A 57671-nucleotide genomic window follows, 5' to 3' on the forward strand; every position below is an offset into this window, starting at 1 on the left:
CTTACATGTTGCGGCGGTATTGCCCGCCGACTTCGTAGAGCGCTTGGGTGATCTGACCGAGCGAGCACGTTTTGACCGTTTCCATCAGCTCGGCGAAGATGTTGCCGCCGTTCATCGCCGTCTGTTTCAGCGAGCGGATCGCCGCTTTGGCCGCCTCTTGGTGCTCCGCTTGGAAAGCGCACAGGTTGTTGATCTGCAACTCTTTCTCCTCACGGGTCGCCCGGGCAAGCTCGATCTCAGGCGCTTCGTAGTCATCCGCCAGCGTCTTCGGATTGAGGAACGTGTTCACGCCGATGATCGGGAGCGAACCGTCATGCTTCTTGTGCTCGTAATACATCGATTCCTCTTGGATCTTGCCGCGTTGGTACTGCGTTTCCATCGCGCCGAGCACGCCGCCGCGATCGGAGATGCGCTGGAACTCCTGCAGAACCGCCTCTTCGACCAGATCGGTCAACTCCTCGACGATAAACGAACCCTGCACCGGGTTTTCGTTCTTCAACAGACCGTATTCTTTGGTCAGGATCATCTGGATCGCCATCGCGCGGCGCACCGATTCTTCTGTCGGCGTGGTGATCGCTTCATCGTAGGCGTTGGTGTGGAGCGAGTTGCAGTTGTCCTGCAAGGCGAGCAGCGCTTGCAAGGTGGTGCGGATGTCGTTAAAATCGATCTCTTGCGCATGCAGCGAGCGACCAGATGTCTGCACATGGTACTTGAGCTTTTGCGAGCGATCGTTGCCCTCGTACTTGTTCTTGATCGCCGTCGCCCAGATGCGGCGTGCGACGCGCCCGATCACCGTGTACTCCGGGTCCATGCCGTTGGAGAAGAAGAACGACAGGTTCGGTGCAAAATCATCGATGTGCATCCCGCGGCTCAAATAGTATTCCACGTAGGTGAACGCGTTCGCCAGCGTGAACGCCAATTGTGAGATCGGGTTGGCACCCGCTTCGGCGATATGATAGCCGGAGATGGAGACCGAGTAGTAGTTGCGAACTTTGTGATCGATAAAATATTGCTGGATGTCGCCCATCAAGCGCAAGGCGAACTCGGTCGAGAAGATGCAGGTGTTCTGACCTTGGTCCTCTTTCAAAATGTCTGCCTGCACCGTGCCGCGCACGGTGGCCAGCGTGTACGCTTTGATCTGCTCCGCCTCTTCTGCGGTGGGCTGGCGACCATTTTTCTCTGCAAACTTGGCCGTTTGCTGCTCGACAGCCGTGTTCATGTACATCGCCAAGATCATCGGCGCCGGGCCGTTGATCGTCATCGAGACCGAGGTGGAAGGCGCGCACAGGTCGAATCCGGCATACAGCTTCTTCATGTCTTCCAGCGTGCAGATCGAGACGCCAGATTCGCCGATCTTGCCGTAGATGTCCGGGCGATAGTCAGGATCTTCCCCGTAGAGAGTCACCGAGTCGAACGCGGTGGACAGACGCTTCGCATCATCGTTTTTGGACAGGAAGTGGAAGCGGCGGTTGGTGCGCTCCGGCGTCCCTTCACCAGCAAACTGTCGCTTCGGGTCCTCTCCCTCGCGCTTGAACGGGAACACGCCCGCTGTGTACGGGAACTCGCCAGGCACGTTTTCGCTCATCAGCCAGCGCAGCAGATCGCCCCAGTCTTCATATTTGGGCAAGGCGACTTTCGGGATCTTGGTGCCGGAAAGCGATTCGGTGTACAGCGTGGTACGAATCTCCTTGTCGCGGATCTTGGTGATAAACTCGTCCGCCGTGTACAGCTCTTTCAGCTGTGGCCAGTGCTGAATCAGCCGCTTCGCCTCCGGATGCAATTGACCATCGAAATGCTCGATCTGCGCATCGAGCGCCGCCAGCATCCCCGCATCGGCGGTGAACAGCTCCCGCACGCCCTTCAGCTGGAACAGCTTGCGCGCGATCATCGCCTGCGCGTCTGTAAACTTCTTGTAGTCGCGAACCGCGCCGACGATCTCCCCGAGGTACTGAATGCGCTCCGGCGGAATGATGTAGTTCTTCTTGGAGATGCCCTCTTTCACATCCAGGCTGGATACCCAGTTCTGACCGGCCTTCTCGTTGATCGCGCTGATCAGCGCACGGTAGAGCACGTTGGTGCCCGGATCGTTAAACTGGCTGGCGATCGTGCCGTAGACGGGCATCTCCTCCGCCGGCTTGTCAAACAGGTTGTGGTTGCGCTGGTATTGTTTTTTCACGTCGCGGAGCGCATCTTGCGATCCTTTGCGCTCAAATTTGTTGATCGCCACCAGATCGGCAAAATCGAGCATGTCGATCTTCTCCAGCTGCGACGGCGCGCCAAACTCGGAGGTCATCACGTACAGCGACAGGTCGGTGACCTTGGTGATCTCCGCATCCCCTTGGCCGATCCCTGACGTTTCCACGATGATCAGGTCATAGCCTGCCACCTTGACCACATCGATCGCTTCCTTGATCGCAGCAGACAGCTCGGAGCGAGATTCGCGGGTCGCCAGCGAGCGCATGTAGACGCGCGAATTGTTGATCGCGTTCATCCGAATGCGGTCGCCCAGGAGTGCGCCACCCGTCTTTTGCTTCGACGGATCGACCGACAGGATCGCGATCGTCTTGTCTTCAAAATCGTTGAGAAAACGACGAACCAGTTCGTCTGTCAGCGACGATTTCCCCGCGCCACCGGTGCCGGTGATCCCGACGACCGGCACGTGCTGCACCTGCTCGCGGATGGTGCTGAGCAGCTGTTCGTGCGTCGCGTCGCGGTTGTAGACCGCCTCTTCCGCCACCGTGATCAGCTTGGCGATCGACAGCGCATTTTTCTCCTTCAGCTTGGCAAGCTCCGCTTCCGCATCTTTTGCAGTCGGGAAGTCGGAGCTCTCAAGCATGTGGTTGATCATGCCTTGCAGGCCCATGCGCCGACCGTCCTCTGGCGAATAGATCTTGGCGATCCCATAGCTTTCGAGGTCGCGAATCTCCTCTGGGACGATAACGCCGCCGCCGCCGCCGAAGATCTTCACGTGCGAGGCACCGCGCTCTTTGAGCAGATCGTAGATGTATTTGAAAAACTCGACATGTCCGCCCTGATACGAGGAGATCGCAATCCCCTGCGCATCTTCCTGCACAGCCGCGTTGACGATCTCTTCTGCCGAGCGGTTGTGCCCGAGGTGAATCACTTCTGCGCCAGACGCTTGCAGGATGCGGCGCATGATGTTGATCGACGCGTCATGCCCGTCAAACAGAGCGGAGGAGGTGACAAAGCGAATCTTGTGCTTCGGGCGATAGATGGTCGTTTCCATATCTTAAAATTCCCCTTTCTCATGTCCCGTTCGCAAAGGCGAAGGGCAGATCTCTTGGAGCAACAAAGAGGTCTGTTTTTCCGTATATTGCTCAAGCGTATAATCGCGGCGCAGCGCCCAGCGGCGAAATGTCCACATCTGGCCGAGGATCACGATGTTGTGCGCGAACAGCTTCACGCTGTCAGCTGCCAGCGACAGCGAACCGTCCGCTCGTCCTCGCTCTAAGATGTTGACGAAGAGATGGGTGATCTCCTCCTCTTGGCGCAGCACCAACTTCAATTGATCGGGAGGCAACGATTTTGTTTCCTGATAGATCAGCAACACATAGTCCTGCAAATCGTCCACGCAGGCAAAAAAATGGCGAACGCTCGCGACGAGCAGCTCACGTCCCCGCTCTTTGCCGCCCATCACATCGTCGAGCCGCTGTTTCATCTCGCCGTGGATGTACGCGCAGACCAGGTAGAGAACGTCCTCTTTCGAATGCACATACTCATAGAGCGTTCCGATGCCCAGACCGCTCGCCTTGGCGATCTCGCGAGTTGTCGTCTTGTGGAACCCCTTTTCCACGAACAGATCGACGGCCGCCTTGACGATCTGCCTGCGCCGCTGCTCGACCAGTTGCGGGTCAGAAACGCGGGTAGGAATCGGTTTGGATTCGTCTGTCATCTCACACCTCACTTCAACTGACTGAGCGCTCGCTCGGTTTGGTTATAGATTCAGTTTATTCGTTTTTCAGCAGTCTCGTCAATGAGCGAATGAAAAAAAGAGCGGATCGAGATCCGCTCTTTTCACATATCTTATGATCTTATCGGTGACTACTTCGCCAGGGTGCCTTCTTTGCCTACAATCTTATAAGAGTTGCCTTCTTTTTTCAGCTTGTAGGTCAGGCCTTTAAAGGTCAGCGTGTAGGTATCGTCTTTCGACTCAACTTTCGCATCTTCGTACTTCGAAGCAGCGGTCAGAGCGTTCGCACGGATCTTCTCCGCTTGTGCGATCACAGTTTCCGGAGTGAATTTCTTTTTGCCTTGAGTAGCAAGAGCTTCGATCGCCTTGTTCGCCTTTTCGAGCGCCGCCTGGTCGCCGAGGAGTGCGGTGTATTCTTTTTCAATCACAGCAGCATCCCAATAGGTGCCCAAGAATTTCAAGGACTCCTCTTTAGACTTTGCAGGTTTCATGAAGGATACTTCTTTGCCGTCTACCAGACCTTTTACAGCCGCGAATTGGGATTCCAATTTTTCTTCTGCGATAACCGCAGCTGCGAATACAGCCTTGTTCACTTTTTCGGTATCTTCTTTTGGTTGCTCCGCTTTCGGAGTGTCAGTTGTTTTAGAATCGCCGCAACCTACACCAGCAACAACAGTCGTTGCGAAAACAGCAGCAAGAAGAAGTTTCGAGAACTTTTTCATACTAAATATTCCCCCTTTTCAGGCAAGAGTGTATCACAAAAATCTTACAATTGGGAATAGGGAGAGGAAATCTCGCAATATTCTGATTATACTTTATTATTCACATCTTTTGAATATATATGCGGTTTTTATTCATTTCCTTCGTGTACAGGAGGAAGTCTAGCACTGCAGTCGGCTAAACTCCCCCTTGAAGGACTTGCAAAACCTACTAATATTTAGAAATTCTAGCGGGATATATGCCTATTCAGCGCTGAATAAACTTTGTATCATTCTGCCCTGAAAATATTAGCGAAGTTTCTCTCCGCCCGCCTCCAGATACGCTCGGCGCAACGCCAACTTGTACTTTTGGAACTCGGCCGACTCAAGGTGCTTGCCCTCATAGAGATCATCGAGCTCCAGATCCATCATCACGATGTCATCGAGCGGGCTGCCCGTGTAGACGATGATCGCAAACCGCTTGAGATACTCGCGCACTTTCATCAGCTCTTGGTGCGTGTTCAAGTTCATCTTCGCCGCCTCCTCTCGCTCAGGGCTGGGGCACCGGAAATTGGAGCTTGCCAACCTCGCGGATCTTCATGATCTCTTCGACTTCTTTCTGATGGGACAGGATGATCGTGCGGAAGACGATCCCCGCTCGCCCGTTCGATTCGATGCCGTACAGGTCGAGCACGCTGCCGATCAGCACGGTCGACTCATCGCCGATATAGACAGACTGGATCAGGCTGAGCACCGCCTCGATCACCGCTTCTGCTCCTTGAGCGCGCAGATCTTGGCTCACCTCATCGAGATAGCAGAGCAGATCGACGATGCCGAAGCGCTCCCCCTCGTGCTCAAACTGATACTTCCCCTCGACCGGATGGGGAAGCAGTCTGCTCGGGCTCCACATCGCGCCCATCAACGCTTGATCAAACAGAACCTTGCCATCTTGAAACGTCACTTCCACATTGACTTGATCGCTCATTTTGTTCGCTCCGTTCCTGTGCTGAAGTCCTGGTTATTATACCACAAAAACCCGGATCTGCCGCCCGCTCTGCGGGCAGAATCGAGCGAAACCTAATATTGGAATTTTGGCAAATCCATAGTATAGTTAGATAGATAGGGAATAGGGGGACGAATTACGTCTGGATGGAGGTCGAACACGATGAGCGGGGGAAGGTTTGTCTATCAATTTGATCTTTTCGATCAAGGGCTGGTGCTGTTTTTGCTGTTGATTCCGGTCATGCTGTTTTTAGGATACCATCTGGCCAAGCTCGCTTACGGAGATCGCGTACAGGCAGATCCGACCGATGTGGTGGTCATGCCACCCGATCTGATCTGGATGAACTACACGCACGATCTCGATGTGATCGTCGAGATCACGCGCGCTGTCATCCAGGTTCGGCAAGAACCTCCGGTGACCTATCAACAGATCAAACCATATCTCGAATCGTACGATGCTCATAAAGTCGCCCAGTTGGTCGGCGTGTTTCATGTCTATCGCGAAGCGGAGATTCGCGAGTATCTCAACACCGTTCATCACAAGACGGCGCAAGCACAAGCTCAGCAGCAATAGCGCCGCAACGTGATCGGAGAGAAAGGAACGTACCTATGCCTGCGTCAGCCAAAATGACTCGCCCTTCTAAACTGCAAATCTGGCTCCGCGCAGTGCGTTCTCGCTCCTTGATCGGCACGATCATCCCCGTCTTGCTCGGCGGCGGGTTCGCCCTGATCGACCGCGGCTTTGAAGGCTGGACGTTCTTGGCGACGCTGATCGTCGTCATTCTGGTACAGGCGGGGAGCTACCTGTTCAACGACTATTTTGACCATCACAAGGGCGCCGATGACGAAACGTCGCTCACCCCGGCCAACCCGCTTCGATCCGGCTGGCTCACACCCGCCCAAGTCTATTTCGGAGGGTGGGTCTGCTTCGCGATCGCCGCCCTCGTCGGCGGATACATCGTCTCGGTCGGCGGCTGGACCATCCTGATCTTCGGCGCGATCGGGCTGTTGCTCGGCTATCTGTACACCGGCACCCGCTTCGCACTCGCCTATCACGGCCTCGGCGAGCTTGCCGTGTTTGTCGTCATGGGCCCGCTGATCGTGGTCGGCACCTATTACGCGATGGTCAAGATCCTCTACGGGCATGTGATCTTGAACGCCATCCCCTTTGGGCTGCTGGCGGCGGCCGCTCTGCACGCCAAAAATTTGCGCGACTTGCACCATGATCAGCAGATCGGCAAGCGGACGCTGGCCACGATCCTCGGGACCAGAAAAGCGAAGTGGGAGCACTACACGCTGCTTGCGCTCAGCTACCTGACGATGATCGCCATCTGGTTGCTCGGTTACACGCCAATCACTTCGCTGCTCACGTTGATCACGCTGCCGATCGCTTGGAAGACAGTGCAGATCATCGCCAAGACGAGCGACCCTGTGGAGCTCAACCTCGGGCTCGGGCTGTCCGCACTGTTGCAGTTGCTATTCGGCATCTTGAACGTATTTGGCATCTTTCTCTACTACTTCTTACAAATCTAATTCTTGCAAATCTAAAAGCCATCTCCTCGCTTCGAACGAGGGGATGGCTTTTTTAGTAGATTTGGACGAGCAGCCAGGCGACGCTTGCGCCCAGCAGCGCCCCGAAGAAAACGTCTGACGGATAGTGCAAGCCGACATAGACGCGCGAAAGAGCGAGCACGCCAGCGAAGAGCACCAGATAGGCTCCGATCAACGGCAGATGCAACCAGAGCGCGACGGCGAGAGCGAAGCCGCACGCAGAATGGTTGCTGGGAAACGATGCGCTCGCCCGATGTTGCAAGAGCGGCGTAAACCCTTCTGCCAGAAATGGTCGAGCCCGATAGAACTGCCGACCGATCAGCTCGGTCAATCCCCGGGTGACCGTCGCGGCGATGATCGCCAGCAACACCGCTCTTCGCTCGACGCTTCCTCCGAGCACCACCATCGCGCCCATGACCACGAAGAACCAGAGCGGTCCGTATCTTCCGACATGCACCATCAGCCGATCGAGCAGGCGGGAGCGCCCAACATAGCGACGAATTGTCAGCAGCATCAGTCTGTCCATGTTACCCCCTGCAGTGTAAAGACCCTGCTCAGGCATTGAGCAAGGTCTTTTTATGCGAACCATTATTGTCTTGCTTCAATATACCCGTAATTAGCAGCTGTGTCGATATGGAAATGGATGCTAGATGCGCCCGGATAGAGCCCGTTCCAGTAAACTTCTCGGCCGGAGCGGCTCGATGGGTTCGCTTGGGACATCCCGGCGACGATTCGCATGAACTCTTCATAATAGGTGGCGCTTTCCCCCTGTGGGGTGAAGCGCTCAAAGCGCATCGTGACAGCCGTTGCCGTGTCTCCGCTCATCGTCACCTCGACGACCGCGGCACCGCGCAGATAGAGCAGTTTATTACCCGTACCGCCCAGCGGCTGGTTGTATTGGAAAAACGATTGGACTTCTGCTCGCGACGCCCCGAGCACCGATTTTAACACACCGCCCTCAAGCAACGTCGGCTGAGTGACCGGCGTCTCCGGATCAGGGTCCGGCTTCGGATCGGGCTTGGGCTCCGGTTTCGGGTCCGGTTTCACTTCCGGCTTCGGATCAGGTTTGGGCTCCGGCTTTGGAGTCGGTTGATCCGGCTTGGTCACCGTGCCCGGCTTCGTCCCCGTGCCCGCTTGGTTCGAATCGCTCGGCTTCGGCTTGTACGAATCGAACGGATTGGCAGGCTTGACCGCCACAGTGCCGGATGGCACCTTTTGCGGCGTCGGTTGGAAGATCGGCTTCGGCGCATTCTTGTCTTTGGAGACCGCTTCTAAGCTCGCACCGCCGTCTGGCAGCAGCGAGAGATACTCTGGCGGGATCGGCTTGTTCTCCTTGATCAGATCGAGGACGATCACCAAAAAGGACAGGTCGTCCACCTCGCTGTCGCCTTTGCTATCAGCCTTGCCGGCGTTCGCGTCGACAACGTCCGTCTTCTCAGTGCTCGCCTCCGACTTTCCAGTCAGGTCCTTCGACTGGTGGGCCTTCTCGCCCGCGTCGCCTTCCATCGCTTCGACAGGTGGAATAATCAATTGGACAACCAGCATGATGCCGCAGAGCATCACCGACAAGCCAGCGAACGCGGCCCATGTTTTGCCGTATCGCCCCTTGCCCAGCACGTTCCCGACCATCATCGCAATCGAAAACACCGCGATGACGCCGAGCACGATCATCCCAAGTGTCAGCAGCATGCGTTCACCCCCTTCTTACCCTTGCACCTTCATTCTCCATATTTCGACATGCAGAATGAAAATCCTGTTAACTTTTGCAGAATCGTATAAAACGAGCTTACTACGCCCAAGCGTTTTCAAATATTTGTTCAGAAATATAGTTTCGCAACAAAAAAGAGGACTGCGCAGCGCGAGTCCTCTTTTGCTTGCTTCGCTCAGCCGAGCGGAACGACTTTTGAGCCGCCTTTGCCGACCAGACGATCCGGCGGGTAGATGCGGCGGACTTGCAGCACGACCAGCGTCGCGACCGCCGCTTTGCAAAGGTCGCCGATCAGGTAGGGATAGAAGCCCAGCGCCAGCGCATCGTTCCATGAGACGCCAGCGACCGCCTTCAGCCACGGCACACCGCCGACATAGGAGAGCAGCGAGCCGAACAGGATGAAGGTGATCAGCATCTTGGCGTGCGCAAAGATTCCGCTTCCCTTGATCCGCGAGGCGACCAGGCCGACGAAAAAGGCGCAGATCGGATACATCACGATAAATCCGCCGGTCGGGCCGGCCACATGACCGATCCCGCCATTGCCATGCCACATCGGCAAGCCGATCAGGGTCAAGAGGACGACGAGCGCCATCGAGCTAAACCCATAAAATGCTCCAAGCATCGCCCCAGCAAGCATGATCGTCATGTTGCTCAGCGTGATCGGGACGGGAGAAAAGCCGAGGTTGATGTTCACATAGCTAAGAACGACCAATAATGCCGCAAACAGGGCGCTAAACACCACACCGCGAACGGTAAACTGTACCCCCATTGATCTGCCTCCAATTCTTTGTTAACTTAGTAGTGTCAGATAGATGACAATTCGCATTCTAGCGCACAGTTCTCTAACAAGTCAATGCAAAATTTGGAGGGTATATGAACCGACAGTTGATCCTCTCCCGCGTAAGCGTCGCCTTTGCGGTGGGAGAAGATGTGCATAAAGTGGTAACGGACGTCAACCTGACGATTGAGCGCGGCGAGTGGCTGGTGCTGATCGGTCAAAACGGCAGCGGGAAGAGCACGCTGGCCAAAGTGCTCTGCGGCCTCTGCCCGATCTCCAGCGGCGAGGTCGAGCGCTTCGGAACGAAGGTGCAGATGGTCTTTCAAAATCCGGAGGCGCAGATCGTCGGGGAAACGGTCTATGAAGATGTTTGTTTCGGCATGGAGAATCGGGCGGTCGACCCGGAGAAGATGCCGGAGCGCGCGCGGATCGCCTTAGAAAAGGTCGGTATGAGCCACCTGCTGCACCAGCCGGTCACCACCCTCTCCGGCGGCCAGAAGCAGTTGCTCGGCATCGCCGGCTGTCTGGCGGTCGAGGCGGATGCGATCGTCTTTGATGAGTGCACGGCGATGCTCGATCCGGCATCTCGGCAATTGGTGCTCCACGTAGCGCAGGAGCTCAAGGAGCAGGGGAAGACGCTGATCTGGATCACCCAGTGGATGGAAGAGTTGGCCTACGGAGACCGGGTTGTCGCGCTTGGCCAAGGCGAGGTTGTGTTCTCTGGAGCTGCGCGCGCCTTTTTCTATGAAGGGGTCTGTGAGCAGCTCGGCTTCGTGCCGCCCTATGCGGTGCAAGTCGCCCACCGATTGCAGGAGAAAGGCATGCAGCTGGCCGGTCGCCCCCTGACGCCCGATGAGTTGAGCATCGCGGTAGGTGACCTATGGCAGTAAAGGTGGAGCATGTCTCATTCGGTCAAATTTTGCACGATCTCTCCTTTACGCTTGAGGATGGGTCGATCACGCTGCTCGTCGGTCAGACGGGGGCGGGAAAGTCGAGCTTGCTCGACCTGCTGACCGGCTTGACCCGCTTCGACGCAGGCTCAATCACCTACGATGAGGTGCCGCTGTGGAAGGGGAAGCGGGTCGATTCGGACGTGTTGCGCGACATCGGCGTCGTGTTTCAGTTCCCAGACCATCAGCTGTTCGCCCGCACGGTGCAGCACGAGTTTGACTATTCGCTAAAGCCGCTGCGCTTGACGAAAGCGGAGGCGGCGGCGCGCACCCGAGAGGCGCTTGCGCAGATCGGTCTGTCGGAAGAGCTGACCTCGCAATCCCCGCTCGCGCTCAGCGGCGGCCAAAAGCGTCGGGTCGCTCTTGCGACGACGTTTGCGACGGAGCCGAAGTGGCTGTTTCTCGACGAGCCGACCGCAGGCCTTGATCCGCAGGCGGTTCAGCGGTTGGTTGCGCTTTTGCAGAGCGCAAAGGGGCAACGTGCTGGCGGCATCGTGATCGCCACCCACGACCTCGACTCGTTCTTTCCGCTCGCCGATCGCGTGCTGTTGCTCGACCGGGGCCGTCTCGCCGCCTGTGCCAGCCCGAAAGAGCTCTGTGAACAGCCCGATCTGATGCAACAGGCGCGCGTCGGGCTGCCGGCCAGCACGATGCTGTCGCTCGCCTTTCAGGAGCGAGGGATCGACCTGCCCGCCCATCCGCTTCCGCCTGAGCAGATGGCGGAGATCATCTTGCAGCAGCGGGGCGGCGGTGATCGTGAGCAGCATCGCCTGATTGAGCGCTCAGCGCAACCGGAGCCCGCCCCTGCGAACGGCGGGCGAGCAGGCGTTGACGAGATCGCCGAGCAGGCTCTGGCTGCGAGCGCTCAGCTGACGACTGGCGCCACTGCGAGCGCGCAGCCGCCTGCGAGGCGAACCAAACAGCTTGGGCAGCTGATCCGCCAGCTCGACCCGCGCGCCAAATGGGCGTTTTATCTGCTCGTTTCGCTCGGCATTCTGGTGCAGTCCAACTGGTCGGGGCTGGCGCTGGCCACCTTGATCACGCTCGGTTGCATGGGCGCGGCCAACCTGTGGCAGCGCGAAGTGTGGCGGCTGGTCAAGCCGTTTCTGTTTTTCATCTTGATCTCGCTCGCGCTGTCCGGCCTGCGCTTTCAAGGCGGGATCAGCTTCGACGTGGCGGCTGCGCTGAACACGTTCGGTCAGCTGTATCGCTTTTTGCTGCTGATGGTGCTCGGCGTGTGGCTTTCGTCGACGACCGGGCAACTGAAGATGAAGCAGGGGTTGGAAACGTCGCTCGCACCGCTGAAAAAGCTCAAGCTCCCCGTGGAAGCGTTCGCCCTGGCCACCTCGCTGATGCTGCGCTTTGTGCCGGTCATCCTCCAAGAGATGCGCCGCTTCTCCCGCATTTCCAAAGCGCGGGGCAAATCGGTCAAGGGCGCCCTGCGCCTGCGCGACATCGGGGCGGTCGTCGTGCCGCTCCTGCTGTCTGTCCTTCGCCTTGGCGAAGAGCTTTCAGTGGCGATGGAAGCGCGCGGATATGCCAAGCTGGGCATTCGGCGCACTTCTGCCACTCGGCTCTGCATGGTGCAGAACGACTGGAAGATCATCCTGATCGGCGGGCTGCTGTTCGCGCTGCTGGTCAGCGCCCGCTATCTGTGAGCAGGAAAGAGCCGTCTCTCGAACGAGAGACGGCTCTTGTTGTTCCGCTTGCCCGCCTAGGAGATATAGCCCGCCTGCTCGATGACCCGGTCGGCCAGTTCGCGCTTGAGCTTGATCGTGTTCTGCGGGGTGTAGCGAGTCAGTTTTTTCAGGACGGACAGCTGGGTGCGGAGCAGATCGCCCGCTTCCATCGCTGCCAGCGTCTCGCGGGCGAGCAGTTCGATCTTGCCGAACGTGTCATTGACGAACACGCGAGTCATGTTGATCTTGTGCGCCGCCTTCGCTTCGCCCTCCTGTGCGATCTGCTTCTGCGCGCGGAGCATGCAGGATTCCATCGCGTAGATCTCGATCATCAGGTCGGCCAAGTTGTGCAGCACCTCTTGCTGCTGCTCCAAGCTGGTCTGATATTTTTGCACAGCCGATCCGCCGATCATCAGGAAGATCTTTTTCGCCTTTTCGATCAGGTCTGCTTCCACCGCCAGCGTCTCGCTCTCATCGATCATCGCCGGCATCATCGCCATCAGCTCCGCTTGCAGCGCTTGGGCTGCTTGGAGCAGCGGCAACTGCCCTTTGAGCGCCTTTTTGACCAGCGTGCCGGGGATCAGCAGGCGGTTGACCTCGTTCGTCCCCTCGAAGATGCGGTTGATTCGCGAGTCGCGGTACATCGTCTCGATCGGATACTCGTTGATAAACCCGTATCCGCCGTGGATCTGCACGCCTTCATCGACGACAAAATCGAACGCTTCGGAGGCGAACACTTTGGAGATCGAGCATTCGATCGCATATTCGGCGATCGCGTCTGCCACCGCTTTGCCAGACGATTCCCCGTCAGACAACGCCGTCTCGATCAGACCGCCGATCCGATAGATCATCGACTCGGTCGCATAGGTGCGGATGTTCATCTCGGCGAGCTTCTCCCTGATCAGCGGGAAGTTGGCGATCGGCTGACCGAACTGCTTGCGCTCCTTCGCGTAGTTGGCAGACAGCTCGATCGCATGTTTGGAGGAGCCGATGCAGCCTGCCGCCAGCTTGTAGCGGCCGATGTTCAGGATGTTGAAGGCGATCACGTGGCCACGGCCGATCTCCCCGAGCAAGTTTTCCACCGGCACCGGCACATCTTCGAGGATCAGCGGACGAGTCGAAGATGCTTTGATGCCCATCTTTTTCTCCTCCGGCCCGGTGGAGACGCCCGGATACTCTTTTTCCACCAGGAAGGCGGAGAATTTGTCCCCGTCCACTTTGGCATACACCACGAACAGGTCGGCAAACCCGGCGTTGGTGATAAACTGCTTCGTCCCGTTCAGGATGTAGTGGGTGCCTTCCTCGTTGAGCACGGCGGTCGCCTTCGCGCCGAGCGCATCGGAGCCTGAGCCCGGCTCGGTCAGGCAGTAGGCGGCGAACTGCTCACCGCTGGCGAGCGCTGGCAGGTAGCGCTTCTTTTGCTCCTCATTGCCGAAATAGACGATCGGCAGCGTGCCGATCCCCACATGAGCACCGTGCGACAGGGCGAATGACCCGCCGCGCGTGATGTGCTCGGTGATCAGCGTCGAGGAGATCTTGTCGAGCTCCATGCCTTCATACGCTTCTGGGATGTCTGCTGCCAGCAGGCCGAGCTCTCCCGCCTGCTTGAGCAGTTTGACGGTCAGCTCGATGTCGAGCTTTTCCAACTGCTCGCGATGAGGAACGATCTCCCCCTCGATAAAATCGGCTGTCATCTTGGCGATCATCTTTTGCTCGTCCGTAAAGTCTTCCGGCGTAAACACGTCTGCCGCTTCCGTCTGGGAGATGACAAAGGAACCGCCGCGCACTCTTTCTTTCGTATCGCTCATCGTAAACTTCCTCCTCGTCTGTAGGTTAGATCAGTTCGAAGACGCCTGCAGCGCCCATGCCGCCGCCGATGCACATCGAGACGACGCCGTAGCGTCCACCGCGCCGGCGCAGCTCGTGCAGGATCTGCACGGTCAGCTTGGTGCCGGTGCACCCGAGCGGATGGCCGAGCGCGATCGCTCCGCCGTTGACGTTCACCTTGTCCGGGTCGAGCTCCAGATGTTGAACCACATAGCTCGCTTGGGAAGCGAACGCCTCGTTGATCTCAAACAGATCGATATCGCTGAGGGACAGACCTGCCTGCTTCAGCGCTTTCGGGATCGCTACCACCGGGCCGACGCCCATGATGTCAGGGTCGACGCCGCCAACTGCGAACGAGCGGAACACCGCGAGCGGTTTCGCCCCGATCGCCGCCGCCTTCTCCGCCGACATCAGGACGGTCGCTGCCGCCCCGTCAGACGTTTGCGACGAGTTGCCAGCGGTGACCGACCCTTGCACATGAAAAGCGGGGCGCAATTTCGCCAGCACTTCTAAAGAAGTGTCTGGGCGCACGCCTTCATCCGTCGCGAAGACGAACTCTGTTGCTCGCTGCTTGCCGTCCGCATCTACCGTCACATTGCGCACGGTGACCGGCACGATCTCCTCATTAAATTTGCCGGCTGCGATCGCTGCTGCCGCCCGCTGATGCGACCGCACAGCAAATTGATCCTGCATCTCGCGGGTGATGCCAAATCGCTTGGCCACCTGTTCTGCCGTGTGACCCATGCTCATGTACACGTCCGGCTGATGGTCGACCAGCCACGGGTTGGGTGCCAGCTTGTTGCCGAGCATCGGCACCATCGACATGCTCTCCACGCCCCCTGCGACCATCACATCTGCCGAACCGCAGATGATCTTCTCCGCAGCGAGAGCGATCGATTGCAGGCCGGACGAACAGAAGCGGTTGATCGTCATGCCGGGCACCATGTTCGGAAGCCCGGCGCGCAAGGCGACGATCCGCCCTAAATTCATCCCCTGCTCCGCTTCTGGCATCGCACAACCGATGATCACATCTTCAATCTCCTCTGGGTCAAACTGGCCCGCGCGCCTGATCGCTTCTCCCACGACCAGACCGCCGAGGTCTTCTGGCCGCGCATGTTTGAGCGACCCTCTCTGCGAACGGCCCACCGCCGTCCGTACAGCCGATACGATCACTGCTTCACGCATTCTCTTTCCCTCCTCATCTCGATCGCTCTAGTTGCGAAGCGGTTTTCCTTTGGTCAGCATGTGCTGCATGCGCTGTTGCGTGAGCGGCTCGCCGCAGAGGGACAGAAACGCTTCCCTTTCCAGGTCGAGCAGGTACTGTTCGGTCACCTCTGTCCCTGCTGCGATGCGGCCGCCAGCCAGCACGTTCGCAATCTTCTCCGCGATCTTCACATCGTGAGCGGACGCATATCCGCTCAAGTGCAACTGCCGCGCTCCGAGCTTCATCACCGCAAACCCTGCCTCGCCGACCACCTTGATCTTCTTTGGCACCGGCGGGCGATAATCGTCAGCCATCGTAAGCACCGCCTGTTTCGCATCGTAGAGCAGGTAGTCGCCGTTCACCGTCATCCGATCTTCTCGGCGGAAGTAGCCGAGCTCCTGAGCCTCGACGAAGGAAGTCGAAACTTTCGCCATCGCGATCGTTTCAAACACCCGATTCACATACGGTTGCAGGTCTGCGCCCGCAGGCGCGTTTTCGATCGCCCGCAACAGAAGCTCCTTGTTGCCGCCTCCGCCTGGCAGCAGGCCGACGCCAACTTCCACCAGGCCAAAATAGGTCTCAGCCGCACCTTGAATCCGATCGGCTGGAAAACAGACTTCCGCACCTCCGCCGAGCGTCATCTGAAACGGCGCTGCCACCACCGGCTTGTCGAGGTACTTGATCGCCATCGTCGCCCGCTGGAACTGACGCACGACAAGGTCGATCTCCTCCCAGTTGTCGTCCTGTGCCTCCATCAAGATCATCATCAGGTTGGCGCCTACGCAGAAGTTTTTCGCCTGGTTGCCGATGACCAACCCTTTGTAATTTCTCGATACTTCTTCCGCCGCATAAAACATCATCTGGATGATGTCCGTTCCGATCGCTTGGTTGAGCGAATGAAATTCGAGCGCCGCCACCCCGTCGCCGAGGTCGATCAGCGACGCGCCCGAGTTTTGCTTGATCACCCGATTTTGCGCTTTGAGCGCGGCGAGATCGAGGATCTCCTTCTGCTCTTCCAGCCCGACATATTCGCCCCGCAGCGCGTAAAACGATCTTTGCCCCGACTCCTCTTGATAGAAGGACTTCTTGCCCGAGGCGAGCAGATCTTTCACCCATTGCGGCACACGGTCGCCCTCCGCCTCCATCCGCTCGACCGACTTGGCGACCCCGATCAGGTCCCAGGTCTCAAACGGGCCGGTCTCCCAATTGAAGCCCCACTTCAGAGCGCGATCGATGTTGACAATATCATCTGCGATCTCATCCGCCCGCTCTGCCGCATAGAGCAACGTGCGCTTCAAGACGCTCCAGAGAAACTCACTGGCCTGATCTTTGCCATAGGCGAGCGTGCGCACCTTCTCTTTTAAGCTCTTCTGCAGCTTCGCCGCTTCCAGCGAGCTCGACTTCAGCTTTCTGCGCGGGCGATATTCCATCGTCTCGCAGTCGAGGGCGAGGATCTCTTTTCCTTCTTTTTTAAAGAAGCCTCCCTTCGCCTTTTGACCGATCATCCCGCGCTTGACCATCTGCTCGATCAAGTCGGGGATGACGAACGCTTCCTTTTCCGCAAGGTCGGTCACCGCATGATGGCAGTTGGTCGCAACGTGCACGAACGTGTCGAGCCCGACGATGTCGAGGGTGCGGAACGTTGCCGACTTCGGCCGCCCGATCACCGGTCCGGTCAGCGCATCGACCTCATCGACACCCAAGCCCCGCTTCACCATCTCCTGCACCGTCACCATCAAGCCGTAGGTGCCGATCCGATTGGCGATAAAGTTGACCGTGTCTTTGCAATAGACCACACCCTTGCCGAGCCGCTTTTCTGCAAACGCCGCCATGAACTCCACCACATCTGGCGCCGTATCCGGCCCAGGGATGATCTCCAGCAGCTTCATATAGCGCGGCGGGTTGAAAAAATGCGTGCCGAGAAAGTGGGTGCGAAACGACTCGCTCCTGCCCGCGGCCATCGCGCCGATCGACAGGCCTGACGTATTGGAAGAGACGATCGTGCCGGGCCGAACGACCGTTTCCAGCTTTTCGAACAGGCTTTGCTTGACTGCCAGATTTTCCACGACCACCTCGATCACCCAATCCACTTCGGACAGGCGATGCAGGTCGTCCTCCAAGTTGCCCACTTCGATATACGCGAGGTTTTGCGGGCTATACAAGGCGGCCGGCTTCTGCTTGAGCAAGCTGTCTCGACCGCGAATCGCCAATGCGTTTCGATCTGTCGCCCCCTCTGGCACGATGTCGAGGAGCAGGCTTGGCACCCCTACGTTTGCCAGATGAGCGGCGATCCCCGCGCCCATGACGCCTGCGCCGATCACAGCCACCTTTCGAATTTTACGTTCCATCTCCCATGCCTCCTTCGTCTCATCTGTTCAACTACTAGCAATGTATGGACTTCAAGCTTCATTTATCTCCGTTCCTTTCCAACGATCCAACCAAACGGTCGGTCGAACGAAGACAAAAAATAAAATCGAAACAAAAGTTGACTACTCAGTACAAAACTCTCTTTGATCATATTCTATGCGATCAAACGAAATCCTTCTCCCCTCGCTCGCCTTTCTTCAACAAATTTCGCTTATTCAGAATTTTTTAGCATGAATAGGTTTACACTCTCGCAAATCTGGCAAATCTAGTGGCAAGAACTTGAAAATACAATTTTGAGCGGAGGTTTCCATCTGATGAACAAAGCGAGTCTTTCGATTTTCTTCAGTTTCTTGCTGTTGCTAACCCTGATGGTTCACCCAGTTCAGGCTGGCTACGAACCGTATCTGTTTACATCTAAAGAAGTGACCTTTCTGTACGGTCCCCCCGCGCCGAGCGAGCTCCAAACGCTCGTCTCCCGCGCCGGCAGCAGCTTGCAGAAAGAAGCGTTGACCCTCACCCCCAAAACGTTGGCCTATACGGTCAAGCGTGGAGATTCACTCTATGAGATCGCACAGGTCTTCGATACGACGACAGCTGAGCTGATCGAGCTGAACCAGATCGCCAACCCCAACCTGCTTGCTGTCGGTCAAGAGCTGCAAGTGCCCAACCAAGAAGAACAGCAGATCACGACCGACTATACGATCAAGCAGGTGATCAGTGCCGATCTGACCGCCTACACAGCCGGCCCCGAATCGACCGGCAAATCACCCGGTCATCCCGCCTATGGGATCACCGCCAGCGGCAACTATGTAAAAGATCATCACACGATCGCCACCGACCCTGCGGTGATCCCGCTCGGCACGAAAGTCTATATCGAAGGCATCGGCATCCGCACCGCCGAAGACACTGGTGGCGCGATCCTCGGCAACCGAATCGATGTGTATATGAACGATCTGTCTGCCGCCGTGAAGTTCGGCGTGAAGCGAGGAGTCAAAGTGTATATCTTAGAAGACACCGCCACATCCGCTTAACCGCACAAACAAAAAAGCCCTCTCCGCAGTTTCAGGAGCAGGGCTCTATGAATTGGATCTCGGCGATCAGGCGGTCCAAGTCGATTCGCCAGGCGCTCGGTCAAAATCGACAGTCTCCACGCGCACTGCGAACAGCTCATGCGTGAGCGCGCGGATGCGCTGATGTCGATGGAGGCCTGACAACAGCTTGCCAGGCACGTAGTAGCGCACCTTTTGGCCCGCAACATTTAGCGTGATCTGATGCAGCCTCCCGATCGCGGGCACATTGACCGCATGCACCTCTTCGATCGTGCCGGTGATCAGTTCCAGCTGATCAGACCCCTCGACCAGATGAGCACAAGCTGTGTAGTACATGGTGACCAGCGAGATGTTCGTGTAGGCAGAAAGCGTAAAGAGAAACGTGCCAAGCCCAAGGGCACCGACCAAAATCGTTGGCAGCCAGGCGATCTCGCTCTGGTGCAACAGATTCCACACGATGCTGGTCAGCACCGCCAGCACGACGGTGGCAGACCCGAGCACCACTCGTTTCATCCGGTCGCGCTTCGCTTGCCAGCTGGCAGCCCGTCGCTGTACATCCTGGATCATTTTCCTTCACCTCTCCTCTTCCATCCACATCTGCAGTTCGCAATCTGTCGGTCGATCGGTGCGATCTATCAGCCGCTCGCGCAACTTGACCGACCGGTCGTTCGAATATTAAGATAAACGACAGAGACGGAACCTGTTCCATCCGTCGTTGAAGGAGGTCCTCATTTTGGAGATTGATAACATGCAACAGTTTCGCTTTGTCTCACCCGCAACCGTGCGGTTCGCAGAGACGGATGCAAATCGGCACATGAGCCATGTATCGCCCATCCTCTATATGGAGCAAGCGCGTTGCGACTATCTGTTCGCGCTCGGCCTGTTCGATTCACAGCGGATCGGAAGCGTCGGCATGACGTTCGTGCTTGCTCGCCAAGCGATCGACTACAAAGCGCAGGCCTATTTTCAAGAGCGGATCGACACGTATGCCCGCGTCAGCCGCATCGGCAACTCTTCGCTCGACATCGACTATCTGCTGCGCAACCGCGACACCGGTGTGGTGATCGCAGTCGGGACGAGCACGCTGGTGTACTTTGATGCCCGCGCACAAAAAAGCGCTCCCCTGCCCGACGACTTCCGCGAGCGCGTTGAGCGATTGGAAGCGTCGTTTCCGCCGCTTTCGCTTTAAGCAAGCGATTCTGCAACGGGAGGTCATATTGCGCTTCTTGCGCAAAAGAAAAGCCCCTTTCGTCTGTCAGCGCGAAAGGGACCACCTCCCATTTTGGGATCTAAGCCCAAATAAAATTAAAATACTCTTTGCATTACTTAAGAACTTCGATCGGACCTTCCATCCCACGCTTGAGCATCTTGTCGAAAATGCGTTGCGGTTTGAAAACATCCAACAGGTAATCGATTGCAACTTGAGGGTCCACAGTTTCTCCACAGGTGTAACAATCCAACGCAGCAAAACCTTTTTCCGGATACGTATGAATCGACAGGTGAGATTCGGACAACAATACGAGCACAGTTGCACCTTGCGGGTCAAACTGCTGGTACTGTACAGACAGTACGGTAGCTCCGCACTTCTCAGCCGCTTCAATCATGCGATCCTTCAAGTATTCGCCATTGTTCAGGATGTTAAAATCTACACCCCATGTGTCAACTGCAACGTGTCTGCCGAAAGTAGAATATTCTTCCATCTACTTCGTCCCCCTTCCCTATCAAACAATAATTAGTCATTGTTCGCTAGGACCTGCGTCATTCACTACAGGGGGAAGGTTAGTCCAATGAGGTCCCAACCCTTTCAAGTGAATCCTGGTTCCTATTGTTACTTGACTCAACAGCAAAGAGAATATCATGTTTCGGAGTGAACTTCAATAGGATTCGCCAAAGTTTTTCATTGTGTCGAAATCTATTTTTTACTCGAACTGTATGTTTGTGGAGAATGCATCAAAAGCAATGAATATTTATTCAAAGTACCGAATAAATTAGCTATGCAATCCCCTCGCTATCATATGTGAAAAAGCCTTGGTTTGACTATCTTTTGGACATGCTCATGCAAATTTTTTTCGTTTCGGATATGCAAGCTGACATTCGGGAGATACTAGCTGAAGGAAAATGACTTTTTGATGAACGAGGAGGCGAAACGGATGGAGCATCTGACGCCGAACAGCGGGAATCTCGCGCAGTCTGTCGATGCGTTCTGCCAATACATCTGGGATCAGTACGAAGAGAACTCTTCCATTTTGCCCTGCGAGGTGACGCTGAACACGATCGGCACAGGCATCTTCGCCAAAGTGGATGAAGACGGGCTCTTTTTTGAAGCGAACGGTGAGGAGTTCGACCTGGAGGAGTTTTTTATGGAGAACAATTTGCAATCTGACACGCTGGGCATCGCCCCCCACTCGCAAGCGCAATCCTGATGGTGAATGAGAAAAGGTGGCAGACCTGATCGATCAGGTCTGCCACCTTTTCCTTTTCGCATCGCACTACGCAAAAAAGCACCCTGAACGAGCAGAGTGCTTCTTTTTCACAAAAGAGCAGGACTTACGCCATGCCAGCTTTCTTCGCCCACTCTTTGAGTTGATCTGCCATGGTGTTGAACGGCTCGGAGCTAGCGTCCGAATGAACGGTGGTGGTAGCTGCGCCGCCTTTGCGACCGCCGCCTTTGTTACCGCCTTTCGCGTTGTTGCGGCCACCGCCACGACGCGGACGGTCGGAACCTTCCGGCTTCGGTTGGGTTTCCTTGATCGAAAGGGAGATCTTGCCGCTCTCTTCCACGTTCAGTACCTTAACTGTAACAACATCGCCGACCTTCAGAACATCGTTGATATCATTGATAAAGGTATGAGAAACTTGGGAGATGTGAACAAGACCTGTCTTGCCCTCTTCCAGCTCTACAAACGCACCAAACGATTTGATACCAGTGACTTTGCCTTCAACGACGGAACCAATTTCAATTGACAAATTGCAACGCTCCTTTTATCAACACAAAAGATAGATACTATTATACCGTTTTTCCTGCAAAATCACCAGCACAAAAAAACATTGTCAAAAATCGGCTCGCGCATCCGACCTTCGTTCCGCTCAGCGCTGTCCTGCCCACCAAAGATAGGCGTCCGTAAGCGTCGGCGTCACTTGGCTCACCTCATCGCAGGGCACCTCATCTGCGATCTCGCGGAGATATACGCCGTCTTCCAGCATTTTCATCGCCGACAGAATGCGGCCTTCCTCGGGCTTTGGCATACTTGGTGCCACGTATTCCCAAACCTTCCCCTCGACCCAGGAATAGGCAGTATTCGCGCTCACGTGCACCGCCTCTTTCTCCGGGTGGAGCAGGCATACCGTGTCGAGCAGCCCTTCCAGCGAGTCGCTGAGGTTGCTCGCGAGCACGACCACGCGCTCTTTCGCCGCATCTCCCATCGCATGCCCGATCATCAACCGCTCCTGCTCGTTCAACTCGACCAACACCTCATCGAGCAATAGCACTTGCGAATCGCTGAGCAGCGCCTTCGCGACCAAAACCTTGCTCTGAAGCACCATCGAAAGTTCGCCGAGCATCCGATTCGCATGGCGGTGTAAGCTCATCATCTCTATGCTGTCATTCACTTTGCGAGTCACATTCGCTCTCGGGATCGCTTTCTGTCCGGCCATGTAGCAGAGGTATTCTTTCACTGTGAGTTGATGGAACACATCGAGCGGTCGCTGCACATAACAGGAGGTGTGGTCGTCTGTGCCCGCCTGTGCCAGCTTTTTCAACAGCCGTGTCTTCCCCACACCGCGCGGTCCCAGCACACCATTGTACCCAGCACCGAACTGCAATCCATCTACTTTGATCTTCATGGTCGATCCCTCCCGTATCACGATTCATAAAGTTAGTCGAAACAACATGTCATTTTGTTTCAAAATACGACAGCGAAATATATTTTTATTATTTGTAACAATTACGCAATGTAAACCTGCCAACTGCCAAATGATGTATCGAAGCGATTTGGCGCTCGACTGTCGGTTGGCCAACCTTTCTTTCGAATACTATAAAAAGGAGGTTGGTGCGATGATTTTGACGAGCGCATTTTTAAACAAACGTGACATCTCCCTGCTGCGACGGGAGGAACTTGAAGACCTCGATTTTCATCTGACGAACCGCGAGCAGAGCTTGCTGCAAAAGTTGGATCAAATTCGCAGAGATCTGACTGACATCGAGGCGGACCGCAAAAAGGTGAAAGCTGAACTGAGCAACCGCTAAACTATATGAGGGCGCGATCGCGATGATCGCGCCCTCTCTGCATTTTCCACTCGATTCTTCACTCGAATCCCCCGCTAGTTTTCCCTCTCGGCCTGCGTGCCGAGCGATCGTTCCACCCTGTTCTGTCAACCTGCACTTCACCTTTCGTTGCACATCACCGCTGTACAACCGCATGCTTTCGCCTGCAAATCGACCGAAACGACTGTCGAAATTTGACCAAATTTGCTATCTATTAACAGGATTCCCTCATTGAAACGCGAAGTAAATCTATTACAAAAAAGAAAACCGTTAAAGGAGGGAGTTGTTTTGCTACAGCACCGCCGGTCCTTGCGATGGAGGACCCCGATCGCGCTGCTCACCGTGCTTCTGCTGATCGCGACTCTGATCCCGATTCTGCCAGCACAGCGTGCAGAAGCAGATGCGGACATCACGTTGTCGAGCACCATCTTTCCTGCTGGCTACCCCGGCACAAGGATCACCCTGACCGGAGGTAACATGTTTCCGTTCCATCCCGGCGCGCAGATCTCGCTCTACAATGAGAGCGGACAAAAGGTCAACGCGATCGCCGATGTTCAATATCTTGATAGCAGGCATATGTCCTTCACCTTACAGCCCGGCCTGATTCAAGGTCGCTATCGCCTCCTCGTCATCTCCTATGAGACGGCGATCGCCGAGATTCAGGTGATGAGCAACTCCGATCCGGCAAACGTCCAGATCACGCCAGGTTCGGACCGTGACATCCGCATCGATTGGATCGACCCGAGCGCGGGCGATACGCAGGATATCGTCGTCCAATACGGCCCGATCAACCTGTCCTATTTCCCGCACACAGCCTACGTGCCGCGGGGTAAGCAGACGCTCACCCTCAAAGGGTTGGATCACAACACGAACTATCGAATCAAACTGCTCGCCCGCAAGTCGGACGGCACTTTGACGCACGGCACCGAGTTCACCAACGGTGGCGCCGGATATCGAGCGTCAGACACCACGCCGCCCGGCGACCTGACCAACCTGCTGGTCAGCTCGATCCCCAACGGGTTTGACCTGCGCTGGAAAGACCCGATCGACCCTGACCTGCACCTGATCACCGTCCAATATGCGGAGCACGGCACTTCCCGCTGGTCGGACGCCTTCGTCGTCACCAAAGGCATCGAACATCTCGCCTTGCGCGAGATGAACACGGCGAAGCGCTACGATTTCCGCTTTACGAAGACAGACACGCTCGGCAACTGGTCGCAGCAGCTTGAGACGAACAACGGGTACGGGTATACGTACGACACCACCCCGCCGTCAAACGTCTCCTCGCTCTCGGCGACGGTGCGCTCGAAATCGGAAGTCTACCTGACGTGGCAAGATCCGACCGATGCGAATTCGAGCGATTTTCATCATGTGAAGATCTATCTAAAATCTGCGCTCACCGACTGGATTTCGGTCGGGCGGGCAGAAAAAGGCGTCAAACAGTTCACCTTGACCGGGCTTGCCAGCAACATCGAGTATTCGTTCAGAGTGGTGTCGGTCGACAACTTCGGCAACGAGTCGAGCGGCGCGATCACCACGCGCACACTCGATACCTCTTCGCTTGCCGCCCTGCGCAATGTGGTCATCTCGCAGGACATCGACGGTGGCCTGAAGCTCCAGTGGAGCGAGAGCGGCCCTGTGGTCGATTTCTCGATCTTCAAAGTGTACTACGCCCAGCACGGCAGCACCGACTACCGAGAGGCGACGCTCAGCAGCAAGGGCACCCGCTCGGCCTATTTGCGAGATCTGCCGCGCGGCACCTATGATCTGCAGTTCCGCCTTTATGACCGATATGGCATCGAGAAAGATTTCCATGACGAAGACAACAACGGATATGGCTTCTATGTGGCCGGCAAGTCGGGCGGCAACTATCCGGAAGAGATTCGCGATGTGCGCATTCAGCCGCACAACTCCCAGAGCATGCAGATCTCGTGGAACCCGGCCTCCACAGACGGTACGCATGTGGAGCTGTACGTGGCGGAGCGCTCGACGACGCCGCAGTGGCGCTACCTCGACCGAGTCGACAAGCGCGACCTGCGCTATGAGGTGCGCAACCTGTCGGGCGAACGCGATTACTTTTTCAAGCTGGTCGTCGTCGACGCGGTGAAGAACACCAGCTCCTATGGGATCATCTATGACAACAGCGGCTACGGGTACAACCTGTTTGGCGGTGACCGCTACCCGCCGAAAGAGGTGACCAACGCCAGCGCAACTCTGTCTGGCAACGCTTTGCAGGTCACCTATTTTGAGCCGACCGACCCCGATTTTGAAAAGGCGATCATCTACGCGCAGAAGACGGGCAGCACAGATGGTGTGTTGCGGTTTGATGTGCCGCGCGGTCAATCGGGCACGACGATCCGCGATCTGACGCCTGGCGCCACCTATACGCTGCGCATCACGACGGTCGACACGTTCGGCAACGAGTCGAAAGGCGTCAGCTTGAACAACAACGGCCTCGGCTACCGCATCCCAGAGACGGGAGGCGTGGCGCGAAACGAAGTGCGCAACGCCTTGCTGATCCCGGAGACGAACAAGTTGACCGTCCGCTTCCAAGACCCGCTGTTCGCCGAATACAGCAACGCGTTGATCTCGATCAAAAAGGTCGGCAGCAACAGCTATCAATCGAGCAAGACGGTGTACAAAGGCGCCAATGAGGCGACGTTCGACGGTCTGGATGCCAACTCGTTCTATCAGGTTCGCATCGTGACGCTGAACAGCGCAGGTCAAGCGTCGAACGGCATCAACCTCGGCGGCACGACAGGAATTGGGCTGCAGCCCGTCTCCAAAGTGCAGAAAGCGAACGTGACAGAAGCGAAAGGCAGCTTGATCGTCACCTGGCAGGACCCGGCTGGCACGCTGCCGACCGGCGTTCAAGTGGAAGTGCAAGCGCGCGGCACCTCGACGTGGAGCGAGCCGCTGATCATCCAGCCAGGCACCGGAAAGGCGGTCATCCAAGGCCTTGGCGACACCCAGTCCTACAAGGTGCGAGTGACCACGCTGCTCAACCAGGTGGCGTCTGCCGATCTCGTGCTGGAGAACAGAGGAAACGGGTTCCGGCCGGATCGCGCGGAGGTGGTCGCTCAGCCTTCGCAGATCACGTTCGACGACAAGCTGACGCAGCGCATCTCGCTCGTCGGCACGAACACCCGCTTTCCCTACAGCAAAAATGAGATCGGTGCCAAGCTGTACACGGCAGACGGTCAAGACGTCTCCTCCTACCTGACCGATGGCAACACCTATTCGAGCACGCGCTACGACCTGACGATCAAGCGCTCGCTGCCAGCTGGGCTGTACAGAGTTGTGCTGTCCACCACCGCAGACGGGGAGTGGAGCACTTGGATCAAGATCGTGGCTGCAGCGCCTGTCGTTCAGGCGGTCGCGCTCGATCTCAACTCGGCAGTCTACGGCGCAACCCCCGCTGTGAAGGTGACGGGCGTCGGATTCAAAACGGGTGCCAAAGTGGTGATCGACGGGATGACCGAAGTGACGCCCTACTCGCTGAGCTCCGATCAGCTGACCTTCACCCTGCCGTCCGGCCTCTTGCCTGGCGTGCACAAGCTGGCGGTGAAGACGAGCGACGGCACAACCAGCCCGCTCGGGTTTACCATTCATCCGTTCAGCGGCACGGTGACCTACAACCCGCCCAGCTCTCGCACCGATCTGCATCAGGCGGAGCTGCGAATCAAAAACCATGACAGCAATTCGCGCAGCAGCAAAGTGCTGGTTCAGATTCGAAAAAACGGCCAACTGATCGAAACAAAAGAGTTGAAAGGCACGTTTAGCAGCTATGAGACGATCTCCTTCAAACTCGACTTCGGCGGGGTGAACTCGACGTATGCGGAAGGCCCGATGAGCTCGCTCTCCCTGAAGGTCTTCGTGGTCGATGCGTACACGAACAGCCCGCTCGCAGAGCCGATCACTTTCTACCGCACGCTCAATCTCTAAACAAGGAGGACTCGCGATGAATTGGAAACGGCTTGCCCTCACCAGCTGTGTGACAGCGGGGCTCCTGTTTGGCTCAGCCCCGCTGCTTCCGACTGCGCTTGCCGAAACGTCCCTCGCCGTCAAAACGATCGGTTCGGGCGTCACCGCCGAGGGGGTCTATACGAACAAAGGTGTGCCGCTTCGCGGCACGCCTGTCCTGCTCACCGTCGAAGATCTGAGCGGCCGGGTCGTTCACCTCGACCAATCGATCACAGATGAAAACGGCATCTATCGCTTCGACTGGACGATGCCGCAGGAACTGCCAAGCGCCCTGTACCGCACGACGATCAGCGTCGGTGGCGAACAGACGACTGCTGCGTTCAACTATGTCTCCGCCCGCGATCACGATGTGATTTCGCCGATCGAGCTCGGCCCCTACCGCTTCACCGGCGAGCTGAACGGAGGCAAGAAACAGGCGGTGCTCTACAGCGCAGACACCGGTCTGAAGATCGAGCGCCTCTCCGGACAATCGGTCGTCACGCTCGATGAGTGGAAAGCGCTCAGCGCCATCCGCAGCGCGGTGACCGGGACGACCTATCTGACCATCTCCGTGCCGACCAACGACAAGTTGGCGCAGGTCACCGTCCCGACATCGGTGATCAAAGAGCTGTCCGATCGCTTTGGCAACGACGCGCATCTGCTGATCGCAGCGGAGGCAGGCAGTTACGACCTGCCGCTCAACGCGATCAACCAAGTGCTGATCGACAAGGTGAAGAAGAGCGCAAGCGGCGGTCTGAAGTTTTCAATCGGCACCGCAAGCGCAGCAGACGCGCTGAAGATTCAACAGAAGATGAGAGATCAGGGGATGAACAGCCGCTTGGTGGCGCCCGTCCAGTTCCAAGTGCAGGCGCTGTTCGACGGTCAATCGGTTCCGATCCTCGATTATGGCAACCGCTTTGTGCAGTATTCGATCGACCTGACGGGCGCCTCGCTCACCGCTGGCCACAAATCGTCCGCCCTGTTCTACAACCCGCAGGATGCGCATGTGGTGCCCGCTCCCTCCAAGCTCTATCGCGATGCGGTCGGACATGGGAAGATGGTGATCAAGCGCTCCGGGAACGGCATCTACGTACCGATCCAAGATCAAAAGTCGTTCTCCGACATCACCTACGCGCCGCAGAAGGAGAAGATCCTGGAGCTGTCAGCCCGCCATATCGTCAATGGGCGCACCACCAGCTCCTTTGAGCCGAACGGCAACATCACCCGCGCTGAGTTTGCGACGCTGATGATGCTCTCGCTCGGGGTGACAGACAAACAGGGCACGCTGATGTTCCGCGATGTGCCGCAAAATACTTGGTTCACCAAACCGGTCGCGATCGGCTCCTCACTCGGGTTGATCAGCGGGCATGACCAATGGACGTTCGCACCGCACGACCCGATCACCCGCGAGCAGATCGCCTCGCTGATGGTCCGCTGCCTGTCCTTTGTCGAGCAGCGTCCCTATGTGGACACCACCCGCATCTTGGGACAAGTGCAAGATCGGAACAAACTGTCGTCGTGGGCGCGCGAAGATGTTGCGCTGGCGATCTCGATCGGCATCCTCGACAAAAACACCACCTATGTCGACCCGCTCCGCCCAGCCACTCGTGCGGAAAGCGTAGACATGCTGTACAACCTGCTACAACATCTGCAGATGTTGTAGCAGCGATCAAGAGCACACAAAAAGGTACCAACTCCTCGCGGACGTTGGTACCTTTTATAATTTGATCTCCATATGCTTTTGAACCAAAACTGAACGTTTATCCGATCAGAAGATTACTTCCTCTTCGCTGTCACGCTCCTTTACGGAAAGATCACCTGAGTTCCTATGGTTGTCATCTTCCACTATCGCGCTCCTTTCAAATCCTGATCTCGGTCGAGAACGCCATCTCGGAGAGTTTCGTTCGTTTCGGTAGAGCCTCCCTTCCTTCCTCAACCGCTTCGGTGAGGTTGTTGTGAGTTGATTATAACTTACTATTCTGATTATTTGAAATTGATAGACAAGTTGTTTTTGACCGTTATCCTCAATTGCTATAAAAATGCTCCATCTTCCTGCATTTTTCGCACTTTTTCTACAAGAAAAGACAGGAGCCGGCGCCGACTCCTGTCAGTTTGTGATCAGACTGTCTTATTTCTTGCCTTCGATGGTGACATGTTTGAAGTCGTAGTCCACACCGTACGGGAAGACGACCAAGTTTTTCACATACTCTTTCGTTGCGAAAGCTTTCCCGCGGAAGAAGATCGGGCCGATCGGCATGTCTTTCATCAGCACTTTTTCCGCTTCGACCATCTGTTCAGCGCGCTTCTTGACGTCAGCTTCAGCTTTTGCCATGTTGATCAGCTCATCATATTTCGGGTTGGCATAGCTTACTTTGTTGAACGAGCCGCCCGTCACGAACAGGTCGAGGAAGGTCATCGGGTCGTTGTAGTCAGCGCCCCACAGGGAGAGGCCGATCTGGTAGTCTTTGTTGCGCTCTTTTTCGAGGCGCAGCTTGAACGGAACGCCTTGAACATCGATGTTTACGCCAAGCTTCGAACGCCATTGCTCTTGGAGCAGCTCCGAAGATTTCTTCGCAACGTCAGAATCATCGACGAGCAGTTGCAGTTTCAGATCGGCCGCTTTCATGCCCAGCTCTTTCAAGCCTTCTTCGAGCATCGCCTTCGCTTCAGCATCGGTGTGCTTGGTCAGCGTGTCGCCAGCAGATTTGCGGAAATCGCCACCAGCAGAATCGGACGTACCGTTCGGCACGTAGCCGGTCGCGCCTACCGTACCGTTGTGGTAGACGATGTCAGCATACATGTCGCGGTCGATCGCCCAGGTGAGCGCCGTACGGATCTTCGCGTTGTCCAGCCCTTTTACTTTCGGGTTGAAGATCAGGTAGCCGTTGGTCAGCTCCGGTTTCAGCGAGTATTCTGCGCTGTCTTTGTAACGGTCTACATGGTCGCGAACCAGACCTACGCGATCAAGCTGACCCGCTTCGTACATGTTCACCGCTGCGGTGGTATCTTTCACCACTTGGAAGTTGACCTTCTGCAGCGTTACTTTGCTTGCATCCCAGTAGTCTGCGTTCTTTTCCAGCTCAACCGAAGTGTCATGCACCCAGTTGGTCATCTTGAACGGACCGTTGAAGAGCAGCGTGTCTACAGACGTGCCGTAGTCTTTGCCCTTCGATTCTACAAACTTTTGGTTTTGTGCGTAGAAGATCGGGAAGGACATCTGGTTCAGGAAGAACGGAGTCGGGTTGTTCAGCGTAACTTGCAGTGTTTTCTCATCCACCGCTTTTACAGCAACCTCAGCATCCGAACCTTTACCGGTGTTATATTCGGTTGCACCTTTTACCCAGTACAGCATGAAGGAGTACTGAGAAGCAGTATCAGGGTTCAGCGTGCGCTTCCAGGAGTAGACGAAGTCTTCCGCTTTTACAGCGTCGCCGTTGCTCCACTTTGCGTCGCGCAGTTTAAACGTGTATGTTTTGCTGTCCGGGGAGATCTCCCAAGACTCTGCGATGCCAGGCTGTGCATTGCCATCTTTGTCTAGGCGCACAAGGCCTTCCATCGAGTTTGCCATCATCAGGAAGGAGTACTGATCGGTCGCCTTGGAAATATCCATGTTCGGCAGATCATCACCCAGTGACATGTTCAGAACTTGTTCGCCGCTCACTTCACCAGGCTTGGAATCATTCCCACAGCCAACGAGCACAGTACCCATCATGGCAACAGCCATTGCAGTACCAAACCATTTTTTTTGCATATTGAGGTTCCCCCATTCTCTGTGGTTGCGAATACCTAGAATCTTCTCGAACTCATTTCGAGAGTTCATGATCATTATGATATCGGATTCACAACGAACAAGTCAATGTATTGACTAATTATCTCAACCTTATGAAGACTGTCGCAACTTCCGCAACTTTTACTACTCGCAACATTGCCAATTGGCTTGAGGTTAAGTTAATACTTCTTGCGACCTCATAATGGTCGAACTAATAAAAGAAGCTGAGGAGCATGGCTCCTCAGCTTCTATCCGATGATCAGGTTAGGCGCGTGCGCGCTTAAATTCCGGGTTGTGCTCAACGCGAACGTTGGTGTAGATACCACCGCGAACGTTAAACTCACCTTCGACTTGCATCCAGCGCGGTTCAAGCGCTTCGACGAGATCATTCAGGATGATGTTGGTGACATCCTCATGAAAATGACCTTCGTCTCTGAATGCCCACAGGTACAGCTTCAGCGACTTCAGCTCGATGATCTTCGGGCCTGGCACGTAGCGAACGGTGATCGTCGCAAAATCTGGCTGACCGGTCTTCGGGCACAGCGCAGTAAATTCTGGGCAGCGGATCTCAACTTCATATTCACGCTCAGGGTGCGGATTCGGTACCGGATCGAGCGTTTTCGTCGGTTTCGTAGACATATGTATACCCTCCAAAGGTTCGAAATCTAAAATTTACTATATCCCAGAGCGCTTCGTTTTTCAACTGCAAGGCGGAAAAGCCTGCGAAAATCATCCGCAGGCTGAATCGAGAAAACAGGGGTTAAAACGGACGCTGCATCGGATCTTGCTCCGAAAGGTTCATCTGCTGGGCGCTCGGGGTGTTCGGGTTGGGAGCGCTCAAGTTGAATGACTGAGAGAGATCCTGCACCTGTCGATTCATCCCCTCTGCAACTTTACGCATGATGTTGTACTGCTCCAGAGCACGCTGATCCTCGCTGATCAGATTGGGCGGAAATGCGCTCATCAAGTTGGCGTTCCCACTCCCGCTCTGCGGTTGCCCACCACCTTGACCCATCGCTTGCTGCCCCATTCCCTGCTGTCCCATCGCCTGCTGTCCCATCGCCTGCTGCCCCATCCCCTGCTGCCCCATCCCCTGCTGCCCTATCGCTTGGTGCCCCATCCGCTGTTGTCCCATCGCTTGGTGCCCCATCCCCTGTTGTCCCATTCCCTGCTGTCCCATCGCTTGGTGCCCCATCCCCTGCTGTCCCATCCCTTGCTGTCCCATCCCTTGCTGTCCCATCCCTTGCTGTCCCATCCCTTGCTTCCCCATTCCCTGCTGTCCTATCGCCTGCTGCCCCATCCCCTGTTGCCCCATCGCTTGGTGCCCCTTTGGCTGTTGTGACATCATCTGGATCGTCTGCTCCTCGGTGGCAATCAAAGAGCTGATCATCTGACGAATTTGGCGCAGTTCGATCTGCATCTTCACGATCTCCGCTTCTACCTGCAACATCTGTTGACCTTCGGGCATGTTCATTCTCCTCCTCCAAAATGTTCATTCCGCCCTTACAATTCCCGATCTCGCCCATCTTTATTAATCTGTGCATAATTCTTCCATCCACAGGAGCAAGCTAGGTACAGAATGTGACGCACTAGCGCGAAGGAGGAACTGAAGATGCAACAAAACATTCAGCGCATGGCAGATCATGTACAAGATCTGCAACTGGAGGTCGCGCAACTGACGCAGATGGCGCAGCAGCTCGCGCAACAAAACATGAACCAATACCAAAACATGCAAACCTACGCGAATCAAAATTCGCCCCGAATCTTTTATCAAGCTGCCTATCATGAGCAACAGGCCGGACATCTGCTCTACGAGATCGCCAATGTCTGCAAGGAGATGAACCATCACATCCAATCGATCTCCCAGCAGTTGCAGAGCAGAGGGATGATCGCAAGCGGAAACATGCAGAATATGAGCTCATCGGGACACGCGTACAGCATCCAAGGGCAGTCGCAGCAATCTGGAGCGATGTCAGGCACCAGAATGCCGAATGATCAACAAAGCATGGCCGGATACGCTGCGCCCTCCTTCCCACCGGCTGGTCCGATTGCGGCAGACACGACACATTTCAAGCGATCGCAGACGCCAGGATATGAGCAGCACAGAACTACCTCAAGCGCGGACAACAGTTCATTCTCACCCAGCGCGTCCTCGCTTTCGCTCAACTCCGACCCATCATCTTTCTCTTGGATGAGCTCTGGCACGAGCGGTCAGCAGTCGTCAGGCTCTTCCGCAATGAGCTCGTCAACCGCTCAGCAGAGCACAACGAATGCATCAGGCGGCCAACCTGCTTCCCTGCAATCCGGTCTGCCAGCAGCTGCCGGTCAGAGCGAGATGAATGCCAACCAAGGAATGGGCACGATGAGCAGCGGAGCTCAGCAGGCACCATCTGGCCAGGCAACGCCAGCAACGTCGATGTACAGCTCCCCTTCTGCTCAACATTCGGTCAGCAGCAGTTCCACCCCCGCTGTTCATCAGTCGCATGATGAACAGGCCAGCGGTGCTGGCAACTACCCGTACAACCGATCTACCACATAATTCGAAAAAATGACAAATCGACTCGCCCACCCTGTCGTAGGCGAGTCTTTTTTCATGTACAATGATTGTAAAAACTTGGAGCGTGATCTCTCATGGCTAACGCAACCACACTTCCTGCTTCGAAACACTTTACGCTGCAGGAGCTTGCACCTGGCGTGTACGCCGCATTTGTCATCGAAAACATGGGCGCTTTCTCCAATGGCGGCTTTGTCGATCTCGGGGACGAGGTTCTGGTCATCGATGGTTTCCTCACCCCGCAAGCAGCCCGCGACCTGCGCCAGATCGCCGAAGAAGTGACCGGCCACCCGGTTCGCTATCTGGTCAACACGCATTGGCATGGCGACCATGTGCGCGGCAACCAAGTGTATGCGGACACTTCGATCATCTCGACCCAGATCACCCGCGACCTGATCGCAACCTATCTGCCCGAGCGTCTCAAAGATATGCTCGAACAGGGACCGGCACACATCCAAGCGCTCGAAGCAGCGTTGGCAGAAGCGAAAGATCTGGCGGAGCGTCGCGAACTGGAAAACGAGCTGATCCACGTAAGAGAAGTGGAGTCCACGCTCGCCACGGTCGAGGTCACGCTGCCCAACGTCACCTTTGAGCAGAAGATGACCCTGCACGGTACTCGCCGCTCCGCCGAGCTGATCACGTTCGGCGGTGGACACTCGCCAAGCGATGTGTTCGTCTACCTGCCGGACGACAAGATCATGTTTATGGGCGACCTGCTGTTCGTCCAGACACAGCCCGCCTTCTGGAATGCGAACGAGCGCGAATGGATCGAAATCCTGGAGCGCGTCGAGCAGTTCGATGCGGAGCAGCTCGTTCCTGGACATGGGCCGCTCGGTGGACTAGCGGACGTCACCGCCACCAAGCAATACATCATCGACCTGCTGGACATCATCCAAGCTCACATCGAAAGTGGCGGGACAGAGGAGGGCATTTCCGACCTCAAGCTGCCTGCTGCCTACGAATCATGGTCGTTCGGCGCGCTGTTCCACCGCAATCTGCAAAAGCTGTTCGCACAGCTGACACAGAAATAGAACACCTGACAAAACAAAAGAGGTCAGCCTGACAAACGATCAGGCTGACCTCTTTCTCTTGCTCTGCTTTAATGAAGTTTTCCCAACCGCCGCGTCAATGCTGCCTGATACTGCTCGTACATCGCGCGTTGGCGCTCCCTGTCCTTGATCGTTGACAGGTACGCCTCACGCAGATCCATCCGCTCATCCGGCGTCATGATCGCTTCAAAATCGGCGATGATCAGGGCGACCACCTGCTGCTGCTCGGTCGCCGTCCACTTGAGAAACTCCTCATACGGAAGCGTCCGCATGTCATGACGGAATTGTTCTAACATCTCTTGAGGCATCTCTTCATACTTGATTCCCATCGCGATCCCCCTCTTCGTTTACAACGGGGCTCCCGTCTCTCCTCTTCACTATACACGCTCCCCCGCCTTCAATCCAATCGACGGATCGAAGGCGACAGAGGAGACGAGATGATTTCGCTGTGAGTTAGGCGCCGAGATCTGTGCCGCGCAGCTCTCGCTTCACGCGCTTGCGATGCAAAATCTCATACATGATCGGCACGATCAACAGCGTCAACAGGGTGGACGAAATCAGGCCACCGATGACGACGACGGCGAGACCTTTGGAGATCAGCGCGCCTTCTCCCATGCCGAGCGCAAGCGGCAACAGCGCGAAGATCGTCGCGATCGCCGTCATCAGGATCGGGCGCAGGCGAGTGCCGCCCGCTTCCAACAGCGCCTCGCGAACGGTCAGCCCTTTTTCCAACTGCTGTTGGACACGGTCGACCAGCACGATCGCATTGGTGACGACAATTCCGATCAGCATCAGCATCCCGATCATGCTTGCCATCGAGATCGGCTGTCCGGTCACCACCGTGCCGATCAGCGAACCGATCACAGCAAACGGGAGGGAGAACAGGATCGCAAACGGTGCTTTCCCTTCACCAAACGCGATGACCATCACCACGTAGACCATGCCGATCGCGACCAGGATCGCCATGCCCATGTCTTGGAACATATCCTGCATCTGCTTGTTCGCACCGTCGACGATGTACTCTACGCCCTCTGGCAGATCGATCGAATCGAGCGTGTTCAAAATATCTGTGTTGACCCGACCTGCGTTCTGATCGACGATGTTCCCGAGCACGAGCGCATATTCCTGCCCGTCGCGCGTCTGCAGGACGCTCGGCTGCGAAACTTGTTTCACATCGGCGATATCTTTCACTTTCACCACCGTGTTCATCGGTGTCGGCAGGAGCAAGTTTTCAACGTCGCTGATCGATTGGACCTGCTTCTCCGCAAAGCTGAGGATGATATCATCCCGCTTGGCGCCCTCACCGACTTTGCCGACCTTCTCCTCGGTGAGGAACGGACGGATCAGCATCGAAGCTTGTGCTGTGGTCAAACCATTTTTCAGCGCATCTGCCGGACGCACCGTGACCTGCACCATCTGCGATTCTTTCAGCGAGGTGTTGCGCACATTTTCGGTGCCCTCGATCTTTTTGATCTCAGCTGTCACCTTTTCTGCCGCATCGTGCAAAGATTGTTTCGTTCCTCCGGTCAGCACGATGTAGACGCCCGAACCACCAGGGCCGCCAGAGAGCTGCGACACGTTGATCGTCGCCCCATTAACGCCAGGGTCGAGCTTATCCTTCAGCTCTTTCGAATACTCGGTGACATCGACAGACGGATCGAGCGCGACGATCCAGTTTGCTTTGTTCGGGGAGCCGACCGACATCGTCATCGGATCGAACTCACCGGATGGCGCACCAGAGGTGACTTGCGACAGGATCACTTTGCCTGTGTCGCGCAGCTTCTTGTCGAGCTCGCGCACCTTTTCGTCGACGGCGACCACATCGGTGCCCTCCGGCATTTCCAGCGCGATCGTGATGTGCTTTTGCTCCTGCTCTGGAACGAATGTGAATCCGGCCAGCCCCGCCAGCGGCAGTGAGCCGAGGAAGAGCAAGAACGCGAGGAGCAGGACGGTGAGCTTGTGATTGAGCGACCAGCTCAGCGTGCGCTTGTAGAGGTTGCTCAGCATGCCTGCTCCGTGCTCTTTCGGTTTCGAGCTACGCATCATCAGATAGGCGAGCATCGGCACGACGGTGATCGAAACCAGCAAGGAGGCGAGCAAGGAAAAGACGACGGTCAGCGCAAACGGCGCGAAGATCAGGCCGACGATGCCCGAGACCAGACCGAGCGGAGCAAAGACGGCGATCGTCGTGAACGTCGAGGAGGTGATCGCTTTGCCCACCTCTTTGGTCGCATCGAGGATCAGCTCTTTGCTGATGCTCTCGCTCTGCAGTCGGCGAACGATGTTCTCGATGACGACGATCGAGTCGTCGACCACCCGGCCAACTGCGACAGCCATCCCGCCGAGCGTCATGATGTTCAACGTGATGTCTGTAAAATATTTCAGCAGCGTCATCGCGACGAAGATCGAGAGCGGAATCGAGATGACCGCGATGATCGTCGCTCTGATGTTGCGCAGGAACGCGAGGATCAGGATCGAGGCGAACAGCGCGCCGAGCAAGCCTTCACGCATCATGCCGTCGACCGATTTCTCGATGTCTGCCGCCGTGTCGTAGAGGATGTCGAGCTTAAATTCACCATCGTCGCTCGTATATTTTTTCAGCTCTTCCTGCACAGCTTTCGACACTTCGACCGTGTTCGCATCGCCCGTCTTGATCACGTTGAGCGCGACGGACACATTCCCCTGTACGCGGGAGATCGTGTCCGGCTCGGCCGTGCCTTGTTCCACGGTGGCGATATCCTGCAGCTTCAGCTCAGGCATCGGTCGAATGAGCAAGTTTTTCAGCTCGTCGAGCGATTTCACCTGGCCTGTGACCAACACCGGCTGGCTGATCTTATCGAAAGATGCCACCCCGAGCGGGATCGACAGGTTCATCGCTTGCAGCGTCTGGCTGATCTGTTGGAAGGTGATCTTTTGCTGCTCCATCTTGGCTTTGTCCAGCTTGATGTACAGGTTTTCCGATTTCAGACCTGCCGTCTGCACCTTAGCCACGCCATCGATCCCTTGGAGCGCGGGAACGATGCTGCTGTTGACCAGCTCTTGCAGCTGCGCTTCATTGGCACCTTTTTGCGCGGTGACAGCCGTGTAGATGATCGGGCTGCTGCCAAAGGCGAGGTTGCTGACCTTCGGCTTCTCTACCTCTTTGGGCAGTTGAACGCCGTTGAGCGCCTCTTCGACCTTTGCGGTCTTCTCTTTGATATCGGTGCTAAAATCGAACTGCAACATCACCACGGAGATGTTGTTCGCCGAGTTCGTCTCGATCACTTGGGTTCCTTCGATGTTCCTCAACACCCGTTCGATCGGCACCGTCACTTCGTTTTGAACTTCTTGTGGCGATCCGCCCGGATAGACCGAAGTGACGAATAGATACGGAATCGCGATATCGGGCATCTGCTCCTGTTTGAACTTCGAAGCAGAATACAGGCCCCCGATGATGACCAGTATGACCAAAATGATGATCGCGATCGGGTTCCGCAAGCTAAACTTCGCAAAAACTCCCATGATTCTTCCACTCCCTTTCCCCTGCACTCCACTTTGCTTACAGTTCTTTTTTTCTCTGTTCCCACTCTTCTTCGAAGCCGTCAAGCCTCTTGGCGAGCAGTTGATAGAGCGCGCTCATCTCCCGCGTCCTCCGCCAAGCGGCAGCGCGGGAAGCTTCGTCCGCTTCGCTGACTTTGACCTCAGCCAACCGCGCTTCCGCCTCCACCAAGAAGTCGTTCATCTTCAGCAGGTTTTCAACGCCCAGCTGAAGCACCGTCAAAATAAAATCGTCCGCAAGCTTGTAATAGTCTTTGCGATCGCTGCCCCGCGGCATGCGATAGCACAGACCGCCTCGCTCCAGCGGGCGAATCTGCACCGAGATCGCCGCTTTGGTCACGCCGAGGTACTTGGCGATCTCTTCGAGCGAAAGAGCTTCGGGTGCAAAAAGCAGCAAGGAAAAGATCCGCCCAGAAAGCGAACTGCCCAACTCCTGCTCGAAAAATCGCGCCATCGAGGCGTGCAATCGTTTGGCAAGCTCTAAAAATTGGTCATCCATGCTCCCGTCCCCCCTCGCGCTCGCAGCTCATATCGTTAAGATAATACTAAACGATGTTAATTATAACCTTCCTCTCAGAGGGATTCAAGGGTATTTTTGTAAAAGGATTGGCATACCTTGAAGGGACAAACTGCGGAGGTGTCCCCGATGGTCCAGCCGTTTCCGGTGCGAGAATCGAGCATTTTGGGCCTGGCGGAGCTGGTGTCCCGGTTGCTCGGACTCCTGTTTTTAGCCCGCTTCGTGACGACGCTCGGGCTCGCGGAAAGCGCCGAGTTTCGCATGTTGCTCCCGCTGATCGGCGTGGCGGCAACTTTGGGAACGGTGGGGCTGCCCCAAGCGCTGACCCGCCTGTTCGCCACCTCCGCTCGCGAGGAGGGGCGCCCCGTGCCGCTTCCGCTGCTTTCGGCAGCTGCGATCGGAACGGGCTGTGCGATCGGCTTCGCACTTCTCCTGCTGTTCGGGCTGTCCTCCCTTGCGAGCCAGCAAGCGATCGACCGTCAGGAATTGGCGCTTCTGCTCGGGGCGACAGTGCCGCTCTTGCTCCTGATCTGTGTGACGGGCAGCTTGCGCGGGGCGTTGCTCGGGCTTGGCCACACCTATTCGCCCGCGCTGTCCCAAGTGCTCGAAGTGAGCGTCCGCTTGGTCGCTCTGACCTACTGGCTGCCGATGCTCACCTTTGAGGAAGTGCGGTCAGCAGAGCTCGGCATCCTGACGCTGACGCTCGGCGAGGCTGCCTCCTGCCTGTTGCTCAGCATCATGCTGTGGCGGGTGCTCAAGCGGCGTGGCGTTCGGCAGCAGCGAAGCCAGCGCGCGCTCTTCAGCATCTTGCGCATGTCGTTTGCGCCGACCGGACAGGCGCTGCTGGCGAGCTTGGGGTATGCGCTGGAGCTGCCTTTGGCGCATCGGCTGTTGGCACAGGCGCACGGAGAGCAGCTCGCATCGGTCTGGCTGGCCGAATATGCGACGATCGCCCTGCCCTTGCTGTGCGCCCCGATGGTGCTGACCGACGGGATCGCCACCGCCCTGTTGCCCGTCGCCGCTGCCGAGCGCCTCCAGCGACAGCGCGGCGCTTTTTCCATTCACCTGCGACGGATCATCGGGGCGGTGATGATGGTGGCGCTGCCGGCGAGCGGAGCGCTGATCGTGCTCGCCCCCCAGCTTGAAGCGTGGTTTCGCGCGCCCGGCGCATCGCTTCTGCTCTGGCTGCTGGCTCCAATCGCGCTTCCGCTCTATTTGCAAGCTCCGCTCTCCGCATTGCTGCAGGCGCAGGGGCGAAGCCGCGCGCTGTTGTACGCAGGGCTGCTCGGCGATCTGGTGCGCCTGCTGGCGATCTGCCTGCTGCTTCAGCCGGGTCAGTTCGAACGCAGCGGTTTGGCGCTGTCGTTCTGGCTCGCCACGCTGGTGCAGACAGGGACGCTCCTCTGGATGCTCAGCCGATTGAGCATCGTCTCTGTCCCGTGGCGGACGCTCTACCACTCCTTCCAAGCTGCCCTGACGCTGTCCGCCCTGCTGTTGGTCGGACTGCATGTCCCTTTCCCCTTCTCGTTCGCAGCTCATCCGTTCCTCTGGAGCGCAGCGGCTGCGCTCAGCTGCCTCTGCACCCTGCTGGTCGCAGAGGAGATCTCACCGCAGAGCTTAGCGCGGCTGCCGATCATCGGGAGCACCGCTCGCTTCCTTTCGGAAAAGCTCCTCTTGCTGAGTCAAAAGGGGTCTTCCAGCATGTAAAAAACCCGAGAGGCGAGCGCCTCTCGGGTTTGAAGTGCGTGATCCGTTTAGCTTTTTACCAGATCGCTGTTCAGATAGGCGACGATCAGCTTGACCGAGTTTTCGATCGAAGTCTGATGCGTGCGCTCCATCGAGTGCGATGCGTCGATGCCCGGGCCGATCAGCCCGTGCTTCACATCGACGCCCGCATGCATCGCAGCCGATGCGTCAGAGCCGTAGTTCGGGTAGATGTCGACCGCATAGTTGAGGTCATTCGCCTTGGCCAACTCGACGAGGTGCTTGCGCATCGCGTAATGGTAAGGGCCGGAAGAGTCTTTTGCACAGATCGAAACGCAATACTCGTCTGTCGTCTGGCCTTCGCCGATCGCGCCCATGTCGATGGCGAGGAACTCGACCGTCTGCGGCGGGATGTTCGAGTTGGCACCATATCCGATCTCCTCGTTGTTGGAGATCAAGAAGTGGGTGGTGTAGGGCAGTTGCACGTTGCTGTCGAGCAGCGATTTCAAAGCGCCGAACATGCAGGCGACAGAAGCTTTGTCGTCAAGGTGACGAGTTTTGATAAAGCCGGTCTCCGTCACTTCACAGCGCGGTGCAAAGGAGACGAAATCTCCCACTTCGATGCCAAGCTCGCGCACATCCTCTGCGCTCTTGACGACCGCATCGAGGCGCACTTCCATCGTGTCGGCGTTGCGCTCATGCGTGCGAGTGTCCTTGTAGACGTGCACAGACGCATGCGTGGACTGGATCGTGCCGGTGAACAGCTTACCTTCAGACGTTTCGATCTGACAGTATTCACCCTCGATCGAGTTGAAGGTGAAGCCGCCGATCAAGGTGAGCTTCAGCCGACCATTGCCCTTGATCTCTTTGACCATCGCGCCGAGCGTATCGACGTGGGCGGTCAGCACGCGATGAACGTCCGAGTTCTTGCCTGGCACGGTCAGGATCAGCCCGTCCTTGTTGTTGCGTCTGTTCTCAATGCCAAGACTCGCGCATTCCTTCTCGATGAAGGAGATCACTTTCTCCGTATTGCCGGAGGGGCTCGGGATGTTAACCAAGTTCACTAAAAAATCCACAACATATTTCATATCAACGCTCATTCTTGAAACCCCCTTACAGTATCTGAGAACAGTATACAGAATCTTTAGAGGGTTCGCCATGTCAGAACCGATTTGCTAACCGCTGCGCCGCCGATCGCCGCCCGATCACCGCGGGCTCTGGTTGACCCAGTCGATCTTCCACGGTGCGTCCGTGCTCTCTTTGACCACCCCGAGGTACAGCGCGTTGATTCCATCCTGCTGAACGACCTGCGTTTTGTAGGTGATGTCGAGCGTCACCTGATATTGGCGCTCCTCGACCGGCTTGCGGTTGAGCCGCTCCCCTTTGATCGACTCCGCTTGACCGGTCGCCTCCACCCGCTGGGTCTGCTGCAGGTCGATCACGCGGACCGAGGAGACGTTTTCCGGATTGAGTCCCTGTTTGTTCCAGTCTTGGGCAAACAGCTGCTCCCCTTTTTCCGCATACCAGAAGGAAGCTTGGTATGCTTTCGAATACATCGCATAGGCGGTCGGATAATCTCGATTTTGAATCGCCTCATAGTATTTGAGAACCACCTGTTCGGCATTCCAATTGCGAAACTCTCCGTCTGGCCCTTGGCTATAATCCACCTGCCCGTCCTCTTTCAGCCAATCCCCCCACGAGAGCTTGACCAGATCGGCGAAGTCGCGCTTTCGCAACGAGGCGCTCATCCCCACGCCCTTTTCCAGCCAGCTGCCGACCACCTCTTGCCCCGCCAGCAGCACGACTGCTGTCGTGTTCAGCTTCAACCCGTCATCCCACATCTCTTGAAGCGGGATCGAATAGGCGGTGACCGTCTCCCCGCGGTGGCGGTTCAGATCGAGCCCGACATCTTTGGACAAAACGTTGTGCTTCGCCCAATATAGGCCGAGCGGATAGGTCCCCGGCAGGTCGACAAAGCTCTTGGGCAGCGCGATCTGTTCTGTTTTAAACGCTTCTTGCGTCGGCGTCCACCCGTACGTGTCGAGCAGGCTGACGATGCTCGGATCGAGAGCTGTCGCCTGCTCCTCGCTCTTTTGCAGATTGTCCATCGCGGTGAGCGAGTTGCTGTCCTGTTTTGCGCCGAGCAGTTCGTTGCGCTCCGGTGCGTTGCCTTTCTGCTCTTGCCCCTCGCTCTGCTCCTTCTGATCGGCAAGGCTCTGCTGGTTCTTGCTCAGATCGAGCGGGAGGAAGTTCGGCACCTGAACGGCTGCCACCAGCACGCAGGCGGCCGCCACCCCTGCTGTCGCCCATTTCCTGAGGCGGCGCCACCTGTGCGAGATGACCGCCTGCTCGATCTCCTCACGAGACGGGAGCAGCGTTCGACTCGGCAATGGAATCTCTTCAAGATCGAGGGTGATGCCGATCTGCTGCACCAGCTTTTGTTCCTGCTGACACTCTGGGCAAGAAAGCACATGCTCGATCATCTCTGGAGTCAGATCTGAGCTCCAAATCGCCTGTTTGATCTCATCGCACCTGTTCATCTATCGCTTCACCCTCCTCTCTACAGCAATCCACGCAGTCGATCGCGCAATCGGAATAGTCTGGTCTTTACGGTCGCCTCTTTCATCTCCAACAGCACGGCCACCTCTTTGAGCGGCAGGTCCTGCACGAAGCGCAGGATGAAAATCTGCCGATCCACACCGGTCAGCTCGCCGAGCATCTTTTGGATGACCATCTTCATGCCGACCTGATTTTCAAACCCATCGCTGGTCGATGCGGTCTCGGACAGCTCAACGACGGTGACATTTTTCTTTTTCCGCACGGCGTCACGCTGCGTGTTGAGGATGATCCGATACACCCAGCTCTGTATCGCACAATCGCCCCGATATGTGTGGAGGTTGCGACACACTTTCAGGAGCGACTCCTGCGCCAGATCTTCCGCATCGTGCTGATGTCCGGTCAGGTGGTAGCAAACTCGATATACGAAAGGCTCTAGCTCCTTCAAAAAGTCGGCCATCGCGCCTGCGTCCTGCAATGCGCGTTGAATCTGCTGCTCCAAGCGGTGTCACCTCCAAAGACAGGGCTTCTCTATACAATATGACGTACAATCTGCCCGAAAGGATTCAGGAAAGAGCAGGTTGGGCAACAAAAAACCACCTGCTCGGCAGGTGGTTCGATCGTTTAGCCTCTGCTTCTGATGCCCGGCTGCTCATCTGAGCCCGGCAGGTCGAGCGGAGTGGTCGGCACCTCTTCCGCGTCGGGGAGGTCGACCGGCTCCTCCGCTTCGCCTTGCCGATCGCCCTCTCCCGCAAGCTTCGCTTGGTCGCCAAACTCCTCGTCCCAAGAAAGCGTCAGCGCGTACTCATTCGCCAGACCTTCTTTCGTGTATGATTGGCGCACTTGAACTTGGTTAGCGATCATGATCGGCAGTCCGTCAAAGCGGAAGCTGTGCTGCTGATCGATCTGGTCGGCGAGGCGTCGCAGCCAGGCAGCCAGACTCGGTGCCGTCATGATGTCGTGACGTATGATCTTGATCTCCCTACCCGTCATCGTGCATCCCTCCGCAAGTGAGTGTCTCTCGAATCGGTTACTTCGCCAGTCGCTCCGCCACCTTGATCATCGATCGGGTCGAGAATCCGGTGCCCTCTTCGACCGTATAGCCGCTCGACTTTTTCGCTTTCGCCATGTTGGCCATGTCGATGTGCACAAACGGCACATCATCTGCAAACGCCGCCAGGAACACGCCGCCCGCCAGCGCCGCACCGTTGCGATAGGAGTAGTTGATATAGTCGGCGATCGAGCTTTCGATCAGCTTCTGATACTCCGGGTAGTTCGGCAGCGGGAACAGGCGCTCGCCCACCTCTGCACCGGCCGCTTTCACCTCGTTCACCCACTCGTCGTCGTTGCCGTACAGCGATGCTGCTTCGCCTCCGAGCACCACGACCACCGCGCCAGTCAGCGTGGCGGTGTCGACGATCTTGGTCGCGCCGAGATGTTTCACATAGGCGACGCCATCTGCCAACACCAGACGGCCCTCGCAGTCGGTATCGATCATCTCGACCGTCTTGCCGTTAAAAGCGACAGCGACATCGCCCGGCTTGAACGCGTTGCCAGAGATCATGTTTTCCGCCAGCGCCAGCACGCCGATCGCGTTGACCTTCAGCTGTTTCTTGGCGATGGCGCGCATCGCGCCGAGCACGCAGGCTGCCCCTGCCATGTCTGTCTTCATGTCGCCCATGCCGTTTTCCGGCTTGATGATGTAACCGCCCGTGTCGAACGTGACGCCCTTGCCGACGAGCCCCAACACCTCTTCCGACTCGGGCGCCCCTTGGTAGCGCAGGACGACGAGTCGCGGCGGGATGTCAGATCCTTTGCCGACCGCATACAGCAAGTTCAGGCCGAGCTCCTGCAGCTTCTCCTCGTCGAGCACTTCGACGGTAAGACCTGCCGCTTCGCCGATCTCGACCGCTTTGTTCGCGAAGATCACCGGATCGAGCAGGTTGGCCGGCATGTTGGTCAGGTCGCGCGCGAGGTTGACCGCATCCGCATCGTGAGTCGCCGCCTGCACCGCTTCGGTCACATCGCCATCTGCCACGATGGTCAGCGCGGTGAAGCGTTTGTCCGCCTCCTGCTCCGACTTGTGGTTTTGATAGACATAGCGGCCCAGCAAAAACCCTTCTGTGATCGCGCCCGCATACTCGTCTGCCAGCGCGACCGCCGCCACGTGATCACCCTTGACGCTGCGCGATGCGCTGCCTGCCGCCTTGCGAACCACCTCTGCGTTCAGTTTGTCCTCTTTGCCGAGGCCGACGAGGAAGAGATGCTTGGCTGCCAGACGACCGCTCGTGCGCACGTGCGTCACCGAGTTCGCCTTTCCTTCCGCCTCGCCGTCTGCAAACAGGCCGCTCAGCTCTCCGCCCAGCGCTTGGTCGAGCGCAGACAGTTCGGTCGGCAGCTCTTTCGTCTCGCCGTAGAACAGGACGAGCGAATCTGCTTCAATCGCATGCAATTCAGTTTTTTTATGTACGAGAATGTTCACCATAAGGTCCCCCTTGCTATTTTCCGAAACTGGAACTACTCCTTTCAGTATACATGGCGAGCACCTCGACAACAATCGCAACGGGAAAACCGCTTGTGTTCAATTTTCGCCGCACCGCGCAACAAGGCGGCATCATCTGATATACTACAGTCACAATCGCTGCCAAAAACGCATGAAAAAAGAGAGCCGATCGGCTCTCCGAGTCGTACGATGCTGATGCGTGACATACACTGAAGATGGAGGTGACAGCGGTGAACGAGCAGGAGGATCAACAGCGGAAGCAACCTGAGGTGACCGGAGAGAAAAATGAAGCGTGGCGCGCGTTCGGCCTCGTCTCCGCCATCGGGCTCGATCTGGCCATCTGCACGATCGGCGGCACGTTCTTAGGCCGCTTTCTGGACGGCCTGCTGGGAACGTCCCCATGGCTATTGCTCGTAGGGATCATCTTGGGGCTGGCCGTTGGGATCTACGGAATCACCAAGCTGATCGCTGCATTCAATCCGGAGCAGAAGAAGTGACGGAGAGACAGGTTCTGCCGTTTGCAGGAAGGGTCAGGATTCTTCCAATCGATCTTCATTTAGCGCTTCGTCGATCTTGGAAAGCTCCTGGCTGAAGGAGTGAAGGCGGCCGATGGTTTCAGCTTCGAGGTCAACATCTCCCCGTTTCTTGGCATCCGCATATTCTTCAAGCGCGGCGTAGATGTGTCCCATGATGATCTCGCGAGTTAAGCGCAGGTCAAAATCTGCCGCCAATTTGCGTTCTTGAAACAGCCCATCATCCATGATCAAGCCATTTAAGTACAGCGTACGGTATAATTCCCCGCGAATCGTTTCGTATTTCTCACCACGCAGCTTAAGCTCACCGATCAAAGCGTCGAGCGCTTTGACCATTCGACCATCCCCCTTTTTCACCCTTAGATACTCGATCAGTACATGCAGCGATTTCCCGTTTTCATACATGTAGAAGATCACTTCATCATCTTTTAGGTACAGGTGAAAGATCAGGGTCTTGCCTTTCCCTTTCTCCTCCAGTTGGATACCGGTGCGAGTTACGCGTGCCTTCCAACGATCGACCTGCGCGCGGGTCGTTTCGCCCGAGATGTTTCGGTAGATCACAATCTGGTTTTCCATAGTCACCCTCCTCGGTGCTCGGAGGCTTTTTCAAGAGAAAAGGTTTTGCAAATGCTCGATGTAGTACCAACAATATATGCGTCGTCCTGCTCTTTTTGTTAGACATTTTGTACCGATTCTGTCCAAATTGGGCAAGGGAGCGCCAAAGAAAAAAGCTTCCCACCAAGAGGTGAGAAGCTTTTTGATCGTCTATTGCAGCTGCACCAAGGAGCTCAAGACGTACCCGTACATGCCGTCTTTGGTGCGCACGTAATACCAATCGCCAACCTGTCCTTCGATCGCCAACAGGTCGCCGCCGTAAACTTGACCGATGATGCTGTGCTCCGTGCCCGGCTTTTGGCGCAGGTTGACATACTCGCCCACCACTTTCGCCCGCTGGCCACCGTCAAATGGCGGCGTCTGATCAACAGGTGGCTTGTTCGCTTGGCCGCCGTCGTTCGAACCGCCCCCGCCCGTCTTGCCTCCAGCCTGCTGAGCGCCGCCGTTGCCGCTTGAGCCGGTCTCGGCCGGTTGCTGCGTCGACCCGATCTTCTCCCGGACGAAATTGCGCACCGCTTCGATGTCAGGGCGCAGCACCTGCTCGCCGTTCCCGTTGACCTCCTCCGACAAAAACTGGTCCGGCGGCAACTGCTCCGTCTGCATCCCCGACGTATCCGCCTTCACCCCTAAGGTGAACAGCTTGTACAGATCGCTCGCCCCGATGTTGCTCTCCGTGTAGGGCGTGATCTCCTTCAAGATGGTCGGCAACTTGAGCGCCATGCTCGGCGATGACATCTTGGCGCCGACGAGCTTCACCATCTCGCGCTGGCGTTCGGTGCGGTCAAAATCGGAGCGCGCCGTGCCGCGATAACGCACGTACATCAGCGCTTTTTGACCGTCGAGATGCTGCTGACCCGCTTCGAGCAGGATGTCGTGCACCCCATCATCAGCATGCACCATCTTCTCCTTGACGTTCACATCGACGCCGCCGATCACATCGATGATCTTCGCAAACCCCTGAAAGTCTGTCGCCACATAGTAGTGGATCGGAATGTCCAGATAGTCTTGCACCGTCTCGATCAACAGCTGCGGACCGCCGTTGGCAAACGCTGCGTTGATCTTCGACTGCCCGACCCCTTTGATGTTGACATATGTATCGCGCATGATCGAAAAAAGGGACGCTTTCTTCGTCACCGGATTGACGCTTAACAGCAAGATCGTGTCGGAGCGCGGCCGTTCGCTTTCATCACGGCTATCGACGCCGAGAAAGAGGATGTTCACCTGCTCCGTGCCTTCCCAGGTCGCGGTGACCAGCGGATTTTCTCCTGTTGAAAATGGTTTCTTCGTGTTGACCGCATCGAGAAATGAAAACATGGAATACACATAGTACCCGGCAAATAGCAGGATCACAAGCAGCACAATGCTGATCAGCCGCCACCACTTTTTCTTCACGCCATCCACTCCTTCATCCAACAGTGTATTCCACGTTTCTGGCTTTTTTCCTGTAACCTTCACGAATTCTTCCCCTTTTCACACGATCCGTGTTACTCTGGTGGGAGATGTATCCATATGATGGAGGAGGTCCTACTATGTCAGATTGCATCTTTTGCAAGATCATCGCAGGTGAGATTCCGTCCAAAAAGATCTACGAAGACGATCATGTGCTCGCCTTCCATGACATCAACCCGATCGCGCCTGTGCACGCGCTCGTGATCCCGAAAAAGCACATCCAGAGCGTCTTGCACATCGGGGCGGACGATGGTGAAATCGTACATAAGATCCACTTGGCGATTCAAGAGGTGGCAAAAGCGCTCGGCGTCGCCGAAGAGGGGTTCCGCGTGATCACCAACACCGGCGCGCACGGGCAACAGACAGTCTTCCACATTCACTACCATGTGATCGGTGGTCGCCAGCTGCACTGGGAGATGTAACAGCACCGAACCGCGATGAAAAAAGACCAGCCCTGCTCCGGAGGAACTCCCCCGGTCAGCGTTGGTCTTTTTTGCGCAATCTGCCTGCGATCTTGCCGATCAAATTTTTATATTGGGCGATCTCATCCGGTTGGAGCACAAACATCTGGAAAATCGGATAGCGAGTCGCTTTGCAGAAATAGATCAGCGCGACCAGGAAGATGATGCTGTACCCGATCGCCTTCGCGGTCGCCACCCCCTCCGCCCCTAAGTGCAGGCCGCCGACAAACAGCAAGGTCAGCGAGACGTTGGTCAGGATCGAAGTCCCCTCCAAAAAGATCAGCAAGCGCGGCTTGCCGAGCTGGTTGGTAAAATAGGTGGTCAGGATGTTCGTCATCCCCAGCAGCGCCATCCCCGGCAACAGGATGTAGTAGGAGTCCAGCGCCGGAGCAAATCGCTCGTCGTACGCGATCACGATCACATACGGCATCACCAGATAGAACAGCAACAGCGAGGCTGCCATGATCACCCCGGTGTGGCGAAACGTCCTCGCGGTCAGCAGAATCGAGTCTTTCTCCTCCAGCGAGGAAACTCGCGTCAACACCACCTGCAAAAGCGACGACGACATGAACAGCAGCATGTCGGCCACCGTCACCGCGATCGAGTAGATCCCCGCCGCTTCCGCTCCGATGATAAACATGACCAGATAGAAGTCGATGCGCGCGTTGATCTGCGTCAACAGCCGGCTGCCTGCCAACTGTCTGCCGTAGGTAAAGATCTCCTTGCGAATCCCCGCATCCACCTTCGGACGCAAGCTGACCTTGCCCTTCTTCACCGCCACATAAGCGGACAGGAGCGAGGTCAGGACAAAGGAAGCCAGCCAAGCGACGAAGACGAAGCAGATGCGATACCCGAGATCGTCCGACCACAGGACGGCGGTCAGCATCATCGGGATGAACAGGAGCGACTGCACCGTGTTCAAGCGGTTCAGCCATTCCAGCTCGTTCAGCCCCCAGATCAGCCGGGTCACATAGACGTGAAACAGCGCGAACGGGGCGACCAGCCCGGCGATCCACCAGGTCATCGACTGCGAGGGATGCCCCTGCCAAAATGAATCCCAGAACCACGGGGTCGCAATCAAGGCGGCGACAAAGACGACCGTGACAAACCCCAGACAATAGACCAGCGCGGTCGAAAAAACAGCCCGTGGCGAATGCTTGCGCTTGTTGATGCCGTACGATATGTATTCGGAAAAAGCGCCGGCCACCGGGGAATACATCGCCAGGTTGTTCGTCACCAGCGTCAGCAATCCGCGCCCTTCCGGACCGAGAAAAGCTGCGGAGAGCACCGAGGAGATGAACACCAGCCCCGCTCCGAAAAACTTATAGAGCATGGCTCCGAAGACCCTCATATAAGGTGTCATAAAAATCCCTTCTTCTTACAATTCATCTGTATTCCATTTTATCACAGTTTGATCGTTCCTCCTATGCCCCAATCTTTACAATCGCATGTCTGAGCCACCTGTCGCATACGTATCGTAGAAAGACGTGGACGAGGAGTGAAAGCTAGTGGGATTTGTCAGTACGGTCATCCTCGACTTTTTCGTTGCGCTCGGGATCGTGCTCGGCGGTTCCATCTTCGGTGCGATGGGCGCGTTTCTCATGCATCGACCGCCGATGACCGAGATGGTCGACCTGGCGGAAAAGCTGAAGATCTGGGCGCTCGTCGCAGCGCTCGGCGGCACGATGGACGCGCTGAAGGTGCTGGAGACCGGAGTGCTCGGCGGCCAGTTCGGGGCTCCGCTCAAACAGCTCAGCTACATCGTCGCCGCCTTTCTCGGGTGCAATGTCGGCTACTTTCTGATCAAATGGATGGTCGGTGAGATCAAGTGAGCACCCGTCAGTTTCTCGCCACCTTTTGCGTCGGCGCGCTGTTCGGCGCGTCGGTGCTGCTCACCTTGCGCGGGCATGACCTCGATCTGCTCTATTTGCGCCTGACCGAAAAGCGCAACGAGGTCAATCAGCTGCAAGAAGATTATGACAAGCTTAAAGAGAAGCTGACGCACATCGAAAAGGAAAACGTCCGCAAGATTCGCAAGATCAACGTGGTCGTCGACAAAGCGCCCGACGAGTTCATCAAGCTGGCCGTCCAAAAGGAAGTCAAAAGCAGGATGCGCAAGCTGATCGATAAAGACCTGAAACTGTTTGAAGAGAGCCCCGACATCTTTCGAGAGTTTTTAGACCACCGCCAACTGCACATCACCGATCATACGGTCACGCTGAAAGTGGTACAGGTGGTGATCGGCGAGACGACCACCCTATACATCGAAGCGAGCAAAGAGCCCGATCTGCAAAACACCAGCAAAGAGCCGTAAAAAGACCCGCCGATCAATGGCGGGTCAGCTTCGCTTGCTCCTGCATGCGGATCATCTGAATCCGCAGGCGGTGCAGTTCCATCTCGTCCAGCTGGCAGACGAAGGTGGTGACAGCGGTCAGGTGTGCGACCATCTCCTCTTTGCTGGTCAGCTTCGGCGGGCGCTTGTTGGTCAACCCGATGATGCCGAGCTCACCGATCGACTCGATCATGCCCTTGTCGATCGACCAGTCCAAGCGGAACCAAGCGGTCTGCTCTTCGCTTCCGTACGCATAATCGACGCGGCCGAGCAGATAGAAGTTGTCCTCAAAGGCGACGATGCCGGTGACCAGCCCATAGGTCAGCTCCTGCTCCTTGTTGTTCGGATCGAGCGTGACCGAAAGACCGCCCTCCGGCACGATCAGCGGCCAGGTTAGCTGGTTGGGAATATGAAAGATGCCCGCATCTGCCGGAGCGGGATACTTTTTGACCTGTTCGATCGCCTCCACGCCGGAGACGAGTTCCAAGTTCGGTTTTTGCTGCATTTAGTGCTCCTCCTCTGCATCTTGCATCACTGCGGATGTAACTTCAGTTTCAACATGTTGACGCGCGAACCGTCTTTTGCGCTCTTCGCATAAAACTCGACCACGAGCTGCTTGCCCTGATAATCGGGGATGAGCGGAATCTCCGCTTGCACCGGGCTCCATGCGGGCGCACCTTCTGTCGCGCGCAGCACGCTCTCCGGTTCGAGCAGTACGCCCGCGTCATCCTTCACCCGGAAATAGGCGACCCCTTCAAATGCGCGCATGTCAACCTGTAGATACAGCGTTCTGCTCGCATCCGACCAGTCGATGCTCTTGATCTTAAACGCGTCGTTTTCCAGCTTGCGATCGCGAAGATCGATCGATCCGCTGCCCGTGTAGGCCGAAAAGGTGATCGCATCCTGTGCAGGCGTTTGCCCGCTCGGCTCGTTCGGGGACGGTGTAGGGGTAGGCGTTGGGGTAGGCTCTGGAGTCGGTGTTTGCGCTCCGGTTGGAGGAGTCTCCGCCTGCTTGTTCCCCTCGTCTGTCGCGGGCTCTTTCGGCTCTCCCTGCTTGGATGCATAATACCCGCCAGCAGACGCGACCACAGCTACGATCACCATCGCCCCGAGCCAGATCGGCCACGACTTCTTGTTGTCACGCTGTCCCATCTTTCCTCCTCCTTCTCATCTCTTCCTCCGATCATCGCAGAAGTCACAAGGAGCTGTCAAATCTCCTCTCCTCCTCTTTTTATGAACGACTGCGAAAACGGGTGTATCTTCGCTTGCACAGCGATTGCCAACCGATGTTTCGCTCGGTTGGGAACGGCAGGCGTTTTCAAATGCGTCGCCCAGCGCCTACGCGGTGTATAATGAGGAAAGAGAAATTGGGAAGCAAAAAGGAGATTCGGATCGATGGCAAAACTGTACCGCGATATGACGCAAGAAGAGTTGGAACAGGAGATGAAGCGTTTGCAAGACGAAGGGCATCAAGCGCTTGCCGAAGCGCGCTACGAGGAGCTTGACGTCCTTGAGCGCAAATACTATCTCGCGCTTTCCTATACGCTTGATCGCGATCTGCTCACCGTCGGCGAGACCTATACGATCATCGACTCGAACGATCGCTTCGAAGTGACCCGGATGGACGGAGTGATGGCCTGGGGCTATCGCAACGGCGTTCGGCTGGAAGAGGCCTATCCGATGGCCATGCTGCTCGACCCCAAGTCGGAGCGCCCCTCGCAATGAGCCGTCAGCACCGCCATCGGGAAAACAAAGTAAAGAAGATGCACACGATCATCGGCGGCTATGAAAAAGTGTTGGAGGAGCTCGGCAAGATTCCGCAGGTGCGCTCGGTGATCACCGGCGTGATCTCTCCGCACAAGTCGGAGCAGGAAGAGCTGACCTTTCAGTATTTTACAGACGCTGGGCTGAAGTTGCTCGCCAAGACGACAGAGGCGATTCAGGAGATTTTTATCGTGTGCGTCGAAGAGGACAAACAGCAGGTGCTGGCAGAGCTGCGCACCCGCGGGCATCTAAAGGAGAAGGTGAAAAAGATGAAGAAAGGCAAGAGCAAAGGGAGCAACAAACAGCAGCAGTCGCAGCAGCGCGACCCGCTGGCCAACTACCGCGTCGGCAAAAACGATCTGCCAAAAGAGAAGGGCACCACGCTCAAAGATATGCTCAACCCGGAGATGCTTCAGAAGCTGCAGGCGAAATCATCGGAGATGAAAGAGCAGGAGCGCATCCAAGAGGAGACGCGCCGCCAAACGGAGATCGCCCGCCGGGAGAAAGAGCAGAAAGAGTTGGAGAACAACTTCGAATATCTGCTCAACAACACAAAACAGGATTGGAAGAAGTTCAAATAATAAAGAGTTTGATCGGTAGCGGTAGCGATACTACTACCGATTTTTATTTTCCTAAATTTTGAAAATATGGTTGACCAAGAAACTCGCCCAACTTATAATCAAAATCATAAATGGAAAAATAAATAATGCAGGAGGTACTTATTTTGAAAAAGATCTTTCTCTGTAGCGCTTTTGCTTTTGCACTGATCACTGGAGTTCTGGCTTCAGAAAATGCGGAAGCCAAGGCAATCGTCGAACCTGAAAACGCGCCAGTTTATATCACCAGCTATAACGCTGAGAAAGCAGGAATTGGATCCAAACTTGTTACTGCTACTGGCTCATGGATCGGCGGAAATGGCTCATACGGAGTTGTAATTGATTGGGACGATGTTGATAAATTCACTGGTGAGGCTCTATTCAGCAAATGGTCCGGCACTGCTAAAAACCAATCTTTTACTCATCTCTACGGAGGTACCAAGCTTGATGCTAATACGAAGCTCAAAGTGACTAGCGGAACATATTCGGACAGCGATACTGCGTATGTCGATATGAGATACTAAGTCCCCACTTTAACAAACAGCACAATACCCATGTGACCTTCATATCACATGGGTATTTACCTTAAAGAGAAGGAGGTTTATTCCTTGCTGAGATACATCATCAATTCTAACAAAAGATCGTCAACTTTCTTGATCTCATGTTTTCTAATCTTGCTGCTTCTTTCCTCAATTCCAGCAGCTATAAGCAGTCTAACCACAACCCAATATATCGCTGAAGAGTCGATCTACAAGTATGGCCGTGGTAGCTATGATATTTTAGTTCGTAGCGCTGGAGGAAAAACCGATTTTGAAAAGCATGAAAAGTTGGTAGAGGAAAATTATCTGACCGGAGGAAATGGTGGTATATCGCTCGCCCAATACGAGGAAATCAAAAAGATTGCGAACGTCGAAGTTGCTGCCCCTGTCGCTGTTCTAGGCTACTTTACAAACTCTTCAGGCGCTATTTCCCTCGACATCCCTAAAGACCGTGATCACTCAAAAATAACCACTTTAAAGCTCACAATGGCCACAGGTCTTCCCGAGTCCTACTCAAAACCGACTACCACTCATGTTGTCACCTTGCCGATCGAACATGGGATCTTTGCCAACCATTCGCTCAGTCTCAAGGAAAGTCCAACATCTTATAATGTTTCGATGCTACTTCCACTTTTCTACAATTTCATTGTCGGAGTAGACGCTGAACAGGAACGAAAATTGTTGGGGGTCGATACGAAAACACTTCCTCTCCTAAACGAAAGCTTAACTATGACGACTGGCAAAAGTGGAAGTAAAATACCTAGTTTAGACTTATTAGTAAACGAAGATTCTTTATCCGCCTTGCAAGCGAAGATCGAAATTCGTGCTCCAAAGCGAACAACCGAAGAACTTATTGAAAAACTTACATCAACTGGTGGCTCTACTTACGAAGACTTATTGCAAGATGAATTTGCTCAACAGCCGATCAAGGAACAAACGCTCATCTTGGACAACTCCTATAAACCTTTTAGCAAAGTAACACTCGGAATCGACGAATATGGAAAATTGATCCCATCAGACCCGTCAATCTTCGGTCACCTGGTAACTTCCTCCTATTTCTTAACCGGACGTTACTCTTATGAGGTTTCCAAAAACTCCGGTAGTGATTTTACACTGGTTCCCCATTCGGATGAAAAGAAAACTTCTTATCGCGAAGTTAATCAAGTCGGAAGTCTTTTTCAAGAAGAAGGTGGGAAGCTGCTTTTTGAACCAAACGTCGTGGGCACCTACAAAGGATCGGATATCGCCAACCGTAAACTTGACCCCAGTCCCTTAGGACTATATTCCTTCTCTCCTGTCACTTGGGTCAGTGACATGAATGGCAATGCTGCTTCCGGCGAGTTGAAGCCCAACTTCACGCCTGATACGTTTTTGCCAATCCCAGCATCTGCGCTGACCAATCTTGCGGCTGCAGAATTACTGAAAGGAGAATACCCGATCGATGCGATTCGAGTGCGGGTCGCTGGCATCACCGGGTATGACAAAGAGGCGGAAGTCAAAATCTTAGATGTAGCGAAAAAAATTGAAACGTTGACCGGCTTGGAAACTGATATCGTTGCAGGTGCCTCGAAGAAAGATGTCACGGTAGAGGTTCCAGCAGTATCCGACTACCCCGCTGTTGGTGTCGTCCAAGAAGTTTGGACAACTCTTGGCGTTTCGAAGAGCATCACTGAAGCGCTCAGCATGTTGTCGCTCTCGATCACCGGAATTTTACTGATCATCGTCCTCACCTATGCGGTCGTTCACACGCGCACGCTCTTCATTCTCCGCAATCAGGAGATCAAACTGCTGAGGGCGATCGGGTGGAGCACGCAAGAGATCGCCAAAATGATGATCTGGGAATGGGTTGTGAAGCTCGGCTTCGCATTTGCGATGTCTCTTGTCACATTGCTAATTTTGGATCTCACCCTTGAGATCAACATCGACTGGCTCCTGACACTCTCAATCCAAGCGGCGATCATCTTGCTCCTGATCGCAACCGTCTGGAGAGAGACGAGCAAAAAACAGCGCCAAAACATCGCGCTTTCAAAAGAAGACGAGTGGCGAAGAAACAAAGGAAAGTCCACCTCCATCTTCGCAATCGCACAAGGCAACTTTTTTGCTCAAATCGGCTACAACATGTGGAATCTCTTGCTGATCACCGTGTCGGGTGGCTTGGCTCTGTTCACGCTCAATCTGATTTTGGCCGAAAAACAGCAGATCGGCACCACCTACTTAGGCGCCATTGTCAATGCGGCAGGAGGCACCTCACTGTTGATGGTCGTTTTTGCGACACTTTCTGTCCTAGCTTTTGGTATATGGGAAACGAGCAGGGCACTTGTCGCAAAGCGCAGGCGTGAGATTACGATCCTGCAGAAGATCGGTTGGAATTCAAAAAACATCACCTATCTGATCATGTGTGAAATCGTCACACTGTTCAGCGTCGGGGCACTCCTCATGCTCCTTTCCGGTCTTGGTCTCTTCCGCATCTTTTACGAGACTTACCCGCTGACGATCAGCCTACAGATCTTGACCATGCTCGGATTTATCCTGTTGTTGCTCCTCGCATCCACAGCAAAAGTCTACCAACAGATCAACAAACCAGTTCGATAATGGTTCGAAAGGAGAACACGCACATGTCGGAACAAGCTTTCATCTCGGTTGATAACATCTGCAAATCGTATCAGCTCGGAACGCGGGAAGTGAACGTCTTGCAGAACGTATCGTTTCAAATTGCAAAAGGGGATCGCGTAGCGTTGCTCGGGCCGTCAGGGTCGGGAAAAACCACATTGCTCAACATGTTGGGAATGATCGATTTCCCTTCGGAAGGGAGCATCCAGATGGAGAGTCTTTCGCCTTCTGCACGCCCGAAAGAGCTTCAAAGCTTTCGCAGAAACTTTGTCAGCTATGTGTATCAGCAATATCACCTCCTGCCGCAGTTCAGCGCACTCGATAACGTCTGTCTGCCGCTGGTACCGATCAAAGTTTCGTTCAACCTGCGCGAACGAGCGAAGCAATTGCTCGAACGAGTCGGGTTGGGCGAGCGAATTGATCATTTGCCATCCGAGCTGTCGGGCGGCGAGCAACAGCGAGTCGCAATCGCGCGAGCACTCATCACCTCACCAAGACTTCTGCTATGCGATGAACCGACCGGAAATTTAGATACTTCGACAAGAGACTCGATCCTTGATCTGCTCATTCAGATCAACCAGGAGGATCAAACCACTTTGATCATCGCGACTCACGATCCTGAAGTTGCAAAAGTATGCCACCGCTCGATCCACATCCGCGACGGGCAAATCGATGCACACGTTACGAGTTGACTACATCCAAGAGGAGACGCGCCGCCAAACGGAGAACAACTTCGAATATCTGCACAACAACACAAAACAGGATTGGAAGAAGTTCAAATAAAAGAAAGGCCTCTCGACCGTTTCGCTGGTCAAGAGGCCTTTCTCTATTGGTTGCTCCCTGCGCGCTGGGTAGACCGAATGCCCACAGTGACGCGCTTCACCGGCAGCACTGGCCGAAGATGACGATCGTAGAAGCCTTGGCGTGCCAAAAGCGAATGCAGGGGGTCCTCGACGAACATCCGCCAGAGGACGCGGCGACCATTCGGCTCTGGGAAGATCACGTAGCGGCGCAATGGCTCGCCGCTCGGGTCGGCCAGCCACAGCGAGGTGACATCCTCCAGATCGGACACTCGCTTGTACAGCACATCTGCCGCACAGCGGCTGCAAGTGCTCATCTGCCACTCGACCTGCTCAAAGCTGCCCTCCGATGTCGCGATCTCCTCAAATCTCGCACCGTTCGCTTCACAGTGCGGACAGGTCACACGCTCCCCGTAACGCTCTTCGAATACCATCACAACAAACGCCTCCTTCTCGCCTCTTCTCACTCACTCGGCTCAGAAAAAAAGACAAAACCGCCCTGAGCCTCGGATAAATATCCAAAGGTGCCCAGGCGGTCGGCTATGCTTGCTCCTCTCGCACTCCCTCGTGGTTCACTCCACGCTTCCGCCAGTCATGCGAGATGGTTCTTCGTTATGAACATGAACTTCGCTTGCTTTCATTGTACCCCAATTTCCGCTTCCTGACAAGAAGCCGCGATCTTGAGCGGATGCTCGCTTCCGGCACTTCCCCAAGTGCCGGAAGCGAGCACCCACTCTGCTGCACTACGGCAGCCGTCGCTGCAAATGTTCGGTCTCATCGACTACCTTTTCCCCCAATGAACGAAAATACTG

54 protein-coding genes and 1 riboswitch are annotated in these 57671 nt (G+C 55.8%); of the genes, 22 read left to right on the plus strand and 32 right to left on the minus strand.

The window, feature by feature from the left end; all coding sequences use genetic code 11:
- Window position 1: 1 nt before the first annotated feature.
- The 5 genes from icmF to ACFSOY_RS17275 form a co-directional block, all read right to left on the minus strand.
- Window positions 2-3247, minus strand: a complete 3246-nt coding sequence (gene icmF, locus ACFSOY_RS17255) for a fused isobutyryl-CoA mutase/GTPase IcmF (protein WP_386048750.1) — start codon at window positions 3245-3247, stop codon at window positions 2-4.
- A 3-nt stretch (window positions 3248-3250) separates the two neighbouring features.
- Window positions 3251-3913: a TetR/AcrR family transcriptional regulator gene (locus ACFSOY_RS17260; protein ID WP_386048752.1), complete on the minus strand. Its 663-nt coding sequence runs from the start codon at window positions 3911-3913 to the stop codon at window positions 3251-3253.
- A gap of 149 nt (window positions 3914-4062) precedes the next feature.
- A complete protein-coding gene (locus ACFSOY_RS17265; RefSeq protein ID WP_386048754.1) occupies window positions 4063-4653 on the minus strand; it encodes a hypothetical protein in 591 nt (196 codons plus the stop codon).
- Window positions 4654-4938: 285 nt separating this feature from the next.
- The gene (locus tag ACFSOY_RS17270) at window positions 4939-5160 is read right to left on the minus strand and encodes a YqgQ family protein (RefSeq protein WP_386048756.1); all 222 of its coding nucleotides are present in this window, start codon (window positions 5158-5160) and stop codon (window positions 4939-4941) included.
- Between the two features lie 19 nt (window positions 5161-5179).
- Entirely contained in the window at window positions 5180-5614 is a 435-nt protein-coding gene (locus tag ACFSOY_RS17275; protein WP_386048758.1) for a hypothetical protein, read from the minus strand.
- Between the two features lie 180 nt (window positions 5615-5794).
- Here ACFSOY_RS17275 and ACFSOY_RS17280 point away from each other — a divergent pair, with 180 nt between their 5' ends.
- Complete coding sequence (locus ACFSOY_RS17280) at window positions 5795-6205, plus strand: hypothetical protein (RefSeq protein WP_386048760.1); 411 nt, start codon at window positions 5795-5797, stop codon at window positions 6203-6205.
- Window positions 6206-6240: 35 nt separating this feature from the next.
- Window positions 6241-7164 (plus strand): 1,4-dihydroxy-2-naphthoate octaprenyltransferase, encoded by a 924-nt coding sequence (gene menA / locus ACFSOY_RS17285; RefSeq protein WP_386048761.1) that lies wholly within the window; start codon window positions 6241-6243, stop codon window positions 7162-7164.
- 52 nt (window positions 7165-7216) lie between these two features.
- Here menA and ACFSOY_RS17290 read toward each other — a convergent pair whose 3' ends face one another.
- The 3 genes from ACFSOY_RS17290 to ACFSOY_RS17300 form a co-directional block, all read right to left on the minus strand.
- Window positions 7217-7708 carry a phosphatase PAP2 family protein gene (locus ACFSOY_RS17290; protein ID WP_386048762.1) on the minus strand — a complete coding sequence of 164 codons (492 nt, stop codon included), beginning with the start codon at window positions 7706-7708 and terminating at the stop codon, window positions 7217-7219.
- A 62-nt stretch (window positions 7709-7770) separates the two neighbouring features.
- Entirely contained in the window at window positions 7771-8871 is a 1101-nt protein-coding gene (locus ACFSOY_RS17295; RefSeq protein WP_386048764.1) for a hypothetical protein, read from the minus strand.
- A 194-nt stretch (window positions 8872-9065) separates the two neighbouring features.
- The gene (locus ACFSOY_RS17300) at window positions 9066-9659 is read right to left on the minus strand and encodes a biotin transporter BioY (protein WP_386048765.1); all 594 of its coding nucleotides are present in this window, start codon (window positions 9657-9659) and stop codon (window positions 9066-9068) included.
- Between the two features lie 104 nt (window positions 9660-9763).
- On the opposite strand from ACFSOY_RS17300, the gene ACFSOY_RS17305 reads away from it, so the two are divergent.
- Both ACFSOY_RS17305 and ACFSOY_RS17310 read left to right on the plus strand, forming a co-directional pair.
- Entirely contained in the window at window positions 9764-10558 is a 795-nt protein-coding gene (locus tag ACFSOY_RS17305; protein ID WP_386048767.1) for an ATP-binding cassette domain-containing protein, read from the plus strand.
- Window positions 10549-12276 carry an ATP-binding cassette domain-containing protein gene (locus tag ACFSOY_RS17310; protein WP_386048769.1) on the plus strand — a complete coding sequence of 576 codons (1728 nt, stop codon included), beginning with the start codon at window positions 10549-10551 and terminating at the stop codon, window positions 12274-12276. The genes ACFSOY_RS17305 and ACFSOY_RS17310 overlap by 10 nt, the downstream gene beginning before the upstream one ends.
- Window positions 12277-12332: 56 nt before the next feature.
- Here ACFSOY_RS17310 and ACFSOY_RS17315 read toward each other — a convergent pair whose 3' ends face one another.
- The 3 genes from ACFSOY_RS17315 to ACFSOY_RS17325 are packed head-to-tail and all read right to left on the minus strand — an operon-like array spanning window position 12333 to window position 17676.
- Window positions 12333-14105 carry an acyl-CoA dehydrogenase family protein gene (locus tag ACFSOY_RS17315; protein ID WP_386048771.1) on the minus strand — a complete coding sequence of 591 codons (1773 nt, stop codon included), beginning with the start codon at window positions 14103-14105 and terminating at the stop codon, window positions 12333-12335.
- Window positions 14106-14130: 25 nt separating this feature from the next.
- A complete protein-coding gene (locus ACFSOY_RS17320; protein WP_386048773.1) occupies window positions 14131-15309 on the minus strand; it encodes an acetyl-CoA C-acetyltransferase in 1179 nt (392 codons plus the stop codon).
- A gap of 27 nt (window positions 15310-15336) precedes the next feature.
- Entirely contained in the window at window positions 15337-17676 is a 2340-nt protein-coding gene (locus ACFSOY_RS17325; protein ID WP_386048774.1) for a 3-hydroxyacyl-CoA dehydrogenase/enoyl-CoA hydratase family protein, read from the minus strand.
- 333 nt (window positions 17677-18009) lie between these two features.
- On the opposite strand from ACFSOY_RS17325, the gene ACFSOY_RS17330 reads away from it, so the two are divergent.
- Entirely contained in the window at window positions 18010-18726 is a 717-nt protein-coding gene (locus tag ACFSOY_RS17330; protein WP_386048776.1) for a 3D domain-containing protein, read from the plus strand.
- 66 nt (window positions 18727-18792) lie between these two features.
- Here ACFSOY_RS17330 and ACFSOY_RS17335 read toward each other — a convergent pair whose 3' ends face one another.
- Complete coding sequence (locus ACFSOY_RS17335; protein WP_386048778.1) at window positions 18793-19311, minus strand: hypothetical protein; 519 nt, start codon at window positions 19309-19311, stop codon at window positions 18793-18795.
- Between the two features lie 166 nt (window positions 19312-19477).
- Between ACFSOY_RS17335 and ACFSOY_RS17340 the strand changes: the two genes are divergently transcribed.
- The gene (locus ACFSOY_RS17340; protein WP_386048780.1) at window positions 19478-19933 is read left to right on the plus strand and encodes an acyl-CoA thioesterase; all 456 of its coding nucleotides are present in this window, start codon (window positions 19478-19480) and stop codon (window positions 19931-19933) included.
- Window positions 19934-20066: 133 nt separating this feature from the next.
- On the opposite strand, the gene speD is transcribed toward ACFSOY_RS17340, so the two are convergent.
- Window positions 20067-20444, minus strand: coding sequence for an adenosylmethionine decarboxylase (gene speD / locus ACFSOY_RS17345; protein ID WP_386048782.1), 378 nt, complete (start codon window positions 20442-20444; stop codon window positions 20067-20069).
- Window positions 20445-20894: 450 nt separating this feature from the next.
- Here speD and ACFSOY_RS17350 point away from each other — a divergent pair, with 450 nt between their 5' ends.
- A complete protein-coding gene (locus tag ACFSOY_RS17350) occupies window positions 20895-21167 on the plus strand; it encodes a hypothetical protein (protein WP_386048784.1) in 273 nt (90 codons plus the stop codon).
- A 124-nt stretch (window positions 21168-21291) separates the two neighbouring features.
- Here the strand turns inward: ACFSOY_RS17350 and ACFSOY_RS17355 are convergent, their stop codons facing one another.
- Both ACFSOY_RS17355 and ACFSOY_RS17360 read right to left on the minus strand, forming a co-directional pair.
- Window positions 21292-21711 (minus strand): S1 RNA-binding domain-containing protein, encoded by a 420-nt coding sequence (locus tag ACFSOY_RS17355; RefSeq protein ID WP_386048786.1) that lies wholly within the window; start codon window positions 21709-21711, stop codon window positions 21292-21294.
- Window positions 21712-21831: 120 nt separating this feature from the next.
- The gene (locus ACFSOY_RS17360; protein ID WP_386048788.1) at window positions 21832-22587 is read right to left on the minus strand and encodes an ATP-binding cassette domain-containing protein; all 756 of its coding nucleotides are present in this window, start codon (window positions 22585-22587) and stop codon (window positions 21832-21834) included.
- Window positions 22588-22798: 211 nt separating this feature from the next.
- Between ACFSOY_RS17360 and ACFSOY_RS17365 the strand changes: the two genes are divergently transcribed.
- From ACFSOY_RS17365 to ACFSOY_RS17375, 3 genes are all read left to right on the plus strand, one after another.
- Window positions 22799-22990 (plus strand): hypothetical protein, encoded by a 192-nt coding sequence (locus ACFSOY_RS17365; RefSeq protein ID WP_386048790.1) that lies wholly within the window; start codon window positions 22799-22801, stop codon window positions 22988-22990.
- A gap of 306 nt (window positions 22991-23296) precedes the next feature.
- The gene (locus tag ACFSOY_RS17370; protein WP_386048792.1) at window positions 23297-26953 is read left to right on the plus strand and encodes a fibronectin type III domain-containing protein; all 3657 of its coding nucleotides are present in this window, start codon (window positions 23297-23299) and stop codon (window positions 26951-26953) included.
- 16 nt (window positions 26954-26969) lie between these two features.
- Complete coding sequence (locus tag ACFSOY_RS17375) at window positions 26970-28634, plus strand: S-layer homology domain-containing protein (protein WP_386048794.1); 1665 nt, start codon at window positions 26970-26972, stop codon at window positions 28632-28634.
- Between the two features lie 465 nt (window positions 28635-29099).
- On the opposite strand, the gene ACFSOY_RS17380 is transcribed toward ACFSOY_RS17375, so the two are convergent.
- From ACFSOY_RS17380 to ACFSOY_RS17390, 3 genes are all read right to left on the minus strand, one after another.
- Window positions 29100-30722: a peptide ABC transporter substrate-binding protein gene (locus ACFSOY_RS17380; RefSeq protein WP_386048796.1), complete on the minus strand. Its 1623-nt coding sequence runs from the start codon at window positions 30720-30722 to the stop codon at window positions 29100-29102.
- Between the two features lie 282 nt (window positions 30723-31004).
- On the minus strand, window positions 31005-31379 hold the full coding sequence (queF, locus tag ACFSOY_RS17385; protein ID WP_386048798.1) for a preQ(1) synthase: 375 nt from the start codon (window positions 31377-31379) through the stop codon (window positions 31005-31007).
- A gap of 121 nt (window positions 31380-31500) precedes the next feature.
- A complete protein-coding gene (locus tag ACFSOY_RS17390; RefSeq protein WP_386048800.1) occupies window positions 31501-32208 on the minus strand; it encodes a hypothetical protein in 708 nt (235 codons plus the stop codon).
- A gap of 144 nt (window positions 32209-32352) precedes the next feature.
- On the opposite strand from ACFSOY_RS17390, the gene ACFSOY_RS17395 reads away from it, so the two are divergent.
- Together ACFSOY_RS17395 and ACFSOY_RS17400 are read left to right on the plus strand one after the other, a co-directional pair.
- Entirely contained in the window at window positions 32353-33279 is a 927-nt protein-coding gene (locus ACFSOY_RS17395; protein WP_386048802.1) for a hypothetical protein, read from the plus strand.
- A 92-nt stretch (window positions 33280-33371) separates the two neighbouring features.
- A complete protein-coding gene (locus ACFSOY_RS17400) occupies window positions 33372-34325 on the plus strand; it encodes an MBL fold metallo-hydrolase (protein ID WP_386048804.1) in 954 nt (317 codons plus the stop codon).
- A gap of 68 nt (window positions 34326-34393) precedes the next feature.
- Here ACFSOY_RS17400 and ACFSOY_RS17405 read toward each other — a convergent pair whose 3' ends face one another.
- The 3 genes from ACFSOY_RS17405 to ACFSOY_RS17415 form a co-directional block, all read right to left on the minus strand.
- Window positions 34394-34672, minus strand: a complete 279-nt coding sequence (locus ACFSOY_RS17405; RefSeq protein WP_386048806.1) for a hypothetical protein — start codon at window positions 34670-34672, stop codon at window positions 34394-34396.
- 124 nt (window positions 34673-34796) lie between these two features.
- Window positions 34797-37844, minus strand: a complete 3048-nt coding sequence (locus ACFSOY_RS17410) for an efflux RND transporter permease subunit (protein WP_386048808.1) — start codon at window positions 37842-37844, stop codon at window positions 34797-34799.
- A 37-nt stretch (window positions 37845-37881) separates the two neighbouring features.
- Window positions 37882-38379, minus strand: coding sequence for a GbsR/MarR family transcriptional regulator (locus ACFSOY_RS17415; protein ID WP_386048810.1), 498 nt, complete (start codon window positions 38377-38379; stop codon window positions 37882-37884).
- A gap of 147 nt (window positions 38380-38526) precedes the next feature.
- Between ACFSOY_RS17415 and ACFSOY_RS17420 the strand changes: the two genes are divergently transcribed.
- Window positions 38527-40104, plus strand: a complete 1578-nt coding sequence (locus ACFSOY_RS17420; RefSeq protein WP_386048812.1) for an oligosaccharide flippase family protein — start codon at window positions 38527-38529, stop codon at window positions 40102-40104.
- A gap of 47 nt (window positions 40105-40151) precedes the next feature.
- Here the strand turns inward: ACFSOY_RS17420 and ACFSOY_RS17425 are convergent, their stop codons facing one another.
- The 5 genes from ACFSOY_RS17425 to ACFSOY_RS17445 form a co-directional block, all read right to left on the minus strand.
- On the minus strand, window positions 40152-41201 hold the full coding sequence (locus ACFSOY_RS17425) for a M42 family metallopeptidase (protein WP_386048814.1): 1050 nt from the start codon (window positions 41199-41201) through the stop codon (window positions 40152-40154).
- Between the two features lie 105 nt (window positions 41202-41306).
- Window positions 41307-42641, minus strand: a complete 1335-nt coding sequence (locus tag ACFSOY_RS17430) for a DUF4830 domain-containing protein (RefSeq protein WP_386048816.1) — start codon at window positions 42639-42641, stop codon at window positions 41307-41309.
- A gap of 20 nt (window positions 42642-42661) precedes the next feature.
- Window positions 42662-43159 carry an RNA polymerase sigma factor gene (locus ACFSOY_RS17435; RefSeq protein WP_386048818.1) on the minus strand — a complete coding sequence of 166 codons (498 nt, stop codon included), beginning with the start codon at window positions 43157-43159 and terminating at the stop codon, window positions 42662-42664.
- A gap of 122 nt (window positions 43160-43281) precedes the next feature.
- The gene (locus ACFSOY_RS17440; RefSeq protein ID WP_386048820.1) at window positions 43282-43650 is read right to left on the minus strand and encodes a hypothetical protein; all 369 of its coding nucleotides are present in this window, start codon (window positions 43648-43650) and stop codon (window positions 43282-43284) included.
- A gap of 37 nt (window positions 43651-43687) precedes the next feature.
- Window positions 43688-45139, minus strand: a complete 1452-nt coding sequence (locus ACFSOY_RS17445; RefSeq protein ID WP_386048822.1) for a leucyl aminopeptidase — start codon at window positions 45137-45139, stop codon at window positions 43688-43690.
- Window positions 45140-45390: 251 nt separating this feature from the next.
- Between ACFSOY_RS17445 and ACFSOY_RS17450 the strand changes: the two genes are divergently transcribed.
- Complete coding sequence (locus ACFSOY_RS17450; protein WP_386048823.1) at window positions 45391-45657, plus strand: AtpZ/AtpI family protein; 267 nt, start codon at window positions 45391-45393, stop codon at window positions 45655-45657.
- 33 nt (window positions 45658-45690) lie between these two features.
- Here ACFSOY_RS17450 and ACFSOY_RS17455 read toward each other — a convergent pair whose 3' ends face one another.
- Window positions 45691-46269, minus strand: coding sequence for a hypothetical protein (locus ACFSOY_RS17455; RefSeq protein WP_386048825.1), 579 nt, complete (start codon window positions 46267-46269; stop codon window positions 45691-45693).
- 189 nt (window positions 46270-46458) lie between these two features.
- Window positions 46459-47763 (minus strand): LCP family protein, encoded by a 1305-nt coding sequence (locus ACFSOY_RS17460; protein WP_386048827.1) that lies wholly within the window; start codon window positions 47761-47763, stop codon window positions 46459-46461.
- A gap of 74 nt (window positions 47764-47837) precedes the next feature.
- On the opposite strand from ACFSOY_RS17460, the gene ACFSOY_RS17465 reads away from it, so the two are divergent.
- Window positions 47838-48179 carry a histidine triad nucleotide-binding protein gene (locus ACFSOY_RS17465; RefSeq protein ID WP_386048828.1) on the plus strand — a complete coding sequence of 114 codons (342 nt, stop codon included), beginning with the start codon at window positions 47838-47840 and terminating at the stop codon, window positions 48177-48179.
- 55 nt (window positions 48180-48234) lie between these two features.
- Here the strand turns inward: ACFSOY_RS17465 and ACFSOY_RS17470 are convergent, their stop codons facing one another.
- Window positions 48235-49551: an oligosaccharide flippase family protein gene (locus ACFSOY_RS17470; RefSeq protein WP_386048830.1), complete on the minus strand. Its 1317-nt coding sequence runs from the start codon at window positions 49549-49551 to the stop codon at window positions 48235-48237.
- A 175-nt stretch (window positions 49552-49726) separates the two neighbouring features.
- On the opposite strand from ACFSOY_RS17470, the gene ACFSOY_RS17475 reads away from it, so the two are divergent.
- Window positions 49727-50050: a YtrH family sporulation protein gene (locus ACFSOY_RS17475; RefSeq protein ID WP_386048831.1), complete on the plus strand. Its 324-nt coding sequence runs from the start codon at window positions 49727-49729 to the stop codon at window positions 50048-50050.
- Entirely contained in the window at window positions 50047-50532 is a 486-nt protein-coding gene (locus tag ACFSOY_RS17480) for a sporulation membrane protein YtrI (protein WP_386048833.1), read from the plus strand. Before ACFSOY_RS17475 ends, ACFSOY_RS17480 begins: the two co-directional genes overlap by 4 nt.
- A gap of 13 nt (window positions 50533-50545) precedes the next feature.
- On the opposite strand, the gene ACFSOY_RS17485 is transcribed toward ACFSOY_RS17480, so the two are convergent.
- Window positions 50546-51055, minus strand: coding sequence for a hypothetical protein (locus ACFSOY_RS17485; RefSeq protein ID WP_386048835.1), 510 nt, complete (start codon window positions 51053-51055; stop codon window positions 50546-50548).
- Between the two features lie 26 nt (window positions 51056-51081).
- Complete coding sequence (locus ACFSOY_RS17490; RefSeq protein WP_386048837.1) at window positions 51082-51702, minus strand: Gmad2 immunoglobulin-like domain-containing protein; 621 nt, start codon at window positions 51700-51702, stop codon at window positions 51082-51084.
- Window positions 51703-51945: 243 nt separating this feature from the next.
- Here ACFSOY_RS17490 and ACFSOY_RS17495 point away from each other — a divergent pair, with 243 nt between their 5' ends.
- From ACFSOY_RS17495 to ACFSOY_RS17515, 5 genes are all read left to right on the plus strand, one after another.
- On the plus strand, window positions 51946-52275 hold the full coding sequence (locus tag ACFSOY_RS17495) for a DUF1811 family protein (protein WP_386048839.1): 330 nt from the start codon (window positions 51946-51948) through the stop codon (window positions 52273-52275).
- Entirely contained in the window at window positions 52272-52895 is a 624-nt protein-coding gene (locus tag ACFSOY_RS17500) for a YqkE family protein (RefSeq protein ID WP_386048840.1), read from the plus strand. Before ACFSOY_RS17495 ends, ACFSOY_RS17500 begins: the two co-directional genes overlap by 4 nt.
- 143 nt (window positions 52896-53038) lie before the next feature.
- Window positions 53039-53434 (plus strand): hypothetical protein, encoded by a 396-nt coding sequence (locus ACFSOY_RS17505; RefSeq protein WP_386048842.1) that lies wholly within the window; start codon window positions 53039-53041, stop codon window positions 53432-53434.
- Window positions 53435-53518: 84 nt separating this feature from the next.
- Complete coding sequence (locus tag ACFSOY_RS17510; protein ID WP_386048844.1) at window positions 53519-56041, plus strand: FtsX-like permease family protein; 2523 nt, start codon at window positions 53519-53521, stop codon at window positions 56039-56041.
- A 23-nt stretch (window positions 56042-56064) separates the two neighbouring features.
- Window positions 56065-56751, plus strand: a complete 687-nt coding sequence (locus ACFSOY_RS17515; protein ID WP_386048846.1) for an ABC transporter ATP-binding protein — start codon at window positions 56065-56067, stop codon at window positions 56749-56751.
- Between the two features lie 134 nt (window positions 56752-56885).
- Here the strand turns inward: ACFSOY_RS17515 and ACFSOY_RS17520 are convergent, their stop codons facing one another.
- Complete coding sequence (locus ACFSOY_RS17520; protein ID WP_386048848.1) at window positions 56886-57296, minus strand: hypothetical protein; 411 nt, start codon at window positions 57294-57296, stop codon at window positions 56886-56888.
- A gap of 82 nt (window positions 57297-57378) precedes the next feature.
- A riboswitch (ZMP/ZTP riboswitch) is annotated at window positions 57379-57465 on the minus strand.
- Window positions 57466-57671: the final 206 nt, after the last annotated feature.

It is taken from the genome of Tumebacillus lipolyticus (genome assembly GCF_042682745.1).
GTDB lineage: Bacteria > Bacillota > Bacilli > Tumebacillales > Tumebacillaceae > Tumebacillus_A > Tumebacillus_A lipolyticus.

Coding starts and splice junctions, on each gene's coding strand:
- ACFSOY_RS17275 (WP_386048758.1), bottom strand. CDS start 5,614: ATGAGCGATCAAGTCAATGTGGAAGTGACGTTTCAAGATGGCAAGGTT.
- ACFSOY_RS17330 (WP_386048776.1), top strand. CDS start 18,010: ATGAACAAAGCGAGTCTTTCGATTTTCTTCAGTTTCTTGCTGTTGCTA.
- ACFSOY_RS17495 (WP_386048839.1), top strand. CDS start 51,946: ATGGCAAAACTGTACCGCGATATGACGCAAGAAGAGTTGGAACAGGAG.
- ACFSOY_RS17455 (WP_386048825.1), bottom strand. CDS start 46,269: ATGGAAAACCAGATTGTGATCTACCGAAACATCTCGGGCGAAACGACC.
- speD (WP_386048782.1), bottom strand. CDS start 20,444: ATGGAAGAATATTCTACTTTCGGCAGACACGTTGCAGTTGACACATGG.
- ACFSOY_RS17410 (WP_386048808.1), bottom strand. CDS start 37,844: ATGGGAGTTTTTGCGAAGTTTAGCTTGCGGAACCCGATCGCGATCATC.
- queF (WP_386048798.1), bottom strand. CDS start 31,379: ATGTCTACGAAACCGACGAAAACGCTCGATCCGGTACCGAATCCGCAC.
- ACFSOY_RS17335 (WP_386048778.1), bottom strand. CDS start 19,311: ATGATCCAGGATGTACAGCGACGGGCTGCCAGCTGGCAAGCGAAGCGC.
- ACFSOY_RS17500 (WP_386048840.1), top strand. CDS start 52,272: ATGAGCCGTCAGCACCGCCATCGGGAAAACAAAGTAAAGAAGATGCAC.
- ACFSOY_RS17440 (WP_386048820.1), bottom strand. CDS start 43,650: ATGACGGGTAGGGAGATCAAGATCATACGTCACGACATCATGACGGCA.
- ACFSOY_RS17260 (WP_386048752.1), bottom strand. CDS start 3,913: ATGACAGACGAATCCAAACCGATTCCTACCCGCGTTTCTGACCCGCAA.
- ACFSOY_RS17380 (WP_386048796.1), bottom strand. CDS start 30,722: ATGCAAAAAAAATGGTTTGGTACTGCAATGGCTGTTGCCATGATGGGT.
- ACFSOY_RS17425 (WP_386048814.1), bottom strand. CDS start 41,201: ATGAGCGTTGATATGAAATATGTTGTGGATTTTTTAGTGAACTTGGTT.
- ACFSOY_RS17350 (WP_386048784.1), top strand. CDS start 20,895: ATGGAGCATCTGACGCCGAACAGCGGGAATCTCGCGCAGTCTGTCGAT.
- menA (WP_386048761.1), top strand. CDS start 6,241: ATGCCTGCGTCAGCCAAAATGACTCGCCCTTCTAAACTGCAAATCTGG.
- ACFSOY_RS17470 (WP_386048830.1), bottom strand. CDS start 49,551: ATGCTCTATAAGTTTTTCGGAGCGGGGCTGGTGTTCATCTCCTCGGTG.
- ACFSOY_RS17395 (WP_386048802.1), top strand. CDS start 32,353: ATGCAACAAAACATTCAGCGCATGGCAGATCATGTACAAGATCTGCAA.
- ACFSOY_RS17315 (WP_386048771.1), bottom strand. CDS start 14,105: ATGAGCGATACGAAAGAAAGAGTGCGCGGCGGTTCCTTTGTCATCTCC.
- ACFSOY_RS17305 (WP_386048767.1), top strand. CDS start 9,764: ATGAACCGACAGTTGATCCTCTCCCGCGTAAGCGTCGCCTTTGCGGTG.
- ACFSOY_RS17405 (WP_386048806.1), bottom strand. CDS start 34,672: ATGGGAATCAAGTATGAAGAGATGCCTCAAGAGATGTTAGAACAATTC.
- ACFSOY_RS17325 (WP_386048774.1), bottom strand. CDS start 17,676: ATGGAACGTAAAATTCGAAAGGTGGCTGTGATCGGCGCAGGCGTCATG.
- ACFSOY_RS17265 (WP_386048754.1), bottom strand. CDS start 4,653: ATGAAAAAGTTCTCGAAACTTCTTCTTGCTGCTGTTTTCGCAACGACT.
- ACFSOY_RS17485 (WP_386048835.1), bottom strand. CDS start 51,055: ATGCAGCAAAAACCGAACTTGGAACTCGTCTCCGGCGTGGAGGCGATC.
- ACFSOY_RS17365 (WP_386048790.1), top strand. CDS start 22,799: ATGATTTTGACGAGCGCATTTTTAAACAAACGTGACATCTCCCTGCTG.
- ACFSOY_RS17490 (WP_386048837.1), bottom strand. CDS start 51,702: ATGGGACAGCGTGACAACAAGAAGTCGTGGCCGATCTGGCTCGGGGCG.
- ACFSOY_RS17465 (WP_386048828.1), top strand. CDS start 47,838: ATGTCAGATTGCATCTTTTGCAAGATCATCGCAGGTGAGATTCCGTCC.
- ACFSOY_RS17430 (WP_386048816.1), bottom strand. CDS start 42,641: ATGAACAGGTGCGATGAGATCAAACAGGCGATTTGGAGCTCAGATCTG.
- ACFSOY_RS17270 (WP_386048756.1), bottom strand. CDS start 5,160: ATGAACTTGAACACGCACCAAGAGCTGATGAAAGTGCGCGAGTATCTC.
- ACFSOY_RS17290 (WP_386048762.1), bottom strand. CDS start 7,708: ATGGACAGACTGATGCTGCTGACAATTCGTCGCTATGTTGGGCGCTCC.
- ACFSOY_RS17310 (WP_386048769.1), top strand. CDS start 10,549: ATGGCAGTAAAGGTGGAGCATGTCTCATTCGGTCAAATTTTGCACGAT.
- ACFSOY_RS17400 (WP_386048804.1), top strand. CDS start 33,372: ATGGCTAACGCAACCACACTTCCTGCTTCGAAACACTTTACGCTGCAG.
- ACFSOY_RS17390 (WP_386048800.1), bottom strand. CDS start 32,208: ATGCCCGAAGGTCAACAGATGTTGCAGGTAGAAGCGGAGATCGTGAAG.
- ACFSOY_RS17515 (WP_386048846.1), top strand. CDS start 56,065: ATGTCGGAACAAGCTTTCATCTCGGTTGATAACATCTGCAAATCGTAT.
- icmF (WP_386048750.1), bottom strand. CDS start 3,247: ATGGAAACGACCATCTATCGCCCGAAGCACAAGATTCGCTTTGTCACC.
- ACFSOY_RS17420 (WP_386048812.1), top strand. CDS start 38,527: ATGGTCCAGCCGTTTCCGGTGCGAGAATCGAGCATTTTGGGCCTGGCG.
- ACFSOY_RS17375 (WP_386048794.1), top strand. CDS start 26,970: ATGAATTGGAAACGGCTTGCCCTCACCAGCTGTGTGACAGCGGGGCTC.
- ACFSOY_RS17360 (WP_386048788.1), bottom strand. CDS start 22,587: ATGAAGATCAAAGTAGATGGATTGCAGTTCGGTGCTGGGTACAATGGT.
- ACFSOY_RS17320 (WP_386048773.1), bottom strand. CDS start 15,309: ATGCGTGAAGCAGTGATCGTATCGGCTGTACGGACGGCGGTGGGCCGT.
- ACFSOY_RS17415 (WP_386048810.1), bottom strand. CDS start 38,379: ATGGATGACCAATTTTTAGAGCTTGCCAAACGATTGCACGCCTCGATG.
- ACFSOY_RS17280 (WP_386048760.1), top strand. CDS start 5,795: ATGAGCGGGGGAAGGTTTGTCTATCAATTTGATCTTTTCGATCAAGGG.
- ACFSOY_RS17300 (WP_386048765.1), bottom strand. CDS start 9,659: ATGGGGGTACAGTTTACCGTTCGCGGTGTGGTGTTTAGCGCCCTGTTT.
- ACFSOY_RS17295 (WP_386048764.1), bottom strand. CDS start 8,871: ATGCTGCTGACACTTGGGATGATCGTGCTCGGCGTCATCGCGGTGTTT.